General features: G+C 68.5%; 54 protein-coding genes and 2 tRNA genes (1 of these 56 cut by a window edge). 22 read left to right on the top strand and 34 right to left on the bottom strand.

From position 1 onward, the window contains the following. Window positions 1-136: 136 nt before the first annotated feature. Window positions 137-2,209, bottom strand: a complete 2,073-nt coding sequence (locus tag ASF16_RS06260) for a bifunctional diguanylate cyclase/phosphodiesterase (protein WP_056164389.1) — start codon at window positions 2,207-2,209, stop codon at window positions 137-139. A gap of 131 nt (window positions 2,210-2,340) precedes the next feature. Here ASF16_RS06260 and dbpA point away from each other — a divergent pair, with 131 nt between their 5' ends. Then, window positions 2,341-3,759 (top strand): ATP-dependent RNA helicase DbpA, encoded by a 1,419-nt coding sequence (dbpA, locus tag ASF16_RS06265; RefSeq protein ID WP_056164391.1) that lies wholly within the window; start codon window positions 2,341-2,343, stop codon window positions 3,757-3,759. 323 nt (window positions 3,760-4,082) lie between these two features. Here the strand turns inward: dbpA and ASF16_RS06270 are convergent, their stop codons facing one another. The 4 genes from ASF16_RS06270 to ASF16_RS06285 form a co-directional block, all read right to left on the bottom strand. After that, window positions 4,083-4,787 (bottom strand): ankyrin repeat domain-containing protein, encoded by a 705-nt coding sequence (locus tag ASF16_RS06270; protein WP_056164394.1) that lies wholly within the window; start codon window positions 4,785-4,787, stop codon window positions 4,083-4,085. Window positions 4,788-4,898: 111 nt separating this feature from the next. Further along, entirely contained in the window at window positions 4,899-5,396 is a 498-nt protein-coding gene (locus tag ASF16_RS06275) for a heme-binding protein (RefSeq protein ID WP_056164399.1), read from the bottom strand. 1,271 nt (window positions 5,397-6,667) lie between these two features. After that, a complete protein-coding gene (locus ASF16_RS06280; RefSeq protein WP_056164402.1) occupies window positions 6,668-7,294 on the bottom strand; it encodes a response regulator transcription factor in 627 nt (208 codons plus the stop codon). 43 nt (window positions 7,295-7,337) lie between these two features. After that, window positions 7,338-8,906: a sensor histidine kinase gene (locus ASF16_RS06285; protein ID WP_056164406.1), complete on the bottom strand. Its 1,569-nt coding sequence runs from the start codon at window positions 8,904-8,906 to the stop codon at window positions 7,338-7,340. A 150-nt stretch (window positions 8,907-9,056) separates the two neighbouring features. Here ASF16_RS06285 and ASF16_RS06290 point away from each other — a divergent pair, with 150 nt between their 5' ends. The 3 genes from ASF16_RS06290 (at window position 9,057) to ASF16_RS06300 (ending at window position 11,978) form a co-directional block, all read left to right on the top strand. After that, complete coding sequence (locus tag ASF16_RS06290; protein WP_056164409.1) at window positions 9,057-10,040, top strand: cation diffusion facilitator family transporter; 984 nt, start codon at window positions 9,057-9,059, stop codon at window positions 10,038-10,040. Continuing rightward, entirely contained in the window at window positions 10,037-10,498 is a 462-nt protein-coding gene (gene dtd / locus ASF16_RS06295; protein WP_056164412.1) for a D-aminoacyl-tRNA deacylase, read from the top strand. The genes ASF16_RS06290 and dtd overlap by 4 nt, the downstream gene beginning before the upstream one ends. A gap of 205 nt (window positions 10,499-10,703) precedes the next feature. Continuing rightward, window positions 10,704-11,978 carry an MFS transporter gene (locus ASF16_RS06300; RefSeq protein ID WP_369817116.1) on the top strand — a complete coding sequence of 425 codons (1,275 nt, stop codon included), beginning with the start codon at window positions 10,704-10,706 and terminating at the stop codon, window positions 11,976-11,978. Between the two features lie 48 nt (window positions 11,979-12,026). On the opposite strand, the gene ASF16_RS06305 is transcribed toward ASF16_RS06300, so the two are convergent. Both ASF16_RS06305 and ASF16_RS06310 read right to left on the bottom strand, forming a co-directional pair. After that, window positions 12,027-15,026: a DEAD/DEAH box helicase family protein gene (locus tag ASF16_RS06305; RefSeq protein WP_056164414.1), complete on the bottom strand. Its 3,000-nt coding sequence runs from the start codon at window positions 15,024-15,026 to the stop codon at window positions 12,027-12,029. Beyond that, the gene (locus ASF16_RS06310; protein WP_056164418.1) at window positions 15,023-17,020 is read right to left on the bottom strand and encodes a DNA methyltransferase; all 1,998 of its coding nucleotides are present in this window, start codon (window positions 17,018-17,020) and stop codon (window positions 15,023-15,025) included. Before ASF16_RS06310 ends, ASF16_RS06305 begins: the two co-directional genes overlap by 4 nt. A 119-nt stretch (window positions 17,021-17,139) precedes the next feature. Between ASF16_RS06310 and ASF16_RS06315 the strand changes: the two genes are divergently transcribed. Then, window positions 17,140-17,676, top strand: a complete 537-nt coding sequence (locus ASF16_RS06315; RefSeq protein WP_235507278.1) for a transcriptional regulator — start codon at window positions 17,140-17,142, stop codon at window positions 17,674-17,676. 89 nt (window positions 17,677-17,765) lie between these two features. Here the strand turns inward: ASF16_RS06315 and ASF16_RS06320 are convergent, their stop codons facing one another. The 3 genes from ASF16_RS06320 to ASF16_RS06330 all read right to left on the bottom strand — a co-directional run bounded on the left by ASF16_RS06320 (window position 17,766) and on the right by ASF16_RS06330 (window position 20,232). After that, window positions 17,766-18,509 carry a sulfite exporter TauE/SafE family protein gene (locus ASF16_RS06320; RefSeq protein ID WP_056164419.1) on the bottom strand — a complete coding sequence of 248 codons (744 nt, stop codon included), beginning with the start codon at window positions 18,507-18,509 and terminating at the stop codon, window positions 17,766-17,768. Between the two features lie 240 nt (window positions 18,510-18,749). After that, on the bottom strand, window positions 18,750-19,208 hold the full coding sequence (gene ybeY, locus ASF16_RS06325; RefSeq protein WP_056164422.1) for an rRNA maturation RNase YbeY: 459 nt from the start codon (window positions 19,206-19,208) through the stop codon (window positions 18,750-18,752). Between the two features lie 67 nt (window positions 19,209-19,275). Next, entirely contained in the window at window positions 19,276-20,232 is a 957-nt protein-coding gene (locus tag ASF16_RS06330; RefSeq protein ID WP_056164425.1) for a PhoH family protein, read from the bottom strand. A gap of 81 nt (window positions 20,233-20,313) precedes the next feature. Between ASF16_RS06330 and ruvA the strand changes: the two genes are divergently transcribed. The 4 genes from ruvA to ASF16_RS06350 all read left to right on the top strand — a co-directional run bounded on the left by ruvA (window position 20,314) and on the right by ASF16_RS06350 (window position 24,753). Beyond that, window positions 20,314-20,889 (top strand): Holliday junction branch migration protein RuvA, encoded by a 576-nt coding sequence (gene ruvA, locus ASF16_RS06335; protein ID WP_056164426.1) that lies wholly within the window; start codon window positions 20,314-20,316, stop codon window positions 20,887-20,889. Window positions 20,890-21,294: 405 nt separating this feature from the next. After that, window positions 21,295-22,506: a serine protease gene (locus ASF16_RS06340; RefSeq protein WP_235507279.1), complete on the top strand. Its 1,212-nt coding sequence runs from the start codon at window positions 21,295-21,297 to the stop codon at window positions 22,504-22,506. Window positions 22,507-22,682: 176 nt separating this feature from the next. Then, the gene (gene ruvB / locus ASF16_RS06345) at window positions 22,683-23,744 is read left to right on the top strand and encodes a Holliday junction branch migration DNA helicase RuvB (protein WP_056164429.1); all 1,062 of its coding nucleotides are present in this window, start codon (window positions 22,683-22,685) and stop codon (window positions 23,742-23,744) included. A 238-nt stretch (window positions 23,745-23,982) separates the two neighbouring features. After that, window positions 23,983-24,753: a hypothetical protein gene (locus tag ASF16_RS06350; protein WP_056164432.1), complete on the top strand. Its 771-nt coding sequence runs from the start codon at window positions 23,983-23,985 to the stop codon at window positions 24,751-24,753. On the opposite strand, the gene ASF16_RS06355 is transcribed toward ASF16_RS06350, so the two are convergent. The 6 genes from ASF16_RS06355 to ASF16_RS06380 form a co-directional block, all read right to left on the bottom strand. Then, window positions 24,695-26,524, bottom strand: a complete 1,830-nt coding sequence (locus ASF16_RS06355; protein ID WP_056164436.1) for a lysoplasmalogenase family protein — start codon at window positions 26,522-26,524, stop codon at window positions 24,695-24,697. The two genes, ASF16_RS06350 and ASF16_RS06355, sit on opposite strands and share 59 nt — an antisense overlap. A gap of 37 nt (window positions 26,525-26,561) precedes the next feature. Further along, the gene (locus tag ASF16_RS06360) at window positions 26,562-27,770 is read right to left on the bottom strand and encodes a DSD1 family PLP-dependent enzyme (protein WP_056164439.1); all 1,209 of its coding nucleotides are present in this window, start codon (window positions 27,768-27,770) and stop codon (window positions 26,562-26,564) included. Beyond that, window positions 27,754-28,395 carry a histidine phosphatase family protein gene (locus tag ASF16_RS06365; RefSeq protein ID WP_056164442.1) on the bottom strand — a complete coding sequence of 214 codons (642 nt, stop codon included), beginning with the start codon at window positions 28,393-28,395 and terminating at the stop codon, window positions 27,754-27,756. The genes ASF16_RS06360 and ASF16_RS06365 overlap by 17 nt, the downstream gene beginning before the upstream one ends. A gap of 65 nt (window positions 28,396-28,460) precedes the next feature. Beyond that, window positions 28,461-29,108, bottom strand: a complete 648-nt coding sequence (locus ASF16_RS06370) for a DUF4136 domain-containing protein (protein ID WP_056164445.1) — start codon at window positions 29,106-29,108, stop codon at window positions 28,461-28,463. Window positions 29,109-29,170: 62 nt separating this feature from the next. Further along, complete coding sequence (ttcA, locus tag ASF16_RS06375) at window positions 29,171-30,157, bottom strand: tRNA 2-thiocytidine(32) synthetase TtcA (protein WP_056164448.1); 987 nt, start codon at window positions 30,155-30,157, stop codon at window positions 29,171-29,173. Between the two features lie 159 nt (window positions 30,158-30,316). Continuing rightward, the gene (locus tag ASF16_RS06380; RefSeq protein WP_235507280.1) at window positions 30,317-30,724 is read right to left on the bottom strand and encodes a hypothetical protein; all 408 of its coding nucleotides are present in this window, start codon (window positions 30,722-30,724) and stop codon (window positions 30,317-30,319) included. A 163-nt stretch (window positions 30,725-30,887) separates the two neighbouring features. On the opposite strand from ASF16_RS06380, the gene ASF16_RS06385 reads away from it, so the two are divergent. The 6 genes from ASF16_RS06385 (at window position 30,888) to ASF16_RS06410 (ending at window position 33,361) form a co-directional block, all read left to right on the top strand. Continuing rightward, on the top strand, window positions 30,888-31,166 hold the full coding sequence (locus ASF16_RS06385; protein WP_056164454.1) for a hypothetical protein: 279 nt from the start codon (window positions 30,888-30,890) through the stop codon (window positions 31,164-31,166). A gap of 443 nt (window positions 31,167-31,609) precedes the next feature. Then, window positions 31,610-31,685, top strand: a tRNA-Trp gene (locus ASF16_RS06390). Window positions 31,686-31,733: 48 nt separating this feature from the next. Beyond that, window positions 31,734-31,808 (top strand) — tRNA-Asn (locus ASF16_RS06395). A gap of 72 nt (window positions 31,809-31,880) precedes the next feature. Then, entirely contained in the window at window positions 31,881-32,066 is a 186-nt protein-coding gene (locus tag ASF16_RS06400; protein ID WP_056164457.1) for a hypothetical protein, read from the top strand. Window positions 32,067-32,305: 239 nt separating this feature from the next. Continuing rightward, entirely contained in the window at window positions 32,306-32,923 is a 618-nt protein-coding gene (locus ASF16_RS06405; RefSeq protein WP_235503963.1) for an HNH endonuclease, read from the top strand. A 63-nt stretch (window positions 32,924-32,986) separates the two neighbouring features. Next, window positions 32,987-33,361, top strand: a complete 375-nt coding sequence (locus ASF16_RS06410; protein WP_162241057.1) for a DUF1090 domain-containing protein — start codon at window positions 32,987-32,989, stop codon at window positions 33,359-33,361. Window positions 33,362-33,463: 102 nt separating this feature from the next. Here the strand turns inward: ASF16_RS06410 and ASF16_RS06415 are convergent, their stop codons facing one another. Both ASF16_RS06415 and ASF16_RS06420 read right to left on the bottom strand, forming a co-directional pair. Further along, the gene (locus tag ASF16_RS06415) at window positions 33,464-33,838 is read right to left on the bottom strand and encodes a dihydroneopterin aldolase (RefSeq protein ID WP_056164462.1); all 375 of its coding nucleotides are present in this window, start codon (window positions 33,836-33,838) and stop codon (window positions 33,464-33,466) included. A gap of 36 nt (window positions 33,839-33,874) precedes the next feature. Then, entirely contained in the window at window positions 33,875-34,660 is a 786-nt protein-coding gene (locus tag ASF16_RS06420; protein WP_056164465.1) for an SDR family oxidoreductase, read from the bottom strand. A gap of 19 nt (window positions 34,661-34,679) precedes the next feature. Between ASF16_RS06420 and ASF16_RS06425 the strand changes: the two genes are divergently transcribed. After that, window positions 34,680-35,801, top strand: a complete 1,122-nt coding sequence (locus tag ASF16_RS06425; RefSeq protein WP_056164468.1) for a class I SAM-dependent methyltransferase — start codon at window positions 34,680-34,682, stop codon at window positions 35,799-35,801. Between the two features lie 228 nt (window positions 35,802-36,029). Here the strand turns inward: ASF16_RS06425 and eutC are convergent, their stop codons facing one another. Both eutC and ASF16_RS06435 read right to left on the bottom strand, forming a co-directional pair. Continuing rightward, a complete protein-coding gene (gene eutC, locus ASF16_RS06430) occupies window positions 36,030-36,884 on the bottom strand; it encodes an ethanolamine ammonia-lyase subunit EutC (protein ID WP_056164472.1) in 855 nt (284 codons plus the stop codon). Continuing rightward, window positions 36,881-38,296: an ethanolamine ammonia-lyase subunit EutB gene (locus tag ASF16_RS06435; RefSeq protein ID WP_056164475.1), complete on the bottom strand. Its 1,416-nt coding sequence runs from the start codon at window positions 38,294-38,296 to the stop codon at window positions 36,881-36,883. The genes eutC and ASF16_RS06435 overlap by 4 nt, the downstream gene beginning before the upstream one ends. A gap of 113 nt (window positions 38,297-38,409) precedes the next feature. Between ASF16_RS06435 and ASF16_RS06440 the strand changes: the two genes are divergently transcribed. Further along, on the top strand, window positions 38,410-38,604 hold the full coding sequence (locus tag ASF16_RS06440; RefSeq protein ID WP_056164478.1) for a DUF2905 domain-containing protein: 195 nt from the start codon (window positions 38,410-38,412) through the stop codon (window positions 38,602-38,604). Window positions 38,605-38,761: 157 nt separating this feature from the next. Here ASF16_RS06440 and otsA read toward each other — a convergent pair whose 3' ends face one another. Genes otsA through otsB form a run of 3 tightly spaced genes read right to left on the bottom strand, consistent with a single transcriptional unit; the run spans window position 38,762 to window position 42,728 of the window. Next, on the bottom strand, window positions 38,762-40,141 hold the full coding sequence (gene otsA, locus ASF16_RS06445; RefSeq protein ID WP_056164480.1) for an alpha,alpha-trehalose-phosphate synthase (UDP-forming): 1,380 nt from the start codon (window positions 40,139-40,141) through the stop codon (window positions 38,762-38,764). Window positions 40,142-40,188: 47 nt separating this feature from the next. Then, window positions 40,189-41,994 (bottom strand): glycoside hydrolase family 15 protein, encoded by a 1,806-nt coding sequence (locus ASF16_RS06450; RefSeq protein ID WP_056164483.1) that lies wholly within the window; start codon window positions 41,992-41,994, stop codon window positions 40,189-40,191. Beyond that, window positions 41,991-42,728: a trehalose-phosphatase gene (otsB, locus tag ASF16_RS06455; protein WP_056164485.1), complete on the bottom strand. Its 738-nt coding sequence runs from the start codon at window positions 42,726-42,728 to the stop codon at window positions 41,991-41,993. Before otsB ends, ASF16_RS06450 begins: the two co-directional genes overlap by 4 nt. A gap of 183 nt (window positions 42,729-42,911) precedes the next feature. On the opposite strand from otsB, the gene trxC reads away from it, so the two are divergent. Then, window positions 42,912-43,358 carry a thioredoxin TrxC gene (gene trxC / locus ASF16_RS06460; RefSeq protein WP_056164489.1) on the top strand — a complete coding sequence of 149 codons (447 nt, stop codon included), beginning with the start codon at window positions 42,912-42,914 and terminating at the stop codon, window positions 43,356-43,358. Window positions 43,359-43,379: 21 nt separating this feature from the next. Here the strand turns inward: trxC and ASF16_RS06465 are convergent, their stop codons facing one another. The 4 genes from ASF16_RS06465 to ASF16_RS06480 form a co-directional block, all read right to left on the bottom strand. Then, window positions 43,380-43,856: a DoxX family protein gene (locus ASF16_RS06465; protein WP_056164492.1), complete on the bottom strand. Its 477-nt coding sequence runs from the start codon at window positions 43,854-43,856 to the stop codon at window positions 43,380-43,382. Further along, window positions 43,853-44,656 (bottom strand): DNA-binding domain-containing protein, encoded by an 804-nt coding sequence (locus ASF16_RS06470; protein ID WP_056164494.1) that lies wholly within the window; start codon window positions 44,654-44,656, stop codon window positions 43,853-43,855. The genes ASF16_RS06465 and ASF16_RS06470 overlap by 4 nt, the downstream gene beginning before the upstream one ends. Then, window positions 44,647-45,510 carry a DUF692 domain-containing protein gene (locus ASF16_RS06475; protein WP_056164497.1) on the bottom strand — a complete coding sequence of 288 codons (864 nt, stop codon included), beginning with the start codon at window positions 45,508-45,510 and terminating at the stop codon, window positions 44,647-44,649. The genes ASF16_RS06470 and ASF16_RS06475 overlap by 10 nt, the downstream gene beginning before the upstream one ends. 183 nt (window positions 45,511-45,693) lie before the next feature. Continuing rightward, on the bottom strand, window positions 45,694-45,990 hold the full coding sequence (locus ASF16_RS06480) for a DUF2282 domain-containing protein (RefSeq protein WP_056164500.1): 297 nt from the start codon (window positions 45,988-45,990) through the stop codon (window positions 45,694-45,696). 213 nt (window positions 45,991-46,203) lie between these two features. Here ASF16_RS06480 and ASF16_RS06485 point away from each other — a divergent pair, with 213 nt between their 5' ends. Both ASF16_RS06485 and ASF16_RS06490 read left to right on the top strand, forming a co-directional pair. After that, complete coding sequence (locus ASF16_RS06485) at window positions 46,204-46,770, top strand: sigma-70 family RNA polymerase sigma factor (RefSeq protein WP_255354935.1); 567 nt, start codon at window positions 46,204-46,206, stop codon at window positions 46,768-46,770. Further along, complete coding sequence (locus ASF16_RS06490) at window positions 46,770-47,411, top strand: NrsF family protein (RefSeq protein WP_056164506.1); 642 nt, start codon at window positions 46,770-46,772, stop codon at window positions 47,409-47,411. The genes ASF16_RS06485 and ASF16_RS06490 overlap by 1 nt, the downstream gene beginning before the upstream one ends. A gap of 102 nt (window positions 47,412-47,513) precedes the next feature. Here ASF16_RS06490 and ASF16_RS06495 read toward each other — a convergent pair whose 3' ends face one another. Both ASF16_RS06495 and ASF16_RS06500 read right to left on the bottom strand, forming a co-directional pair. Next, window positions 47,514-47,969, bottom strand: a complete 456-nt coding sequence (locus ASF16_RS06495) for a GNAT family N-acetyltransferase (protein WP_056164508.1) — start codon at window positions 47,967-47,969, stop codon at window positions 47,514-47,516. Window positions 47,970-48,242: 273 nt separating this feature from the next. Then, a complete protein-coding gene (locus ASF16_RS06500) occupies window positions 48,243-49,511 on the bottom strand; it encodes a multifunctional CCA addition/repair protein (protein WP_056164513.1) in 1,269 nt (422 codons plus the stop codon). A 44-nt stretch (window positions 49,512-49,555) separates the two neighbouring features. On the opposite strand from ASF16_RS06500, the gene ASF16_RS06505 reads away from it, so the two are divergent. After that, window positions 49,556-50,011: a hypothetical protein gene (locus ASF16_RS06505; RefSeq protein ID WP_056164516.1), complete on the top strand. Its 456-nt coding sequence runs from the start codon at window positions 49,556-49,558 to the stop codon at window positions 50,009-50,011. A 14-nt stretch (window positions 50,012-50,025) separates the two neighbouring features. On the opposite strand, the gene ASF16_RS06510 is transcribed toward ASF16_RS06505, so the two are convergent. The 4 genes from ASF16_RS06510 to ASF16_RS06525 form a co-directional block, all read right to left on the bottom strand. Continuing rightward, on the bottom strand, window positions 50,026-50,319 hold the full coding sequence (locus tag ASF16_RS06510; protein WP_056164518.1) for a type II toxin-antitoxin system RelE/ParE family toxin: 294 nt from the start codon (window positions 50,317-50,319) through the stop codon (window positions 50,026-50,028). Further along, complete coding sequence (locus ASF16_RS06515) at window positions 50,316-50,591, bottom strand: DUF1778 domain-containing protein (RefSeq protein WP_056164521.1); 276 nt, start codon at window positions 50,589-50,591, stop codon at window positions 50,316-50,318. The genes ASF16_RS06510 and ASF16_RS06515 overlap by 4 nt, the downstream gene beginning before the upstream one ends. 62 nt (window positions 50,592-50,653) lie before the next feature. Further along, window positions 50,654-50,962: an NIPSNAP family protein gene (locus ASF16_RS06520; RefSeq protein ID WP_056164522.1), complete on the bottom strand. Its 309-nt coding sequence runs from the start codon at window positions 50,960-50,962 to the stop codon at window positions 50,654-50,656. Between the two features lie 12 nt (window positions 50,963-50,974). Next, entirely contained in the window at window positions 50,975-51,667 is a 693-nt protein-coding gene (locus ASF16_RS06525; RefSeq protein ID WP_056164524.1) for a glutathione S-transferase family protein, read from the bottom strand. Window positions 51,668-51,877: 210 nt separating this feature from the next. Between ASF16_RS06525 and ASF16_RS06530 the strand changes: the two genes are divergently transcribed. Beyond that, window positions 51,878-53,698, top strand: a complete 1,821-nt coding sequence (locus ASF16_RS06530) for a diguanylate cyclase (RefSeq protein ID WP_082516777.1) — start codon at window positions 51,878-51,880, stop codon at window positions 53,696-53,698. A 51-nt stretch (window positions 53,699-53,749) separates the two neighbouring features. On the opposite strand, the gene ASF16_RS06535 is transcribed toward ASF16_RS06530, so the two are convergent. After that, window positions 53,750-54,036, bottom strand: the 3' end of a protein-coding gene (locus ASF16_RS06535) for a 5-formyltetrahydrofolate cyclo-ligase (protein WP_056164526.1). 295 nt of this gene lie beyond the right edge of the window; only the last 287 of its 582 coding nucleotides appear in the window; its start codon lies beyond the right edge, outside the window — the gene reads right to left on this strand; the stop codon is at window positions 53,750-53,752.

A 54,036-nucleotide genomic window follows, 5' to 3' on the forward strand; every position in this document is an offset into this window, starting at 1 on the left:
TTTTTTCGTGACGGACGTCAGGGGCACTAAAGTGCCGACGCCGAAATCAACACGCGGCTACGTGATTTATCAACCCGCCTGCTCTGGGGCCGCAGATTTTGATGCGAACACTGGCTGGTCGAGCTTTGCTCCTGCGCTACCGCTCCAGCCAGTCCAGTGCGGCCGCTTCCCCCATCGGCATAGCCACCACATGCCCCTGAATCATGTCGCACCCCAACCCCGCCAGCAACTCCACCTGCGCCTGCGTTTCCACCCCCTCCGCCACCGTCATGATCTGCAAGCTGCGCCCCATCTGGATGATCGCGGTGACGATGGCCACGTCATCCGCATTCCCCGGGGTATCCACCACAAACGACCGGTCGATCTTGAGCTTGTCGATGGGATAACGCTTCAGGTACGCCAGCGATGAGTACCCGGTCCCGAAGTCGTCGATGGAGATCCCCACGCCTAGCGACTTGATGGCGTTCAGGGTGCTCAGCACGTCGCCGGTCTGGTGCATCAAGACCGACTCCGTCAGTTCGATCTCCAGGTATTGCGGCGCCAGGCCCGTGTCGCGCAGCACGGCGGCGATCTCGCCGGCCACATCGCGCTGGCGGAACTCCAGGGCCGAGAGGTTGACGGCCACGGGCACCATGGCCAGGCCCTGGTCCTGCCAGGCCTTGAGCTGGCGGCAGGCCTCGCGCATTACCCAGCGGCCAATGGGTGTGATGAGGCCGCGCGATTCGGAAAAGGTGATGAACTCGTCGGGGCCGACCAGGCCGCGCTCGGGGTGTTGCCAGCGCACCAGCGCCTCAAAGCCTTTGAGCGAACCGTCGGCCAGGCACATTTGCGGCTGGTAGTGCAGCACGAAGGCGTTGGTCAGGATGGCGTCGCGCAGCTGGCGTTCCTGGCGCAGCACGTCGATGCCGCCGGCGTCCATGCCGGGGGCGTAGACCTGGCGGTTGCCGCGGCCGTTGTCCTTGGCGTGGTGCATGGCGGCGTCGGCGCAGCGCAGCAGTGCGTCGCCCGTGTCGGCATGGTCTGGGAACAGGCTGATGCCGATCGAGGGAGAAATCGTCAGCGGCACCTGCTCGACGGTGAAGGCGCCGTGCATGGCGTCCAGCAGTTGGTCTGCCACCTGCGTGGCGTCATCGGGGCCTTGCACGTCGGTGAGCACCACCACGAATTCGTCGCCGCCCAGCCGGGCCACCACGTCCGCGTCGCGCACGCCCTGGCGCAGCCGCTCGGCCACGTGGCACAGCAGCTGGTCGCCGGCCCGGTGGCCCAGCGAGTCGTTCACGGTCTTGAAGTGGTCGAGGTTCACGAACAGCACGGCCGCGCTGCCATGGCGGCGGCGCGCCAGCGACAGCACCTGCGACAGCTGCTCCATCAGGAAGTGCCGGTTGGGCAGCTGCGTGAGCGGGTCGTGCAGCGCGATGAAGGCCTCGCGCTCCTGCGCCTGCTTGCGGGCGGTGATGTCGCGCACCACCACGATGCGGTAGTCCGCGTGGTGCAGCGGCATGGTCTTGCCCACGACTTCCACGGGAATGCCGTGACCGTCCTTGTGGCGGATGGTCACCTCGTACGGGTCTTCGCGGCCGGTGCGGGTGTAGTCGAGCGCTATGGATCGCCACTCGGGGCTGATGAAGTTGAAGATCGACAGGCCGGTGACTTCGGCCAGTCCATACCCGGTCAGGCGGGTGAGCGCCTCGTTGCCGTCGGTGATGATGCCGTCGCGGTGGAACACGATGGCCTCTTCGGTGGCCTCGGTGAACTTGCGCATGCGCTCTTCGCTCTGGCGCACGGTGCGCTCGGCGCGCCAGCGCTCGGTGATGTCGGTGATCAGCACGAAGGAGCCCACCTGCAGGCTCGCATCGGCGCCGAAGTGCGGGATCAGGTTGACCTCGATCATGCGCATCTCGCCGTTGGGCAGGGTCTGCTCGCGGGTGTACTTCACGTGTTCGCCGCGCGTGGAGCGCTCGACATGCGGCTCTATGGCCGCCCAGGCCTTGTCGCCGATGGCCTCCTGCACCGTGAGGCCCAGGATGGAGTCGGTGCTGTGGCCGTTGTAGGCGGCATAGCCCTGGTTGGCAAAGCGGCAGCGCAGCGCGGGCACGTCGAAGTAAGCCATCAGCGCGGGCACCGAATCGGCGATCAGTCGCAGCAGCGAGTCGCTCGCGTCCCCCTGGCCTGCTGGTGCATTCGCTGCGGTATTGTTGGAATGTGGCATGTCCCACCCGTGCTGGATTCCCGGTTATAGCCGATACACCGGGGGCGCTGCTCGGGTAGTTGCCCGGGTGCTCGGCGCCGCGCAGGGCGTGCCGATGCGTCGCAAAAAGGGTGTGGCCGGATAATCGGGGCATGACCTCCAAAGAAAACCAAGCCGGCACTGATTTCAGCACGCTGGCGCTGAACCCCGCCATGCTGGCCAACCTGCAGCAGCTGGGCTACACGCAGATGACCCCGATCCAGGCGGCCAGCCTGCCGCCCGCGCTGCTGGGCAAGGACCTGATCGCCCAGGCCAGCACCGGCAGCGGCAAGACCGCCGCGTTTGCGCTGGCGCTGCTGGCCAACCTCAACCCCCGCCGTTTTGCGGTGCAGACGCTGGTGCTGTGCCCCACGCGCGAGCTGGCCGACCAGGTGACCACCGAGATCCGCCGCCTGGCGCGCGCCGAAGAAAACATCAAGGTCGTGACCCTGTGCGGCGGCGTGCCGCTGCGCGGCCAGATGCTGAGCCTGGAGCACGGCGCGCACATCGTGGTGGGCACGCCCGGCCGCGTGATGGACCACCTGGAGCGCCAGCACCTGAGCCTGGAAGCGCTGAACACCCTGGTGCTGGACGAGGCCGACCGCATGCTGGACATGGGCTTCTTCGACGACATCGTCGTGGTGGCCAAGCAGTGCCCCAAAGAGCGCCAGACCCTTCTGTTCTCGGCCACCTACCCGGAAGGCATCGCCAAGCTCAGCGCGCAGTTCATGAAGTCGCCGGTGCAGATCACGGTGCAGGCCCAGCATGCCGAGGGCAAGATCGAGCAGCGCTGGTACGAGGTGAAAAACAGCGAGCGCCTGCACGCCGTGTCGCAGTTGCTCAACCACTTCCGGCCCGACTCTTCCATTGCCTTTTGCAACACCAAGCAGCAATGCCGCGACCTGGTGGGCGTGCTGCAGGCGCAGGGCTTCAGCGCGCTGGCGCTGTTCGGCGAGCTGGAGCAGCGCGAGCGCGACCAGGTGCTGGTGCAGTTTGCCAACCGCAGCTGCTCGGTGCTGGTGGCCACCGACGTGGCCGCGCGCGGCCTCGATATCGCCAACCTGGCCGCCGTGATCAACGTGGACGTGACGCCCGACCCCGAGGTGCACATCCACCGCATCGGCCGCACCGGCCGGGGCGACGCCGAGGGCCTGGCGCTGAACCTGGCCAGCCTGGACGAGATGGGCAGCGTGGGCAAGATCGAGGTGCTGCAGGGCCGCGAATCGCGCTGGTACCCGGTGGCTGACCTGACCCCCACGGGCAGCGGCCCGCTGGTGCCGCCCATGGTCACCATCCAGATCATCGGCGGGCGCAAGGAAAAGATCCGCGCCGGCGACGTGCTGGGCGCGCTGACCGGCGAGATGGGCTACACCCGCGAGCAGATCGGCAAGATCAACGTGAACGACTTCTCCACCTATGTGGCGGTGGACCGCGCCATCGGCGCACAGGCCGCCCAGCGCCTGAACCAGGGCCGCGTGAAGGGCAAGACCGTGAAGGCGCGCCTGGTGACGGGCGAGCAGGAATTTGAATGAAATCAGCCGCTACCGCTTGTTGGTAGAGCGCTGGCAGCTATTGTTTCAATAGCATCCTGCCTCCTGGCCTGCGACACGCCTTGCAGGTGGGTGGTCAGGAGGGTCCACCACTGCGAGCGCCGGTCCCAGAGGTTGGCTCGGTGCTGGTGGGGTAGAAATTCAAGTGAAACTGGCCGCTACCGCTTGTTGATCAAGCGCTAGAAGCTATTATTTGTATAGCAATTGCCTGCCTGGCATTCGTAGTGACTGGGGCTACTGCATGCAGCCCACCGCGGCCATCGCAGCCACAGCTTCAGGCCCGGCTCTCGCACAACCAGCACAGCTCAAAGCGGCCGCCCCGCACCCGGGTTCTCCAGCATCTGCACCATCGCGGTGTAGCCCCGCTGGCGCGCCAGCTGCAGCGGCGTGTTGCCCTGGCGGTCCGTTAGCGCCTGGCTGGCACCGGCCTTCAGCAGCGCCTGCAGGGTGGCCTGGTGGCGCGGGCCTCCGTCGCCCAGCACGATGGACTCGATCAGCGCCGTCCAGTGCAGGTTGTTCACATGGTCCAGCGGCGCGCCGGCCGCGATGAGCTGGCGCACCACGCCGTCGTGCCCCAGGTGCGCCGCGGCAATCAGGGCGGTGCCGTCGTAGCGGCTGGTCACTTGCCCAGCGCTCGCGCCCAGTTGCAACAGCAGGCGCAGGGTGTCCTCGTCGTCCGCCACGGCGGCGATGGTCACGGCGTCGTAGCGGTCGTTCTCCAGTGGATTGATATCGGCCTGGGCCTGCACCAGCAGCCGGATCACATCGCGCTGGCGGGCGAACGTGGCCACGTGCAGCGGCGTGCGGCCATAGCTGTCGCGCGCATTCACATCGGCGCGGGCCGCCACCAGCTTTTGCACCTTGGCGGTGTCGCCCCGCGCTGCGGCGGCGTGCAGGCCCTGGTAGGCGGCGGTCTGCGCGGCTGTGGGCGGGACCTGCGCCTGGGCGGGGTGTGCCAGCAGCAGGGCGGCGGTCAGCAGGGCCCATGGCAATGTGGTGGTTCGGTTCATGGTGTGTCCCTTTTGCAGTGGAGATTGCGGCGGCAGGTGACTGCGCAGCGTCCGCGCCCTTGCTCAGGAGGCTCGGACGCTGCAGGTTTTACTTCACTACTTTTTACTTACTTACTTCAGCAAGTCGGCCACCTTGGCGATGCCCGCCATCGCGCACTGCTCGTCCAGGTGGCCGCCAGGCGCGCCGCCCACGCCCACGGCGCCGATGACTTCATTGCCCACCTTCAGCGGCACGCCACCGCCCAGCAGCAGGTAGCCGGGGATCTGGCCCAGGTTGGCGGCGGCAGGGTTCTTTTGCGAGCCTTCCATGATCGCGAGCGTCGTGTTCTTGGCCGATGCGGACGTGTAAGCCTTCAGGCGGCTGGCTTCCAGGGTGTGGGGGCCTGCGTTGTCGGCCCGCTGCACGGCGCGCACGGTGCCGGCGCGGTCCACCACGGTGGCGGTCACGTTGTAGCCGTTGGCGGTGCAGGCGGCCACGGTGTGGGCGGCGATCTGGTTGGCCAGGTCCAGCGAGATGTTCTTTTCGGTGCGCACGCCTTCGGCGCTGGCGGCGGTGGCGATCAGGGCCAGGGTGATGGCGGCGGCGGTGTGGGCGATGGCTTTTTGCATGGTGTTTGTTCTCCGGTGTTGGGGGCCGGTGCCACCCGTTGTGGCGCCGTGGGAGAACTGTAGGAAATGGGCGTGTTGTTGCACATTCGTGCGGTTACGTGCAGGGCTCCGTAGAACTACGCAGTGATGGGCGGATGCCTTGCCGGGGTCTGCGGCTTGCTGCCGGTTGTGTGGTGAGTGTGTCGACGCCTTTGGTCTTGGCTTCCCCGACCGTTCGGGCTGGGCTTGTCGAAGCCTGTGCTTGTCACTACCCCTATCCGTTTGGGTCGAGCTTGTCGAAGCCTGGGCGCTGCTCGCTAGCTCGCTGGTTTGAGAGGTGTGCCTGTGTTGAGGGCCCAAGAGAAAGTCACCAAAGAGAAGGCGACCCCAAGTCTGCGACCCCTTCGCGTTGCGAAGGGGCAAACCTGCGTCGGGGCGGTTGCGGGGTGCGCCGCAGAACTCACTGCGCGCCTGAGGCGCTCCGTTCAGACAACTGCGGCGAGCTAGAGCACGAAGCATGCGCGCTCCGACGCGCATGCCACCCCGCAACCGCCCCGACGCAGGCGCAGCCACAGGGGGTGGGAGCCGAACAGCCACACGGGCCTTCGCTGCGCTCGGCCTCGCGGTCGCGGCGCGCAGCGCCTGCGCGTTCGGGGCCGAGCGCAGCGATGGCCCGTGTGGATGTTGGCTCCCCCATCCCTTCAGGATGCGCCGAGGAGCGCAGGGCGTGGGGTGAGCGTGTGCCGAAGGACACACGCATCGTGAACTGACTCGCTGCGGATGTTTGAGCGTAGCGCGCCAGCGCGCAGCGAGTTCGAAAGAAAGTTACTCGCACGCCGGGCGACTCCCGGCCTCCGCCCTCAACAAAGGCATGCTGCCCATCAGCGAGCCTGCGAGCAGCGCCCAGGTTTCGACAAGTTCAACCCGAACGGACGTGGGTCGCAGCGCCCAGGTTTCGACAAGCTCAACCCGAACGGGCGTGGACCGATGCGCCCAGGTTTCGACAAGCTCAACCCGAACGGGCGTGGACCGATGTGCCCAGGCTTCGACAAGCTCAGCCCGAACGGCCGTGGACCGATGCGCCCAGGTTTCGACAAGCTCAACCCGAACGGGCGTGGATCGATGCGCCCAGGTTTCGACAGGCTCAACCCGAACGGGCGTGGATCGAGCGCCCAGGTTTCGACAAGCTCAACCCGAACGGGTGGGATTCAATCTGACCCGGTCGCGAAAGACTCAACCCGAACGGATGGCGGTCGCGGGTCCTACGCCGTGAGCAGCCACCCGAGAACGCCTCACTCCACCAGCGCCGCATACCGCCGTATCAACTGCGCCAGCGACTCCGCCCCCAACTTGCCAAACAGATTGGCCCGGTGCGTCTCCACCGTACGCGGCGACAGCGCCAGCGCCTTGCCGATCTCCTTGTTGGTCAGCCCTTCCACAATAAGGCCCAGCACCTCACGCTCCCGCGCCGACAGCTGGGCAAAACGCTCGCGCGCCTGCTGGTCGGCCTGGTGACGTTCGCGCGAGCGCACATGCTGGCGCACCGCGTTCTGCAGGGCCTCGATCAGCACCTCGTCGTCCACGGGCTTTTCCAGAAACTCCGCCGCCCCGGCCTTGAAGGCGCGGCGGCACATCTCCACCGTGCCGTGGCCCGTGAGCAAGATCATGGGCTGGTCCACACCCTGCGCCAGCAACTGCTCCAGCGCCGTGAGCCCGCTGATGCCGGGCATGCGCACGTCGAGCACGATGGCGCCGATGCTGGCGCGGTCAAACCCCGCCATGAAAGCCTGCGGCTCAGCCCAGGCCTGCACGCGCAGTCCCACGGTGCTGATGAGCAGCGACAGGCCCTCGCGCACGGCGGCGTCGTCGTCCACCAGGTGGATCAGGGGGGACAGCGAGGTGGCGTTGTCGGTGGTCATGGCGATAACGTTGGCGGTGGATGTGGCGAGGGCCAGGGCTGGGCTACGGCGCGCTGGCGTGGGATGGCTGCGTGGGCTGCAGCGGGGCCGTGCCGGGCGCCGCGGGCAAGGTCAGCACAAACTCCGCGCCCCGCTCGCTGGCAGACGACGGCTGTGGCGCCAGCACCAGGCTCGCACCCATGGCCTGCGCCAGGCTTTCGCACAGCGTGAGGCCCAACCCCAGGCCGCCGGTGCGCGTGGTGTAGAACGGCTCGAACAGGTGCGCGCGCGCCTCGGGTGGCACGCCGGGGCCGTGGTCGCGCACGGACAGCGCCACATGCGCGGCGTCCGGCATCCACAGGCGCAGTGCCAGCTGGCGCTCGGCGGGCGGCACCTGGTCCAGCGCCTGCAGCGCGTTCATCAGCAGGTTGTGCACGATCTGCTGCAGGGCCACGGGCTCGGCCAGTACGGCGGGCAGGTCGGGGGCGACGGCCACCGTGGGGGCCACGCCGCGCTGCGCCATCTCGGGCTCCAGCAGGTGCAGCACGTCTTGCACGGCGGCAGCGGGCGCCAGCGGCTGGGCCTGGCCGGCCAGGTCGGGGCGCTCGACCAGGCGGCGCAGGCGGCCCACCACGGCGGTGGCGCGGCGCGCCTGCTCCACGGCGCGGGCCATGGCCGTCTGGGCGGTGGCAAGGTCCGGCGGCTCGTCGGCCAGCAGGCGCTGGGCGGCCTGCGTGCTGGACAGCAGCGCGGTGAGCGGCTGGTTCAGTTCATGCGCCATGCCGGCCGCCAGCTCGCCCAGGGTGTTGAGCCGCGCCACCTGGCCCAGGCGCAGCAGTTCTTCGGCCCGCTGGCGCGCCACGCGCTGGCGCCACCAGGCCACGCCACCGGCCCACAGTGCTGCCGTCAGCACGCACCAGCCCAGCATGGCCAGCCAGGGCAGCTCTGCCATCCCCACCTGGCGGCGCGCCACCACATCGAGCGGCTGGCTGGCCGCGGCCAGTAGCTTGTGGAATTCGTACGACCAGCCCAGGCCGCCGCCCAGCCGACCCGGCTGCACGACAAAAGCGGCGCCCGCGTGCTCCAGCGTCACACGCACCGGGCTCGTCGCCATGTCCATTGGCCATTCGTCCTGCGGCACCGTGGCGCGCAGGTCGATCTGCAGCGCATGGCTGGCCGGGGTGCTGGCCAGCACCAGGTAGAAGCGGCCTGCGGGCAGGTCGGGCAGCGCCATCTCGGGGTGGCCCGAGCGGCGCGATGCGGCCTCTGCCGCAGCCAGGGGGGCCTGCAGCGCGGCAGGCCAGGCGCCGTCGGCAGGCCGCTGCAACACCGACAGGATCTGCGGGTACACCGATGGCAGGCGGGGCAGGGTGGCAGCAGGTGCGGTGGCATCGCCGGGCGCCTGTTCAGACGGGGGCTGCAGCAGGGCCAGGGTGGACATCACCGCGTCGTGCTGCACCACGCGCTGGCTCAGCAGGCGGTGCACGATGCGGGCGTCGGTCTCGAAGGCCGCGTGCAGCTGCTGCAGGCGCGCCGATGCCAGCCACACGGCACCCGCGCAGGCAACCACCGCCCACAGCAGCAGCGCGGCGAGATGCAGTCCTGCGAAGTGGCGGCGCCATGCCTTGGTCATGCCGCCGATTCTGGCATGGGGTGCGGGGCGCGCGGCGGCGGGCAGCGCTGCAACCCGCCAGGCTCGCTGGCGGCGCCCTCCGCGCCGGCCGGGCTCTGGTGTAATGGGACGAGCGGCGCGGTGACCTGCCGCCGCACCACCATCCCGCCCATGTCTGCCAGCGCCCCACCACTTTCCCAACGCCTCACGCCCCGGCACCTGCTGTGGGCCTCGGTGGCCGTGGCCGTGGTGACCATCGTTCTCAAGACGCTGGCCTGGTACATCACCGGGTCGGTGGGCTTGCTGTCGGATGCGATGGAGTCGTTCGTGAACCTGGCCACCGCCGTGTTCGCGCTGGCCATGGTCACCATCGCGCAGCGGCCTGCGGACGATGACCACCCGTATGGCCACCACAAGGCCGAGTATTTTTCATCGGGCTTCGAGGGCATCCTCATCGTGGGGGTGTCGATCGGCATCGTGTGGGCCGCCGTGCACCGGCTGCTGACGCCGCAGCCGCTGGAGCAGATCGGCTGGGGCCTGGGGCTGTCGGTCGCCAGCTCGGTGCTCAACGGCTGCCTGGCCTGGCTCATGCTGCGCTCGGCGCGCGTGCACCGCTCCATCGCGCTGGAGGCCGATGCGCGCCATTTGCTGACCGATGTGTGGACCTCTGCGGGCGTGCTCGTCGGGCTGGCGGGCGCTGTGCTCACGGGCTGGGTGTGGCTCGACGCCGCGGCCGCCATTCTGGTGGCGCTCAATATCCTCAAAGAAGGCGTCGCGCTGGTGTGGCGCTCGTCGCAGGGCCTGATGGACGAGGCCGCCGACCCTGCGGTGCAGGCCACTATTGACGCCACGCTGCACGCGCTGGCGCAGGCCCAGCCGCCGGGCACGCTGCGTTTTGACCACGTGGCCACCCGCCGCGCGGGCCAGCGTCAGTTCGTGAGCCTGCACCTGCACATGCCCGCCGACTGGACACTGCGCCAGGCGGCCGAGCAGCGCGCCCAGGCCGAGCACGCGCTGATGGCAGCGGTGCCGGGGCTGCGCGCCACCATCGAGCTGTTGCCTGCCGACGTGGAGGCCGCCGGGCATGGCACCGGGTCCGACTGCGCCCACGGGCCTTTCCACCCACCCCAGAAAGAAGAGTCGAAGAAGTCATGATCAGTGTCTTGCAGCGTGTGCGCGAAGCGCGTGTGGATGTGGAGGGCCGCACCGTGGGGGCCATCGGCGCGGGCCTGCTGGTGCTGGTGTGCGCCGAGCGCGGCGACACCGAGGCGGAGGCCGACAAGCTGCTCGCCAAGATCTTGAAGCTGCGCATCTTTTCTGACGATGCGGGCAAGATGAACCGGAGCGTGCAGGACATTGCGGGTGGCCTGCTGCTGGTCAGCCAGTTCACGCTGGCGGCCGACACCACCGGCGGCAACCGGCCCAGCTTCACCCAGGCCGCTGCACCCGACGAGGGGCGGCGCCTGTACGACTACCTGGTGGCCCGCGCCCAGGCCGTGCATCCGCAGGTGGCCACGGGCCAGTTCGCTGCGGACATGCAGGTGCATTTGGTCAACGACGGGCCGGTGACGATACCGCTGCGGATCGCGCCTGCGGGCGCTGCAGTTGCCTGACGTGACTCGCCCGCGCGCTGGCCGTCGCACTATCCCTATCACTAGTGTCAGTGCCAGTGCCAGTGCCAGTGCCATCCGCGCTGCAGGGGCGTGTCCGCACTGCGACGGCGTGCGGGTTGCAAAGTCTGTAGGCTCGGGCGGGTGCCTTTCCATTGCGTTGCACCTTTGACTGTGCCCTTGCCTGCACCCTTGTCTGTCCCTCTCCGTGACTGAAGCCGCCATCCCACCCCCCACCCCAGCATCGTCTGCCCCGCTGCCATCGCCGCCCCGCGCCCTGTGGGCCATGTACCTGTGCCTGCTGTCGGCCTTTGCGCTGAGCCAGGCCTACCGCACGGTGACCAGCATCATCGCCACCGGCCTGCAGGCCGACTTCGGCATCTCGCCGGATTCGCTGGGCGCGTTTGCGGGGCTCTTCGGACTGTCGTTCGGCGTGGCGCAGTTGCTCATGGGCATCGGCATGGACCTGTACGGCCTGCGCCGCACGGTGCTCACGGCATTTCCGCTGGCCGCAGTCGGTGCCGCCGTGTCGGCTGCTGCGCCGAGCTACGGCTGGCTGATGCTGGGGCAGTTGCTCATCGGGGTGGGCTGTTCGCCGGCCTTTCTGGCCAGCACGGTGTTCATTGCGCGCCACTTTCCGGCGCAGCGGTTTGCGTTTTTCTCGGGCCTGGGCATGGGGGTGGGCGGGCTGGGGCTCATCTTCACCGGCACGCCGCTGGCGTTCATGGTGCAGACCTGGGGTTGGCGCACCGGCTTTGCGGTGCTGTCGGTGCTGTCGCTGCTGGCGTGGCTGTTGATTTTTCTGCGGGTGCGCGAGCCGGCGTTGCCCCGGGCGGCAGAGCAGCCGCGCGAGTCGTGGGCGCAGGCGGCGCGGCGGTTCGGGGCGCTGTTCAGGGTGCCGCACACCTGGGGCATTCTGGTCCTGGGCATGTGCTGCTATGCAGCCTTTTTGACGCTGCGCGGCCTGTGGCTGGGGCCGCTGCTGATGGGGCGGTATGGGTTTTCGCTGGTGGACAGCGGCAATGTGGCCTTGGTGCTGTCGGTGATCTCGCTGTTCATGCCCGCCCTGTTCGGCCGCGTGGACCCGGGGCCTGCGCGGCGGCGGCGCTGGATCACCAATTTCTCGCTGCTGATGGCGGCGCTGTTCCTGGGCATGGCCTTTTTGCACCATGCCGTGGCCAATGTGGTGCTGATCTTTCTGATGGGGCTGCTGTCGGGCTACGGCGTGCTGCAGTACGCGGACGTGCGCTCGTCCTACCCCGCCGAGATGACAGGGCGCGCGCTGTCGCTGTACACGATGTCGATGTTCATGGGCATTGCGCTCATGCAGTGGCTGACCGGCCTGCTGGCCGCCTGGGCGCAGCGCCAGGGGCACGAGCCCTACCAGGCGGTGATGATCTGCATTGCGTGCATGCTGGCGGCGGCGTCGACCGCATTCCGGTTCTTGCCGCGCTCGCCCTTGCTGCAGCGCAGCGCCCTGTAGTGCTTGGCGCTGCCACCGCCGTGGCAGGCGGGCCGCAGGCCTTGGCCTTCACAGCAGGCTGGCTTGCAGTGCGGCGTGGGCCTGCGGGCGCAGGCGCGCAAAGTCCAGCAGGTCCACCAGGCGCGCGCCCTTGGCCTGCCACTCGGCCATGGCGTCTTCTGCCAGCAGCACGTAGTGCCAGGGCGGGCTGCCGCGCTGCGCGGGCGTCAGCGCGTTGATGCGCTCGCACCAGGCCAGCGCCGCCGTGCGTTTGCGCAGCACGTTGGGGTGGGTGGTTTGCTGCTGCGCCTTGGTCTCGGCCAGGTACACCGCGTCCGCGGTGCGCACCAGAAAGTCGGGCGAGTAGAAGGCGGGCAAGCCGTCGTCCTTCACATAGCGCAGCCGGGCAAAGGGGTGCCGGTTTTCGCTGATGCGGCAAAACGCCAGCACCTGCGAATCCGCCTGGGCCCAGTGGATGAACGTGCGCTCCAGCCCGCCGTTCCTGGCGGGCCAGCCCAGCCGGGTGTAGATGCACTTGCTCACGGCCACGGACTGGCTCTCGCGCACCATCAGGCGCGGCGCTTCGCTCAGCCTGCGTAGATGCACCTCGGTGTGGCCCGCGGCGTGCCGCTGCTCGGACTCCAGCAAGGCCACGGCAAACACCTTGGTGATGTGGTCCACCACCGGCTGCAGCAGCAGCACGCGCCAGTTTTCGCCCGCCAGCGGGTTGAAGGCGCCGCCGAACAAGGTGGTCCAGATGTAGTCGTCCAGCCAGCCGGTCAGTTCGGCCGTGTGCACCTGCCAATACGGCTTGGCCAGGTGCGTGGCAATCTTCTGGCCCCTGGGCAGGGGTTCGCTCAGCGCCTGGCTGATGCGCCGGGTCAGGCGCGACAGGTACTCGTTGTAGCCGCCCACGTTCATCACCGCGCCGTCCACGCGGTAGTCGCCGAACAGGGTGGCGCTTTGCAGGTCTTGCGAGATGAAGGTGTCGCCCCGGCCCAGCAGGGCGGTCAGCTGATCGGCCGTCATGGCAGTGAAGGCCAGCAGCGTGGCCAGGTCGGGGCTGCGGTGCTCGCGCACCTCGTCGGCCTCCTGCAGGATGAAGGGGATGCCGAAGTCGAACGCTTCGAAGCCGTCCCGCAGTTCTGCCGCCACCACGTCGCCGGTGCTGGAGATCTCATCGGTGCCGTCGCCGGTGGTGCCGGCCAGGCCTTCGTGCAGCAAGTCGTCGTAGAACGACTGGAAGGCCGGGTGCTCCACGATGGAGAGCACGTCGATCAGGCTGCCGGGCTCCTGGCCTGCGTTGATGCGCTCGCGGTTCTCGCGCTTGAGGTCGGTGTATTCGGCGTCCCGCCACATCAGCCGCAGGCCTCGGCCAATGGTCTGCTCGAGCAGGATCTGCGCCTGGCTGGAGCGCAGCGGCACGATGACGCAGATGTTGTTCACATCAAACCCCTCGCGCAGCATCAGCACGCTGACGATGACGCGCGGCGTGGCGTGGCTGTCCACACTGAACAGGCGCTCGCGCACGGGCGCCCAGTCCTTCTCGCCCAGCTCGGCCTTTCTGCCGGAGTCGATGGTCATCACATCCTCGTCGGCGAGGCCCTCGTGCTGGCGCAAAAAGTCCGCCACCAGGGGCGACACGCCGGTGTCTTCGCACACCACCAGCATCTTGGGGTGGCGGTGCGGGTCGATGCGGGTAAAGTCGGCTTCGAGCTTGCGCAGCTTGTGCAGGCCCGCCCGCAGCATCACCCGCTGGCCCTCGCTCAGGGTCGGGCGGCCGGTCTCGTCGCGCTCGGCCTTGAACTCCAGCGGCAGCGCGCCTATCTCCTTGCGGCGGTCGAGCACCAGCGACTTCACCAGGCCGGCGCGCATGGCGCTGTGCAGGTCGAAGTCCACCACGATGTGCGGGAAGTACAGCTTGCGTCGGGTTCTGCCGCTGCCCACGTCGTTGTACGGCGTGGCCGAGAAGTCCACCTGCACGAAGCGCCGCCCCTTGCTGGCAGCGATGCGGGTCAGGCTTTTTTGCCATTCGACCTCGGTGGTCTCGCCCTCGCGCTGCAGCTCGTGGATGTGGTGCGCTTCGTCGTTGAAGACCATCAGCTCCGGCAGGCCCGCCAGGAATTCGAGCACGTTGCGGCGGGCGTAGCGGCGGTCCAGCACGTCCAGGCTGTTGCCGGTGGCGCGGCCGGGGGTGAGCGGCAGCACCGCAGCCACCACTTCATGGGCGGGCAGCGGTGTTGCGGTAGCGGCGGCGGTTGGCTCGTCCATGATGTCTTGCGGCGCTTCTCCTTCGGCCAGCAGGTGCCAGTTGGTGATGGCGATCAGGCCGTTGCCGGTGGTCTTGAGGCCGATCTCTGCCTTGGTGCACACATTGCCGCGCACGAAGGCCAGCACGGCGTCGCGGTGTGCCTCGGGCACGAAGAGGTCGGCGTACAGCGCGATGTCGGACCGGCTGAAGTCCCGCGCCGCGCTGCCCTCCACTGGTTTGCCGCAGAACGCGTCCAGCAGCCGCTCGTAGACGATGAGTCCGGGCGCCACCACCATGAACTGGCGGGTGAAACGCGCATCGTCCGCGCCGCTGGCCAGCGCCGCGGTCTTGTTCAGCAGCTGCCACACCATCAGCGCCTGCATCACCCAGGTCTTGCCGGTGCCGGTGGCCATCTTGAAGCAGTACTTGGGGTGGGCGTGGCGCGGGCGCGCCAGCTCGCCCCGGAGCGTGCCGCCCTGCAGCGCCGCGGGCGCGCAGGCCTCGTACAGCTGCAGCAGCGGCCCGTGGTCGCGGTGATTCCCCAGCACTTCGTGCGCGACGATGGCGTTCAGGATGGCCTGCTTTTGCCCCGCATGAAAGTTGAGCCCGCCGCCGCCCGCGGCCGTCGCGCCCCGTGCCAGCAGCATGTCGTCGCCAAACCACCAGTGCAGCAGCTCGGCCGTGGTGGGGGTGACCAGGTCCAGGATGTCCGCCGTGCCGGATTCGAGCCCCTGGCACAGTTGCTGGGTCTTGGCGGTCAGGCCGGCGGCCAGGGCGAGCGGGTCGGTGGTGTGCGGGACGTTGGCGTGGGCGCTCATGCGGCCTCCACCGTGGCCACCACCTCGGCCTCGAAGCCGAAGACATCCACCACCCGCACACACACCTTGCGCGGGCCGGGCCTGGCGGGGGTGGACACGACGGCGGTGCTGACCACGCGCAGCGCATCGGCGTCGCTCGCGGTGTTGCCCCGGTAGTCCTGCCACACCGAGCGGAACACCTTGCCGTCGTAGTCCGGGTCCACCGCCCAGTACTCGATCAGGGCCAGGGGCTCGGCATTGGCGACCTGTTGCAGCTTGGTGCGGTTGTCGTCATCGAGGTTGATGGCCTCTGGCGAGAGCAGCACGTAATTCTTGAGCCGCACGGTCAGCGTTTCCTCGGCCACCCCGCCCGGGTGCGCCGTGCCTGCCGACGCCTGCCGGTGCACCGGGTGGATGGTGAGGTACTGCAGGCTGGAGAAGCGCACCTGCCCGCGCAGCTTGTCGATGCCGCCCTTTTTCTTGAGCCGGTCCATCAGGTCAGGCGGGATCACCAGCACCTCCAGGCGCGGGTCGTTGAGCGCGGTGATGGTCTCGCCGATGCTGGGCTCGAAATTCCAGCCCAGCACCACCACGCGGTCCCAGCCGCCCAGCAGGTTGTCGCGCTGGGCCACCGCCTTCTTGAGCGTGGCCATGCCGGTGAGCTTGTTGGGCGAATCGGCCAGCACCAGCGTCTTGCTGCCGCGCTTGCCGCCGAAGTCGAAGCCCGCGATCTGCCCCAGGTTGCGCTGCGGGTTCACATCGGCCGGCAGGGGCAGGGCGCCGTACAGCGACAGCACGATGTGCGACAGGTCGCCCATGCGGAAGTCGCGGCCCAGCGTGGCCTTGGCGGCTTCGACCTGGTAGTCGCCGATGGCCTGGTAGAGAAACGGCCGCGCCTCCAGGTCGATCAGGCGCTTGCGCATGATCATGCACGCGGGCTTGCCCAGGTCCGTGGTGATCCAGCGGCGCGCTGCGGCGTTGGAGTAGACGCTCTTGTTGCCGTCCTTGGCCACGCGCCGCCCCTCGGCGGCGGCCGCAAAGCTGCCGCTGCCGCCAAAGAAGTCGGCCACCAGGTCGCCGGGGTTGGACGAGGCTTCGAGGATGCGCGCCACCAGCTCGATGGGTTTTTGCGTGGCGTAGCCCACCTGCTCCTGCGAGTGCGCCACGACGAAGGGCACCTCCCACACGTCGTGCATCTGCACGCCCCGGCTGGGCTCTTCGGTGCGCACGGTGACGAGCTTGCCGCTGTCGTCCGGCACATTCACACGCCGGGTGTTGCCGTGGATGGCGGCGGTGGACGCGGCCAGGGGCTGGAACAGCTGGTTGAACCTGTAGTTCTCGGACTTGCGGTAGAAGTAGATCGTGTCGTGCATCCGCTGGAACGTGCTGGCCGCGGCCGACCAGCGCTTGTACCACCAGCAGATCTCGTTGACGAAGTGCTGCTTGCCGAAGACCTCGTCCATCACCAGCTTGACGTAGTGGCCCACATGCCAGTCCAGGTGCACGTAGATGGAGCCTGTGTCCGCCAGTAACTCCCGCATCAGGATGAGGCGCGGGGTGATCATGGCCAGGTAGGAGGCCGTACCATCGCTCCAGGTGTCGGAATATGCGAACTGCTCGATGACAGTCGGGCGCTGTTCCAGCTCCAGGCCCGGCAGCGTCACCTTGGTGCGGTAGTCGGCCTTGCTGTCAAACGGTGGATCGATATAGATCAGGTCCACCTTGCCGCGCAAGCTGGGCGTATGGGCATCGCCCGCCAGCAGCGCGGCCATGGCCAACAGGTTGTCGCCATAGACCAACCGGTTGGCCCACGCGCCGTCGCTGCCGTCCCGCTGCTCCTGGCGGGCCTGGTGTTGAACCCAGTCGGTGGTGGCGCTGGCCCGGGCGGGCAGCACCACTTCGCGGGTCTGGAGGCTCACGCGGTAGCGGCCTTCCAGGCCCTCCAGAATTCTTTCGGCTTCCTTGCGGCCCTGGGCCACGATCTCGGGGAGTTGTTCAAGCAGCGATTTGGGCATACGGCGTACGCGGCCGCAGATGCCTGCAAGCCTGTTGGGTGATTCAATCAACAAATGATTGAATCCATTGTGCAACAAGAAGTTGATGGCCAATTCAACCGCCGCTTTACGGTTGGAGGATGGACAACAAGTTGGAGTTCGCCGAACGATTGCGTGACGCCATGGTGGCTGCGGGCCTGGAGCCGCGGCCAGGGGTGTTGCTGAGCCTGTTCAATGGCAAGTACTGGGGGCGCTCCGTGACCTTCCAGGCGGTGTCGCGCTGGCTCAAGGGCGAGGCGATCCCGGCGCAGGACAAGCTGGTGGTACTGGCGGAGTTGCTCAAGATCGAGCCGGAAGTGCTGCGGTTCGGCTCCAGCGTGCGGCACGCGGTGCAGGAGCACCGCAACCGCTGGCAGGTCGGCGTGGGCTATCTGGAGCGCGAGACCTTCGACGCCTTCTTTCAGCTGCCTGCACCCCAGCGCAAGCTGGTGCGCGAAATCATCCTGACCTTTGCCAAGGTGTACCCGGCGCCGCCGGTGGTGCCGCCGGTACCTGTGGCACCCGTGGTTCGCGTGGCGCGCGTTGCCCCTGCCGGGCCTGCCGGGCCCGCTGCGCCCTCGGCCGCCGCTGCGACTGGCAGCACGCGCAAGAAGCCACCCCAGGGCCGCGCGAAGTAGTCAGCCGGCCCCGCCACCGCCGCCGCCCTAGGCCGCATCGCTGTGCGGGCACCCCAGGGGTGGCCGCGGTGATCGCGATGCATCGCGGCTCACGGTTGCCGCCAGAAGAACAGCCCCGCCATCACCAGCCCCGTGGCCACGATGCCCCAGCGCAGCACGGGCGCGGGCAGGCGCCGCGCCACCCGCGCGCCGCCGTAGCCGCCCGCCGTGGCCGCCACCATCATCATCAGCGCCTGGGGCCACTGCACCACCCCGCCCGCGGCGTAGATCGCCACGGCAATGGCGGTGAGCAGGGCCGAGACCCAGTTCTTGAGCCCGTTCATGGCGTTCAGGTGCGTTTGCCCCAAGAGGCCGAACAGCGCCAGCAGCAAGATGCCCAGCCCGCCATTGAAGTACCCACCGTAGGCGGCCACCGCCAGCACGCCCAACGTGGCCTTGGCCGTGGACGGGTGGCCGCCCGCGAGCCGCCTGCGCAGCCACGGCCCGAACGCGAAGAGCGCGGTGGCGGCCAGCAGCAGCCAGGGCACCACGCGCCTGAAGGTTGCATCGGGCGTGACCAGCAGCAGCGCCGCCCCGGCCGCGCCGCCGATGAGCGCCAGCGCCACCAGCAGCCGCATCGACAGCCCCGGCGGCGGGGCGGTGTCTTCGCGAAAGCCCCAGGCACCCGCGATGTACCCCGGCAGCAGCGCCACCGTGCCCGTGGCATTGGCCACCACGGGCGGTACGCCAGTGAACACCAGCGCAGGCAGGGTCAGAAAGCTGCCGCCTCCGGCAACGGCATTGAGGGCGCCGGCGATGAACGCGGCGGTGAGCAGCAGGGCGGTCTCGAGCATGTCTCCCCCATGGGGCGCGTTGCCGGGCCCTGGGTGTTGTCATTGGATGATTGAGTCGATCTTAGGTGCGAAAACACCCGCCACCCGCGCGGATTGGGTGGGAAAAAGGTTGGAGAGATTTGCAGGCGCTGCCCAGCCGCCCCGCAGCCCAACTGAAGGACCCTGTTGAACGCAGCCGGTGCGCAGGCCGTGCCGTGGCTGCGGGAGCGCTGGTGGCGCTGGAGGGCCCGAAGTCCCAGGCTACTTGGCGTACGGGTCTTCGAACCCCAGTTCGGCGAGGATGTCCGTCTCGTACGACTCCATCTCGTCGGCGTCGGCCTCGCTGGTTTCGTGGTCCCAGCCCTGGGCGTGCAGCGTGCCGTGCACCAGCATGTGGGCGTAGTGCTCTTCCAGGGTCTTGTTCTGCTCCTTCGCCTCGCGCTCGATCACGGGGGCGCACAGGACCAGGTCGGCGGTCACGACCGGCTCCTGGGTGTAGTCGAAGGTGAGCACGTTGGTGGCGTAGTCCTTCTTGCGGTACTCGCGGTTGAGCTGCTGGCCTTCTTCGCTGCCCACGATGCGCACCGTGATCTCGGCATCGGTGGCCAGGGCGTGGCGGATCCAGCGCGCGACCTTGTGGCGCGGCAGCACCGCGCGGTGGGCGGCCAGTTCGTCGAAGCGGCCGAACTGGAGCGACAGGGACAGTTGGTTCAGGGGCATGTTTTATTGTTATTTTTGGCCGCTACCGCTTGATCGGAAAGCGCTGGCAGCTATAAAAAAGTGAGCATCAGTCCCGGGCGCGGGCCGCGGGCGCCCGCCGTGGGGCGTCGTACGCGTCGACGATGCGCGCGACCAGCGGGTGGCGCACCACGTCGGCGGTGGTGAAGCGCGTGACCGAGATGCCCTTGACGCGCTTGAGCACGCGCTCGGCGTCGATCAGGCCGCTCATCGATCCCTTGGGCAGGTCGATCTGGCTCACGTCGCCGGTGACCACGGCCTTGGCGCCGAAGCCGATGCGGGTGAGGAACATTTTCATCTGCTCGGGCGTGGTGTTCTGCGCCTCGTCCAGGATCACGAAGGCATTGTTCAGCGTGCGCCCGCGCATGAAAGCGAGGGGCGCGATCTCCAGCGCATTGCGCTCGAACGCCTTCATCACCTTGTCATAGCCCATCAGCTCGTACAGCGCGTCGTACAGGGGGCGCAGGTACGGGTCCACCTTCTGCGCCAGGTCGCCGGGCAGAAAACCCAGGCGCTCGCCGGCCTCCACCGCGGGGCGGGTCAGCACGATGCGCTGCACCGCGCTGCGCTCCAGGGCATCCACGGCGCTTGCCACTGCGAGGTACGTCTTGCCCGTGCCGGCCGGGCCGATGCCGAAGGTGATGTCGTGGCTGGCGATGTTCTCCAGGTACAGGCTCTGCGTGGGCGTGCGGCCGCGCAGGTCGGCGCGGCGGGTGTTGAGCACGATGGCGCCCTCGGGCGCCTCCACCAGGGCGGTGTCGCCCGCGAGCATCAGCTGCAGGTAATCCTCGGTGACGGGCCGGTCGGCCATCTCGTACAGCGCCTGCAGCAGCTCCATGGCCTGCGTCGCCTTGGCTTTGGGACCGTCGACCTTGAACTGCTCGTGGCGGTGCGCAATGCTCACCCCGAGGGCTTCCTCGATGGTGCGCAGATGGGCGTCGGCCGGACCACACAAGTGCGTGAGCCGCATGTTGTTGTGGGGAGTGAATGTGTGTCGCAGGATCACGCGGATAATTCCAGTCAAACAACGGAAAAGCGGCAAGAACGACGGCGCTGGCTGTGTGGCCAGCGGCATCAAAGGACACCAATGATAGGCAAATTGACCGGCACCCTGCTGGAGAAGAACCCCCCGGAAGTGCTGCTGGACTGCCACGGCGTCGGCTACGAAGTGAATGTGCCCATGAGCACCTTCTACAACCTGCCCGCCGTGGGCGAGCGCGTGAGCCTGCTCACGCAGTTCATCGTGCGCGAGGATGCGCAGCTGCTGTACGGCTTTGCCACCGCGCCCGAGCGCCAGGCTTTTCGCGAGCTCATCAAGATATCGGGCGTGGGGCCGCGCACGGCGCTGTCTATCCTGTCGGGCATGGGTGTGTCGGATCTGGCCCAGGCCATCTCACTGCAGGAGGCCGGGCGGCTGGTCAAGGTGCCGGGCATCGGCAAGAAGACGGCGGAGCGCCTGCTGCTGGAGCTCAAGGGCAAGCTGGGCGCTGACATCGGCGCAACACCGGGCGGGGCGACCAGCGACGCGCAGACAGATATCCTTCAGGCCTTGCTGGCCTTGGGCTATAACGACAAGGAAGCTGCGGCGGCGCTCAGGGCGCTGCCTGCGGACGTGGGCGTGAGCGACGGGATCAAGCTGGCGTTGAAGGCGCTGGCGAAATAACCACAAAACATTTTTCAAGGGCGAGGTATGTCGATGGATACGAACAAGAGCGCGCGTTTGGCGAAATTGCTGGCGGCAACTGCTGCCGCGGTGGTGATGGCGGGTTGCGGAGGAGGGGGCGGCGGCGACGCTGCGGCCACCCCGACGCCGGCACCGGTACCTGCGCCGGAACCGACACCGACACCTGCGCCAGCGCCTACACCCTCGCCTTCGCCTGCTCCTACCCCGGCGCCCACGCCAGCGCCCACTCCGGCGCCAGCGCCCACGACGCCGGTCACTGACCGGGTCGAGCCCTTCGATACGGGAGAGATTGCGACCAAAAGCGCTGCGGCTGTTGTGACACGCGCCGTGCCTGCGGGACGAGACGTTGCCACTGTGGTCCTGGGGCCGATAGCCAGTGGCGCGTTGCCAAAGGCATCGGCAGCACTGGGCGCGTCCGAGCCGCAAATCGGCGTTGCGCGCGATGTGCTTGCCCTGGCGAAGGCTTCCGACCTGTCGGCGAAGCTGCGCTGGACGGACACGGCACGCGGGACGCGCGCAGCGGCGTTCAGTGTCACATCGGAAGGCGCCAAGGGCGTTCGGCTGGGCCTGCTCGTCCGGGGCTTGCCCGAAGGTGCCGTGCTGCGCTTTTACGCGCAGGCAGGTGGTGCTGCTGCCATGCAGGCCACCGGCGAGCAGATCATGGCCAGCATCGAACGCAACCTGCAGGCAGGCACCCCCGACGAGGCCGCTCACACGTACTGGAGCCCGGACTTCGGCGGCGCGGAAACCACCGTCGAAATCGAGATCCCGGCCGCGGCTGCCACCGCCAGCGTCAAGCTGGCCATCCCTCGCCTGTCGCACTACGTGGTGTCGCCCGACGAGGCGCAGTCCCTGGGCCTCGCCAAGGTAGGCGAATCCGGCACTTGCGAAGTGGATGTGATGTGCAAACCTGAGTTCGCAAGCCAGAGCCGTTCGGTCGTGCGCATGCTGTTCGTGCGCGACGCGAAGACGTACCTGTGCACCGGCACCCTGCTCAACGATGCGCGCTCGAGCCGCACACCGTACTTGCTCAGTGCCAACCATTGCATCTCCAGCCAGGCGGAGGCCTCGTCCTTGATGACGGACTGGTTCTACCGGTCATCGGCGTGCAATTCGGGGAGCGTCGGCCCCAGCACCCAGCGCCGTGCGGGTGGCGCCACCCTGCTGCACTCGGCGGCGACCACCGATACGGCATTCCTGCGCCTGAACGACGCGCCGCCGGCAGGGGTCGTCTATGCCGGCTCTTACTTCGGTACGCTGGACACAGGCCATACCCTGGCTGGCGTCCACCATCCCAAGGGAGACCTGCAGAAATTCAGTTCGGGCATCCTTCTGCGCTACAGCAACTGCACGGATGAGCTGTGCTTCTCAAGCAACGCCGCTGGCGGATCTTTCATGACCGTGGGGTGGCAGCAAGGCGTGACCGAAGGCGGAAGCAGCGGCTCTGCGTTGTTCCACACGCTGGGCGACAAGCGCTACGTGGTCGGACAGCTGTACGGTGGGGCCTCCAGCTGCCAGGCACCTGCGGGGCTGGACCACTACGGCCGCTTGGATGTCGCCTACCGCAACGCCATCAAACAGTGGTTGAACCCCTGAGAAAGGCGAGCGCACCCGGTGTTACCCTAGTCTATGCACGCGACGCCCGGCGGGTGCGGCCAAGTCATTGGCCGTACGCGCTGTGATCTTGCGTCTTGCAGGGGGCGCAAAAAGCACGGTGCAGTGTTTTGCCGTGCACAGGGTTTGCTCGCATCTTTCCACGACATTGAGCCCGCATGACCATCCAGACCGACGACTTCGCCCCCGCTCCCGCCAAACGCGTCGTCTCCGCAGCCCCTGCCTCCCCGCAGGAAGAAGCCATCGAACGCGCTCTGCGCCCCAAGCTCCTGCAGGAGTACGTGGGCCAGGCCAAGGCGCGTGAGCAGCTGGAGATCTTCATCGGCGCGGCCAAGAAGCGCGGCGAGGCGCTGGACCACGTGCTGCTGTTCGGCCCCCCGGGGCTGGGCAAGACCACGCTGAGCCACATCATCGCGGCCGAGCTGGGCGTGAACCTGCGCCAGACCAGCGGGCCCGTGCTGGAAAAGCCCAAGGACCTGGCCGCGCTGCTCACCAACCTCGAGAAGAACGACGTTCTCTTCATCGACGAGATCCACCGCCTGTCGCCCGTGGTCGAGGAAATCCTCTACCCCGCGCTCGAGGACTACCAGATCGACATCATGATCGGCGAAGGGCCGGCGGCGCGCAGCATCAAGCTCGACCTGCAGCCCTTCACCCTGGTGGGCGCCACCACGCGCGCGGGCATGCTGACCAACCCGCTGCGCGACCGCTTCGGCATCGTGGCGCGGCTGGAGTTCTACACGTCCGAAGAGCTGGCGCGCATCGTCAAGCGCAGCGCCGGGCTGCTGGGCGCGCCCATGGACGAAGACGGGGGTTTCGAGATCGCCCGCCGCTCGCGCGGCACGCCGCGCATCGCCAACCGGCTGCTGCGCCGCGTGCGCGACTACGCCGAGGTCAAGGGCGACGGCCGCATCACCAAGGAGATCGCCGACCGCGCGCTGGCCATGCTCGACGTGGACCCGCAGGGCTTCGACGTGATGGACCGCAAGCTGCTCGAGGCCGTGATCCACCGCTTCGACGGTGGCCCCGTGGGGCTGGACAACATCGCCGCCAGCATCGGCGAAGAGGCCGGCACCATCGAGGACGTGATCGAGCCCTACCTCATCCAGCAGGGCTTCTTGCAGCGCACGCCGCGCGGGCGCATCGCCACGCTGGCAGCGTTTCGGCACCTGGGCGTGGCGCCGCCCAGCGCGGGGGCGCCCGGGCTGTTCGGCGCCTGAGCGGCTCCGGTTGTTGTCCTCCGTCCCCCGTCTCCCTCGCTCACCCTCTCGCTTTCGCCCATCCTTGCCGCAGCCGTCCAGGCCGCACCACAGAGCCATGGCACCACCGCGCAAGCCAGACAAAAAGAATGACCGCCGCCGCCAGCTTCGGGCCGAAGCCCGGGCGCGCGCCGCGCGGGGCTGGGTCAGTGCCAGCGGGGCGGACATCGTTCCCGAGCAACGCTTTTTGAGGTCCTGCATGTGGGCCTTGCTGGCGGGCACCTTGGCCCTGCACGCGCTGGGCGCGCTCGTCTACGGCCAGCTCTCGGTCTTCGTGCTGGAAGGTTTTGCCGATCTGCGCGGCCGCGTGGCGGTGTGCGGCGCGATCGCCGAGGCTGCGCTGGCGGTCGGCCTGGCATCGCACGTCGTCGACAGCCGCAGGCCGGGCAGTGCGGCTGGGGGATGGTCGAGCCGCCTGCTGACGTGGCGAGGCAGCGCTTACATCCTGTTCGCCGTGCTGATACCCGTGACATTCGTGTTGTCCATGGTGGACCGACCGCGCTTCTCCATGGACCTGCCCCCGCAGCGCTGGCCGGGGCTGGGCCCGCAATCGGAATGGCTGCTCACGCCCTTGCCCTGGGCCTGGCACTGGGTGCTGCCGGTGGCCAGCGACCGTTTTCAAGTCTTGTCGTTGGCCGGTGCCGTGTTGGCCGGTTGCCTGGGCGTGTGGTGCACGGCCGGTGCCACCAAGCGATGGCGCACCGGGTACGCGTTTTATGGCGCGGCGCTGGTGCTGACCGGGTTCTGGGCGCTGGGCGGCGCCCTGTACCACTACACCGCAGGGCGGGGCTTGATCGCGGTGCAGGAACCACTCATGGTCGCCCTGCTGAAGGCGCGGCCCGGCTGGTACAACGCCGACACGCTACTGTGGCTGCTCAGCGGGGGATTTTTCACCCTGGCGGGCGTGCTGTTCATTGCGGGTGCGGTGTATGTTCCGTCCGCAGCGCTGGCCCGCACGTGGTCACATTAGCCACGGCAGCAACAGGCGCAGCGACCGGCAGGCCATCAGGCGCCGTTGCCGCCTTCAGCACCCCCGCCACGATGCACGCCTGCGCCGCGTAGTAGGTGCCCAGCACCCACACCTGCGACCACGGCAGGGGCGACACGAAGCGGTGCGTGGCCAGCAGCGAGTCGCTGAGCATGAAGAACGCCGCACCCACCGCCACCAGCACCGCCGCCCTGTCGCGCAGCACGCTGGCCCGCCCGATGGCCTGCGCGGCCATCAGCGCGATCACCAGTACGTACGCTGCCACCGGCCCCCGCAGCGCGGCCGGCAGGCCGCCCGTCCACAAGAAGGCGTACATCGCTACGCCCACACCCAACGTGGCCGCCAGCGCTCCGCGGTGTGGAAACCACCGCTGGCCGGTCTTGAACAGTGCCACATAGAACAGGTGGGCGATCAAGAAACTCACCAGCCCCGGGATGAAGAAGCCCTCGACCATCAAAAACACATCCCCCGCCAGCGACCCCACCAGCGCGGCGCCCAGCAGCACCCAGGTTTTGGAGTCAAATCGGACCATGCCGCGCAACTGATAAGAGCTAGCAGCTACCAAAAGAATAGCAATCGCCATGGTGAGCGGCTTGAACACCCAGTGCCACTGCACGAACCCCAGCGCACTGGTGGCCGTGGCCAGCGCGCCGCTTTGCAGCACCAGCGCCATCAGCATGCCGATGCGCCCCTGCATCACCGCGCCCAGCGCCCACTGCGCCACCAGCAGCGTGGCAAACCAGACCGCGTTCTCGGCCAGGGGCGCGCTGTCGGCCCGCCACAAAAAGGCCGCCACGCCCGCGAGCATCAGCGTGAACTGCACCAGCGCAAACCACTGCACCGCGCGCGACATCGGCGGGTGATACGGAGTCATCTGCGCCATGCTGAACGCGGGCTTGGGAAAGCGCGCCGCCAGATCGGCCGGCCGCCAGCCCGGGGGCTTGATCCACACCCGAAGCTTGTCGGCCCAGCTGCGCGCATGCCAGCTGTCGTGCGCCAGGCCCGCGTACACCTGGGCGTTGGCCCACAGCGGGTCCCAACTGTTGAGCAGGCCGCGCGTGCCGTACACGCAGCGGTCCTGGTCGTCTTCTTCCTTGAAGGTGCCGAACATCCGGTCCCACACGATAAGGATGCCGCCGTAGTTCTTGTCCAGGTAGGCGTCGTTCACGGCGTGGTGCGCGCGGTGGTTGCTGGGGCTGCAGAACCAGCGGTCGAACCAACCGAGCTTGCCCACCTGCTCGGTGTGCACCCAGAACTGGTAGAGCAGATCGACCAGGGCCACCACCGCAAACACCAGCGGCGGCACGCCCGCCAGCGCCATGGGCACATAGAACACCCAGCCCAGCAGCGCGCCCGAGCTGGTCTGGCGCAGCGCGGTGGACAGGTTGTAGTCCTGGCTCTGGTGGTGCACCGCATGCGCCGCCCACAGCACCGCCGACTCGTGCCCCATGCGGTGCAGCCAGTAGTAGCAAAAATCGTAGAACACCAGCGCCAGCAGCCAGCCCGGCAGGCTGGTCCAGAACGCATCGCTGCGCCACAGGGCCACGTGCTCGAACAACGCGGTGTAGATGCCGATGCGCAGCAGCCGCGTGAACACCGCGCTCGTCTGGCTCAGCATGCCCAGGCTGATGCTGCTGACCGCGTCGGCCAGGCGGTAGGTGTTGCGCTGGCGCTTGTAGCCGACGGCCAGCTCGATGGCGATCAGGACGAAGAAGACAGGGGTGGCAAGGACGATGATCTGGCTGGGGCTCATGGCGGCGAGACAAAGAGTTCGCCGATTCTTGCCCCGATCAGGTCAGCGCGCCCCTGGCATCTACCCGGATGATCCGCTCCACCACGCCCATCGCGAGGCCACCGCGCACGCCGATCATGAAGTCGTGCAGGTTGACCGTGGGGTCGCAGTGGCCGGGAATGAGCCACAGCATGCGGCCGAGGGCCGGCAGGCGGGACTTGGGGCTGTCGGGGTGCAGGATGCCGTGCTCGTCGCCGCCGTTGGCGTAGCGCAGGCCGCGGTCGGGCGGCAGCAGGGCCACGGTGGGCAGGCCGGAGTCGATGGCGTGGCTCTTGTGGCCCGCGTCGCACACGGCGTGCACGTTCTCGCGCACCGACACCACCTGGGTCTTGATGAACAGCGCGTGCTCGAAGGCGGGCTGCGCCGGCTCGCGCTCGTTGCGGGCGTAGTCGGCGTCCATGAAGAGGAAGGAGCCCGCCTGCAGCTCGCCGTACACGCCGCTGGCCGCCTCGTGCACCAGCGTGCCGGTGCCCGATCCGGTGATGAGCGGCACGGGCACGCCGGCGGCTTCGATCAGGTCGCGGGTGTGGCTGGCGGCGCGCACCACGGCAGCCATGGCTTCGCGCCGGTCGGTGGCGCCCGGCAGGTGCTGGGCACGGCCGTGGTAGGCCTGCAGGCCCGCAAAGCGCAGCCCCCGGCTGCGTGCCACGGCCAGCGCCAGGGGCACGGCGGCCTCGCCGGGCGGCACGCCGCAGCGGCCCTGGCCCACGTCGATCTCCACGAACACATCGATCAGCGTGCTGTCGCCGGCCGCCCAGTGGCCTTCGCGCGGCAGGGGCATGCCGATCTGGGCGATGGTCTCGGCCAGCCGCTCGATGCCTTCAAGGTGGTCCACCGCAATCGCCAGCCGGCCGCCGCGCGCCGCCAGCAGGGCGGCCAGGCGCGCCACGCGCTGCAGCTTGGGCATGGCCACCACCTGGTTGCTGATGTAGATGTCGTTCACGCCGCCAGCGGCCAGGGCCTCGGCCTCGGCCACCTTCTGCACGCACACGCCCTGCGCGCCGGCCCGCTGCATCAGCAGGGCCAGCTCGGCGCTCTTGTGCATCTTGGCGTGCGGGCGCCAGCGCACCTGGTGCTTGCGCGCGAAGTCGGCCATGCGCTGGATGTTGCGGTCCATGGCGTCCAGGTCGACCACCAGCGAGGGCGTATCGATCAGGTCCACCCGTTGGCCGATGGACGCCTTCAGTGCCTCAGGAATGGGTTTCATCGCGCACCGCGTTGTCGTCCAGGTGTTGCGTGTCGGCCCAGCCCACCAGGGTGAGGCCGTCCGGGGTCCACAGCAGGCGGTTGATGGCGGCGTTCGACAGCTGCCAGGTGCGCGGCGCCTGGGTCTCCTGGCGCGTGGCCAGGCGGTACAGCACGTCGAGCACGCCGCCGTGCGCCACCAGCAGGATCTGCTCGCCCGCGTGCGGTGCGGCCAGCGCCATCACCGTGCGCTCGATGCGCTCGCGCAAGGTCACCAGCGACTCGCCGCCCTCGGGTGTGTAGTGCGGGTCGCGCTTGCGCCAGCGGCGCGCGTCGTCAGGCAGCTCGGCCTCGATCTCGGCGAAGGTGCGGCCCTGGAAGTGGCCGAAGCTGCGCTCGCGCAGGCCCGGCACGGTGGTCAGCGGCGCGCCGGTGGTGCGCTGCACCGCCTGCGCCGTGGCGTGGGCGCGCTGCAGGTCGCTGGTGTAGATGGCGGCAAAGCTCTCGCCGGCCAGCGCCTGGCCCAGCTGCTCGGCCTGCCACAGGCCGGTGTCGTTGAGGGGGATGTCCAGGTGGCCCTGGATGCGGGTGTCCACGTTCCAGGCGGTTTCTCCGTGGCGGACGGCAACGATGCGGGTGGCGTGCATGCGGGCGGTGGTGTGGGGCGTGTGGGGTTGAAAGGGGCAGCGCCGGTGCGTGCGGTGCGGCGCGGTCAGCGCACGGTGCCGGGCACGGCGGCGGGCATGGGCGCCAGGGACTGGCGCACCAGCCGCGGGCCTTGGGGCGGCTGCGGAAAGCCGCTGAGCGCGGCGTCGAACAGCACGCCGTACACGGCAGGGTCGCTCACCCACACGTCCTCGTGCACGGCGGAGGTCTCGTACACCACGGCCTGCGTGGCGGCGTCGCGCAGCACGATGCTCACGGCGCGGCGGTGCAGCGGCGTGGGCTCGTAGAAGCCCCAGCCGCCGTACAGGCCAACGCCCCGCCCGTGCCAGCCGCCAAAGCCCCAGCCCCAGGGCGAGGGGCCGTATCCGTAGGGCCCATAGGGGCGGAACGGGTCCGCGCGCGGCACCAGGTCGGCCTGCACGCCGACCTGGGCCAGCAGCTTGGGCGCGGCGTCGTCGCGGCGCAGGCCGGCGCGGCCCAGCGACTGCTCGGCCAGGGCCATGATCGGGTCGAACGAGGGCATCTGCTGCGACGGCAGGCGCTCGATGCGGTAGGTGGCGGGCGTGGGAATGGCCTGCAGGGTCGAAAAGCTCTGCACCTGGCCTTCGACCAGGCGCGGGCCGGTGCTGCAACCGGCAAGGACGGCCGCTGCTGTGGCGCACAGCAGGGCGACGGAGAGGGAGCGGCGCATCATGGTGAGAGTCTCCTTGGGCGGGGTAACAGGATCCCGGTGAGAGTGCGCCCGGCCCCGGAGGTTCACGACAGTGTTACCACTTGCACGCCGCCCATGCCCGGCAGCGATGGCGCCGAGAACTCTTCCTTGTCGAAAGCCTTGTCGCCGTCTTCGCTGGCCACGCCCGTGGCCCGGGCGTTCTTGAAGTCGAACAAACCGCCGTCGAGCAGGTGCGAAGGCACCACGTTCTGCAGCGCGTTGAACATGTTCTCCACGCGGCCGGGGAATTTCTTGTCCCATTCGCGCAGCATCTCGCCCACCTGCTTGCGCTGCAGGTTCTCCTGGCTGCCGCACAGGTTGCACGGGATGATGGGGAAGTCGCGGTGCGCGGACCAGCGCGCGGTGTCCTTCTCGGCCACGTAGGCCAGCGGGCGGATCACCACGTGCCTGCCGTCGTCGCTGACCAGTTTGGGCGGCATGCTCTTCATCTTGCCGCCGAAGAACATGTTGAGCAGCAGCGTCTGCAGGATGTCGTCGCGGTGGTGGCCTAGCGCGATCTTGGTGCAGCCCAGCTCGTCGGCCACGCGGTACAGGATGCCCCGGCGCAGGCGGCTGCACAGGCTGCAGGTGGTCTTGCCTTCGGGCACCAGCTTCTTGACGATGCTGTAGGTGTCCTCGTTCTCGATGTGGAAGGGCACGCCGGTGGTCTTCAAGTACTCGGGCAGCACGTGCTCGGGAAAGCCGGGCTGCTTCTGGTCCAGGTTGACCGCCACCAGGTCGAAATGGATGGGCGCGCGGGCCTTGAGCTTGAGCAGGATGTCCAGCAGGGTGTAGCTGTCCTTGCCGCCGGACATGCACACCATGACCTTGTCGCCTTCTTCGATCATGTTGAAGTCGACGATGGCCTTGCCCACCTCGCGGCACAGGCGCTTTTCGAGCTTGTGGGTCTCGCGCTCGATCTTCAGGCGCGCCGGGCCCGCTGCGGCCAGGGCATCGGCGCCCGTCGCTGCCGCTTCGGGGGGCTCGGCGGTCCAGCCGGCCTGGGGGGTGTCGTTCATCACTGCGCTCATGGGATGGGGCTCTGGGGTCGGGTAAAGCGGTGCCGCGGGGCGCAAGGGTGGTGCGCACGGGCGGTGCCAAAAGGCGTCAACAAGCCCTCAATTGTCGGTGAAACCGCCGTGCCGTGGGGTAGGGCGGGCTCTCCAGGGGGGCGTTCTGCGCCCAGGGGGCTATTTTCGCGCCTTGGGCCGCCTGTCGTCACAGGGGCTGCTGCTGCTCTGCGGCTCAGCAGCGCTGGCACGCGCGGTCAGCCACAGGCGCAGCTCGCGCTTGCCCTTGGCATTGGCGCTGCGCCAGGCGTCGCGCGCCAGCGCCACAAAGCGTTCCTCGGCCGGGTCGGGGTGCTCGGTGGCGTGCTGGGCATCCAGCCAGCCGATGTCCACGCGCGCATGCCGCTCGATCTGCCGCGCCAGCGTGTCGCCGATGGGGCGGGCGCTCTTGATCTGGCTCCACATGCTGGGCGATATCTCCAGCGAGGCGGCAAACGCCTGGTCCAGCCCCTTGGCGGGCTTGCCGGCGGCGATCTGTTGTTCGAGAAAAAGGCGGTGCAGGGCCAGCACATTGGTGCGGCGGGTCACGGTGGTGGGCGGCGGGGTCACAAAGAAAAAACAACAGACGCAAAAAAAGCGGGTACGGGGCGTTGACCGGAGTGTAAAGACTATTTACAGTCCACGGTCATCAGGACTCCATGTCCTCGTCCCCTTTCCATACGAACACGCCGACCACCGCCGAGAGACCGCCATGAACGCCCGCCACAACGCCATCCACCGCCGCACCCGCCAGGGCGCCGTGGCCGTGCGTGGGACGTTCAATGCGCAGGTGTCGTCCATCGGCTTGATGTCCAAACGACTGCCTTCGCACCAAGGCGCCGCGGCGTATTTGCAGGGCCATAGCCACATGGACAGCCAGATGGACAGCTGCATGGACGGCAGCTCCCGCACCAGCCAGCAGCAGTGGCTGGGCAATGGTTTTGAGGATACCGCTCCATCACCGGGCGGAGGTTGCAACGCAGGGCAGTAGTCCCAGAGCGTTCTCCCTCCCGATCTCTTGATCGACAAGAGGCCCGGCAACCAAGTGGTTCCGGGCCTTTTTCTTTTTGCCGGTCGTTTTTCTCCACCCTTATTTTTTGTTTGCAGCGCCAGCGCTGCCCCCGCAGGCATCGACCTGCCGGGGATTCCGTTCATTAAAAGTTTGCCGCAGGCGCCGCGCTCCGAGGGAGTGATGGCCGACCTGCATCGAAAGCAGAAGGGTTTGCGCGCTCACCGCATTGCACCCCTTCTCCATTTCGGGTGTGCCTTTGCTCACACCGCCGGACCCGGCCGCATGCGCGGCCCGGCGGGATGTGCTGGGGTTGATCGCCCAGTGCAGCGACGTGCATGCGCAGCCCCCGGCGGGCTGCGGTCGCGTGAAGGCACAGCCGAAATGGATATGCATTGGGCGAGAAACGCCCATTCAGGCTCCATGCGCGTGTAGCTCAACTGGCAGAGCACTGGTCTCCAAAACCAGCGGTTGAGGGTTCGACTCCTTCCGCGCGTGCCAACCTTTTCTTCCCGGCATGGCCCGCATTGAGCAAGCCATGCCGGGCATGCCGCAGCAGCCCTGTCGGATGGGGCGCCTGGTTGTTCCAGCCGGGGATTGCAGGTTCGACTCCTGTCTGTGGCACCCCATCCCGCTTTCCCTTTTTTTAACCCACCTACCGCGTTTCATCCATCCATTCACCTCCAGGAGATCCCCATGGCCATCCAGCATTCCTTCCCCTTGGGCGCCCAGCGGCGCCGTGTCGGCCTTGCAGGCTGGCTGGCCCGTCTGGCATCCGTGCGCGCGCGCTTGCAACGCACGGCCCCAGGCCGCGCAGCCGCAGCGCGCCGCCTTGACCAGCTCGACCTCGACCAGCGCGTGCGCGAGGTCGGCGAGTGGTAGCGGCACGCCCCTGCGAGCGTCCGCTTTCGCATTCGCGGTCCCTGCATGCCTTGGGCATGCATCCACACCGGCCCCCATCGATTGACGGTGGGCGGCCCATGTCGCTTTTGTTTGTGCTTTTGTTTGTGCTTTTGTTTGTCGCTTTGTCTTCGTTGTCGCATTCGTCGATGACCATGTATTAACCGGGGCGTGCGCTGGGCTGGGCGGCTGCGCCCTTCATCCCCAGAAAGGAGAGCCCCATGCCCCGCACCACCATCACCCCCACCGAACCCTCGTCCCGAAAACCCCGCACCCCCGCGCCCCGCGTGCTGCAGCTGGACCTGCACGGCACGCCCCAGTCCTGGATGCCGCTGGAGCAAGCCGCCGTGCACTACGCCAGCGGCGCTGTGGCGTGGGACGCGGGCCTGGCGCCCCTGGCCACATTGCGTGGCGGGCACAACGCGGCGACGGGCCGGCAGTCGGTGCTGGAGGTCGCGCCCATCATCGCGCTGCGCGGTGTGGCCCGGATCAACCTCTTTGACGTGGTGCCGGGCCTCACCAAGCGCCGGCTGCTGCGCCGCGACCGCCACACCTGCGCCTACTGCGGCGGTGTGTTCAGCGAGGACGTGCTGCAGTGCGAGCACATCGTGCCGCAGTCGCGCGGCGGTGCCACATCGTGGACCAACCTGGTGGCCGCCTGCGCCGCGTGCAACGGCTACAAGGCCGCCCGCCTGCCCGAAGAGGCGGGCATGCGCCTGTTGTTCCTGCCGTACGTGCCCAGCCGGTACGAGTCGTTCTTGCTGGACGGCCGCAACGTGCGGGCCGACGTGCACGAGTGGCTGGCCAAACGGCTGCCCAAGGGCTCCCGGCTTCATTGAGAAGTCGCGGGCCCCGGCAAGGCCGCTACGATGGAGCGCTGTACCACCGATCGGAGCGTTGCCGTGAAGAACCTTGTTGTGGGTGTCTGTCTCCTGGCCCTGCATGCCGCGCCTGCGCTGGCGGCCGATGCATCGCCTGCCTGCGCCGCCAAGCAGGCGCGCATCGAAGCGCAACTGGCCGAGGCCACAGCGCAGGGCCGCACCCGCGAGGTCGCGGGGCTGCGGCAGGCGCGCCGGTCCAACAAGGCGCACTGCACCGACGCCTGGCTGGCCAAGGACCGCGACGCGGAGATCCGCAAGGCCACGAAGAAGGTGGCCGAGCGTGAGAAAAGCCTGGCCGATGCGCAGAAGAAGGGCGATGCCAAAAAGATCGCCGCGCGCCAGGCCAAGCTGGACGAAGCCCGCAGCGCGCTGGCCGAGGCGCAAAAGCCGCTGTAGCGCAAACCCCTGGAGGGCCGTGGTCGATGACTGCGGCCCTTTCCTTCTGGGGGCGCGCGGCTTCGCTTCGTGCCGGCTACTGCGGCCGGGTGCTCGGGGCGGTCACCACTGCCCGGTCTCGATGCGGATCGCCACTTCGCAGTCGTCGAAGATCTCCAGCTTGGCGATCTTCACGCGCACGCCCAGCACGCCGGGCAGTTGCATCAGCCGGTTGGCCAGCTTGCCGATCAGGCTCTCGAGCAGGTTCACGTGCTCGGCGCGACACTCGTCGATGATGATCTGGCGCACCTTGCGGTAGTCCAGCACGTGCAGGATGTCGTCGTCGCGCGGGGTGAGCGGCTGCACGCCCAGGCTCAGCTCGGCATCGACCTGGATGGGCTGTGGGGCGGTCTTCTCGTGCGAGAGGATGCCCAGGTTGGCGTCAAAGCGCAGGCCGGTCAGGGTCAGGATCTGGGTGCCGACGGCGGTGTGGTCCATGGGAGATAGCTTCTTTCTGCGTGGGCCGGCGCCCGCTCACATCATTGAAAAATCACGCTCGAACTTCATCAAATGCTGGCCGCCGTCCACCAGCAGCGTGGTGCCGGTGATGGAGCGGTTCTCCAGCGCAAACTTCACGGTGGCGGCGACGTCCTCGGCCGTGGATGAGCGGCCCAGCGGGCTCAGCGCGTGCAGCTGCTGGAATTTTTGCTCTTCCAGCATGTGGCTGGTGAGCGTGAGGCCCGGCGCCACGCCCACCACGCGCACGCGCGGCGCCAGGGCCAGGGCCAGCATGGTGCCGGCGGCTTCCAGGGCCGCCTTGGACAAGGTGTAGCTCACGAAGTCGGGGTTCTGGTTCCAGAGCTTCTGGTCCAGCAGGTTGACCACGGCGCCCTGGGCATCGGCCTCGCCGGCGGCGGCGCGGTCGGCCAGGTGCGCGTGCAGCGCCTGGGCCAGCAGCACGGGCGCGGCGGTGTTGCTGCGCAGGTGCTTTTCCAGCGCGGCAAAGCCGAAGGTCTGGGCGTTGTCGTGCTCGAACAGCGAGGCGCTGTTGACCACCGCGTCCACGCTGCCAAAGTGCGCCACCACACGCGGCAGCAGGCCGCGCACGGCGGCCTCGTCGTCGAAATCAGCATCAAAATGGGTGCTACCGCCCGCCAGGCGTGCGCAAGCAGCTACTGTTTCGATAGCATCCTGCTCGGACGTGCGGTAGTGCACCGCCACCTGCCAGCCACCCTCGGCCAGCGCCAGCGCAATGGCGCGCCCCAGGCGTTTGGCGGCGCCGGTCACAAGCACGGTGCGGGGTCGGGTGGGCTGGGGCATGGTGGCGGGGTGGGGGACAATGCGGGCCGTGACCCAACAACCCGACAGTTTAACGACCGCCCTGGCGGCCCACATCCGCCAGACCATTGCCGCCGAGGGCGGCTGGATCGGCTTCGACCGCTTCATGGCGCTGGCGCTGTATACGCCGGGCCTGGGCTACTACGCCAACGACAGTGCCAAGTTCGGCGCCATGCCCGAGTCCGGCAGCGACTTCGTGACCGCGCCCGAGCTCACTCCGCTGTTCGGCCAGACGCTGGCGCGGCAGGTGGCGCAGGCGCTGGCCGCCACGGGCACCTCCGAGGTGTGGGAGTTCGGCGCCGGCTCCGGCGCACTGGCCCTGCAACTGCTGGACGCGCTGGGCGACCAGGTGCAGCGCTACACCATCGTCGATTTGTCCGGCAGCCTGCGCGCGCGCCAGCAGGTGCGGCTGGCAGGGCATGCCCACAAGCTGCGCTGGGTGGATGCGCTGCCCGAGCGGTTTAGCGGAGTCGTCGTCGGCAACGAGGTGCTGGACGCCATGCCCGTGCAACTGCTGGCCCGCCACGGCGGCCACGCAGACGGCGTGTGGCACGAACGCGGCGTCGTCGTGGCAGAGGACGACGGCAGCTTCGCCTGGGCCGACCGCCCCACCGCGCTGCGCCCGCCCGTCGACATCGAAGGCCCGCAGGACTACCTGACCGAGATCCACGCCCAGGGCGAAGGCTTCATCCGCATGCTGGCCGACCGGCTGGAGCGTGGTGCTGCGTTTCTGCTGGACTACGGCTTTGGCGAGAGCGAGTACTACCACCCCCAGCGCCACATGGGCACGGTGATGTGCCACCAGGGGCACCTGGCCGATGGCGACCCGCTGGTGGCGGTGGGGCGCAAGGACATCACCGCCCACGTCAACTTCACCGCCATGGCGCTGGCCGCGCAGGAGGCGGGGCTCGAGGTGCTGGGGTACACGACGCAGGCGCACTTCCTCATCAACTGCGGTTTGCTACCAAAAATGGAGCAGCTGCCGCAGGCGGAACGGGCGACAGCGGCCAAATTGATCATGGAGCATGAGATGGGCGAGCTCTTCAAAGTGCTGGCTTTGGGGGCGGGGCCGGCGTGGGAGCCGATGGGGTTTGCGCGGGGGGATCGGTCGCACCGGTTGTGAGGGGGTGGAGTGGGGGGCGCTGGGTCGAGGCCCTGCTGCTCATTGCCCCCTCTCCCCAGCCCTCTCCCGCAAGGGGAGAGGGGGTTTCCGGGGCGCTGGTTGCGCTGGCTGGAGAGGGGCGCCGCGCCTTTGGGGGCGATTGGGAAGACAGTTGTCGGCGACGGGCGCGGAGGCCGCCTTCGCGAATGTCTGAATGGGACGCGCGCTGTGAGCCACCGAGCGCCGGTTTTACTCCCTCTCCCCTCGCGGGAGAGGGTGGGGGAGAGGGGGCTCGTCTTGAGGCCTCTGCGGCCCGCCCGCCGGCAGCGTCACGCCCTCACTGCGGTCCTTCAACGGCACGCCCGTCAGCCCCAGCCTCCGCGCCTCTGCACACAGCCACCACAGGCGCGCAGCGGCGGCGGCAGGCGGCAACCCCTGCGGACGCACGTTGGAAATGCAGTTGCGCTCCGCATCGCTGCACCCGACCCGGGGGTGCCAGGACAGATAAATGCCCAGACTGTCCGGCGAACTCAGCCCCGGGCGCTCGCCGATCAGCACCGCCACCAGGCGGGCCCCCAGCAGTGCACCCACCTCGTCGCCCAGCGCCACGCGCGCCTGCGTGGCGATCACCACGGGGCCGATGCGCCAGCCCTGGGGCGCCGTGCTGACGATGCACTGCACCAGCGGCTCGGCATGGCGTTCGACCGCCAGGGCCGACAGGCCGTCGGCCACCACCAGCAGCAGGTCGCAGTCCGCCTGGCCGCCCTGGCCCAATGCCCGCAGACGCTGTGCATCCCCGTCGCACAGGCGCCGGCCCAGATCAGGGCGCAGCAGGTACGTGGCCCGGTCGGGTGCGGCGCTGGCCACCTGCAGCGTGGTGCAGCCCAGGCCTGCCAGCCGCTGCGCCAGCGCATCGGCATCGAGCGGCAAATGCACCGCATCGCGCGCCTGGGCATGGGCGAGGCCGAAGTCGAGCAGTTCGCGGGTGGGGATGGCCGTGCCCGCGCGGCCCAGGGCCAGGCGGGCGGCGGTGTGGGCGCGCAGGTCGGCCCAGGGGTCGGGCGGCGGGCCGAAGGGGGGTGGGGTGCCGGTGGGGTCTGTCATGCCCGCATCCCGATCTGCCGCAGCTGCGCGATGGCCGCTTGCTGCTGTGTGGCGGGCAGCAGCCGGCCCGCGCCGTCGGCCAGGTGCATGCGTGCAAGCCAGGCCTCGAACTCGGGCGCGCGCTGCAGGCCCAGCACCTCGCGCAGGTACAGCGCGTCGTGGAACGAGGTGCTCTGGTAGTTGAGCATGATGTCATCCGCCCCCGGCACGCCCATGATGAAGGTCAGGCCCGCCGTGCCCAGCAGCGTCATCAGCGTGTCCATATCGTCCGAATCGGCCTCGGCATGGTTGGTGTAGCAGACATCGCAGCCCAGCGGCACGCCCAGCAGCTTGCCGCAGACGTGGTCTTCCAGGCCCGCGCGGATGATCTGCTTGCCGTCATACAGGTACTCCGGCCCGATGAAGCCGACCACCGTGTTGGTGAGCAGCGGCGAGAACGCGCGCGCCACGCCGTAGGCCCGCGCCTCGCAGGTCTGCTGGTCCACGCCGTGGTGCGCGTCGGCCGACAGGGCGCTGCCCTGGCCGGTCTCAAAGTACATCACGTTGTCGCCCCGGCCATCGCCAAAGTCCGCGCCGCGCTGCAGGGACCGCGCCGCGTCGTGCGCCTCGCGCAGCAGGGCCAGGCTGATGCCGAAGCCCGCGTTGGCCTTCTCGGTGCCCGCGATGGACTGGAACACCAGGTCCACCGGCGCGCCGCGCTCGATCATCTGCAGCGTGTTGGTCACGTGGGTCAGCACACACGACTGCGTGGGGATCTGCAGCGTGGCGATCACGTCGTCCAGCCGGTGCACCAGGCCGGTGAGGGCCGCGATGCTGTCGGTCGCCGGGTTGATGCCGATCACCGCGTCGCCCGCGCCGTACAGCAGCCCGTCGATCATCGACGCCGCGATGCCGCGCAGGTCGTCGGTGGGGTGGTTGGGCTGCAGCCGCACCGACAGCCGGCCCGGCAGGCCGATGGTGTTGCGAAAGCGCGTGACCACGCGGCATTTGCGGGCCACCGCGATCAGGTCCTGGTTGCGCATGAGCTTGCTCACGGCAGCGGCCATCTCGGGCGTGATGCCGGGGGCCACGGCGGCCAGCACGGCGCTGTCGGTGGCGTGGTCGAGCAGCCAGTTGCGAAAGTCGCCCACGGTGAGGTGGGCAATGGGAGCGAACGCGGCGGCACCGTGGGTGTCGATGATGAGCCGCGTGACCTCGTCGGACTCGTAGGGCACCAGGGCCTCGGTCAGGAACCGCGACAGTGGCACGTCTGCCAGGCACATGCGCGCGGCCATGCGCTCCACCGCCGTGGCCGCCGCAATGCCCGCCAGCACGTCGCCCGAGCGCAGGGGCGACGCCTTGGCCAGCACGTCGCGCAGGCCGTCGAACTGCCAGCGCTGCCCGCCGGCGGTGTGGTGGTAGCTCCAATCCATGCGTGCCCTCGGTCGGTTGCGAACATGCGAGCGTGGTGCAAGGCCCGTGCCTGACTGCGGGACTGCCAGTCTGCGTGCGCGGTGGTGCCTCCAGCGCCTACACTCGGCGCACCATGATCCGCTGGCTCCTCGTCATCTTCCTGGCCCTGATGCTGCTCAGCTGGCTCTCGCCCCTGCTGCGGCGCATGGGCTTTGGCCGCCTGCCGGGCGACCTGCGCTTTCGGTGGCTGGGGCGCGACTGGGACGTGCCGCTCGCGTCCACACTGCTGCTGAGCTTCGTGGTGAGCCTGCTCACCAAACTGCTGTAGCGCGCCGCGTGGTAGTCGCCATGTGGTCATGAGGTCATGCTGTCATGCCCACTCCGTCCACTATACAAACCGTTCACGCTGAGCCTGTCGAAGCGCCGCGCAGGGCTTGAACAAGCGCAGCCCGAACGGTATTCAATGCGTGCAGTGCAAATCCTAATCAGTCGCCCGCTGCTTCCAATGCTGCGAGGAACGACTTGCGCCACCAGTGCACATCGTGCTCGCGGATGCGCGCCATGAGCTTCTGGTGGCGGGCCTGCCGCTCGGCCCGCGGCATCTGCAGCGCCTGCTGGATGCTGTCCGCCGTGCCCTGCGTGTCGTAGGGGTTCACCAGCAGCGCTTCCTTCAGTTGCTCGGCCGCGCCCGCAAAACGCGAGAGCACCAGCACGCCGGGGTCCTCAGGGTTCTGGGCCACCACGTATTCCTTGGCCACCAGGTTCATGCCGTCGCGCAGCGGCGTGACCAGGCCTACCGCCGAGGCGCGGCACAAGCCCGGCACACGCTTGCGCGCCACCATGCGGTGGATGTAGCGCACGGGCATCCAGTCGAGCTCGCCGTAGTCGCCATTGACGGAGCCGCACAGGCCTTCGAGCTCCTGGCGCAGGTCGGCATAGGCGTGCACGTCGTCGCGCGACGGCGAGGCGATCATGATCATCGTGGCGCTGTCGCGGTTCTCGGGGTAGCGGTCCAGCAGCTCGCGGAAAGCGCGCACGCGGTGCGGAATGCCCTTGGAGTAGTCCAGCCGGTCGATGCCCAGCAGCAGCCGCCGGCGCGAGTATTCGTCGCGCATGTTCTCGTAGGTTTCGACCGCGTCGGGGGCCTGGCCTAGGCGAATGAACTCGTCCACGTCGATGCCGATGGGAAACGCCTTGACCTGCACCGTAGCGCCGAACGCGCGCAGCTGCTGCACGCCCACTTCTTCGGCGCTGGCTTCGTTGCGCACGTAGCGGTTGAAGTGCGAGACATCGGCCTCGCTCTGCAAGCCCACCAGGTCGTAGGCGAACAGCGACCGCATCAGCCACTCGTGCTGCGGAATGGCCGCCATGATGAGCGGCGGCGGCATGGGGATGTGCAGGAAGAAGCCGATGCGCTGCTTGCAGCCCATGGCGCGCAGCTCGGCGGCCAGGGGGATCAGGTGGTAGTCGTGTATCCAGATGATGTCGTCGTCGCGCAGTAGCGGCAGCAGCTTGCGCGCAAACATCTGGTTGACCCGGCGGTAGCCCGCGATGTAGCGGGTGTTGAAGTCCGCCAGGTCCAGCCGGTAGTGGAAGACGGGCCACAGCACGCTGTTGCTGTAGCCGTGGTAGTAGCTGTCGTGGTCTTCGCGGCACAGGTCCACGGTGGCCAGGGTCACAGCGCCGGCCTGGCGCGTCTGCAGGTCGCTCTCGCCGGGCGTGCCGTCCTCCAGCACGTTCCCGCTCCAGCCGAACCAGAGGCCTCCGGTTTTGTTCAGGGCGTCGCCCAGGGCGACGGCCAGGCCGCCAGCGGCAGGTTTACGGGGGTCCGCAATGCGGTTCGATACAACAACGAGTCGGCTCATGCCGCATCATCGCCGCGGATGGGGTGGTCAAACTGTCGGACGTCGCCTCAAATCACACTGTCCCACGGCGCCGACAGGCGCACCGCGGCGTTGATGACGCCCACCATCGAATACGTCTGCGGAAAGTTGCCCCACATCTCCTGCGTCTCTGCATGGGTGTCTTCGGACAGCAGGCCCAGCGGGTTGCGCGCCGCGAGCATGGTCTCGAAGATGGCCCGCGCCTCGGCCTTGCGGCCGATGCGCGCAAGTGCGTCGATGCGCCAGAAGGTGCAGATGTTGAACGCCGTCTCGGGCTTGCCGAAGTCGTCGGCCGCTTCGTAGCGGCGCATGTAGGGGCCGTCGCACAGGCTCTTTTCCATGGCCTCCACGGTGCTGACGAAGCGCGGGTCCATGGGGTCGATCATGCCCACCTCGGCCATCAGCAGCACGCTGGCATCCAGCTCGTTGCCGCCGAAGCTTTCGGCAAAGGCCTGGCGGGTTTCGCTCCACGACTTGTCGATGATCTCGTCGCGCATGCGGTCAGCATGGTCGCGCCAGTATGCGGCGCGGTCGGGGAGCTGCAGGGTCAGCGCAATCTTGGCCAGGCGGTCGCAGGCGGCCCAGCTCATCAGCGCTGATGATGTGTGGACCCGCGCGCGGGTGCGCAGCTCCCACATGCCCGCATCGGGCTGGCCGTACACGCGCACCGCGTTGGCGCCCACTTGCTCCAGGCGGGTGAACTCGGCCTGGCCTGCGCGGTGCAGCAGCCGGTGGTCGTGGAACGACTGCGCGGCGCCCAGCACGATGTTGCCGTACACGTCGTGCTGAAAATGCTCGGCCGCCTGGTTGCCCACGCGCACGGGGCCCATGCCGCGGTAGCCGGCCAGCTGCGGCATCACGGACTCGGGCAGGTCTTTTTCGAGGCCGATGCCATACAGCGGCTGGATGTGGCCGTCGCCGCCTTCGATGACCACGTTGCTGAGCCAGCGCAGGTAGTCCTCCATGGTGCCGACTTCGGAGATGCTGTTGAGCGCACGCACCACGAAGAACGCGTCGCGCAGCCAGCAGTAGCGGTAGTCCCAGTTGCGGCCGCTGTGCGCGGACTCGGGGATGCTGGTGGTCATGGCGGCCACGATGGCGCCGGTGTCTTCGTACAGCGACAGCTTGAGCGTGATGGCCGCGCGGATCACCGCGTCCTGCCACTCCAGCGGCAAGGCCAGTGCACGGCTCCAGTTGCGCCAGTAGCTGGTGGTTTCCTGCTCGAAGTAGCGCGCCGTGTCGGCAATGCCTTCGTGAAGAGGCTCGTCCGCGCCCAGCAAGAAGTTGTGCTCGCGTGTGAGCACGAACGACTGCCCCGACAGCACGTGCGACACCGGTGCGTCGGTAGACAGGCGCAACGTCATGTCCTCGCCCACGTAGCGGATGTGGTTGCTGCCGCGCGTGATGTGCGGCGTGCTGCGGCCCCAGTCGTAGCGCACCTTCAGCGCCACGCGGATGCGCGGCGCGCCTTCGATGGGCCGCACGCGGCGCACCAGTGTCATGGGCCGAAAGAACCGCGAGCGGCTGTTGAAGCGCGGCGCGAAGTCGGTGATCTCCACACCATGCCCGGCCTTGTCGAACAGCTGCGTGCGCAGGATGGCGGTATTGGGCTCGTACCACTGGTGGGCCGAGGCCAGGTCCTCGATCTCGATCGCGAAGTGGCTGCCCTCGTCGCCGGGCTGCAGCAGCGCGTTGAACACCGGGTCGCCATCGAAGCGGGGCAGGCAGCACCAGACCATGCGGGCGTGGTTGTCGATCAGTGCGCTGATGGCGCAATTGCCGATCATTCCGAGGTTGAGCGAGCCCTGTTGGGGTTCGTTGGCGGCAGTGTTCATTGTTCTCGTTCCCAGTTGGTCCTTGCGCTGGAGAGCCAGCCGCGCAGTGCGGCGGGTGTCATGCAGCGGTGTTGTGCCATGGTCGGGCCCTCGCCCACCTTGATGCCCCACCCGCCCAGGGCCTGCACGGCGGCAAAGCCCGATTCGTCGGTGACGTCGTCGCCCACGAAGACAGGGACCCGGCCCGCAAACGGCGGCTGGGTCATGAAGTCGACGATGGCCTGGCCCTTGTGCGCCCCGCGGGGCTTGACCTCGAAGACGAACTTGCCGCGCATCAGCTCCACGCCTTCCACGCCTTGCAAGGCGCGTTCCAGGGTGTCCAGGCAGCGTGCCTCCATGTGGGGCGCTAGGCGGTAGTGCAGGGCGACGCTGGCGCGCTTGGGCTCCACCAGCAGGCCGGGGTGGCGCGATGCGAGGTCGTAGGCGGCCTGCAGCACGGGGGCCAGATCGGGCGGCTGCACGGCCGGCAGGGACGCGCCGTGCAGGCGGTATTGCGCGCCGTGTTCGCTGGCCAGCGGCAGGTGCAGGGGCGCCAGGAAGACGTCGATGTCGGCCTCGGGCCGCCCGGTCACGATGGCCAGCGCACCGCCCAGGTGGCCGTGCAGTGCAGAAAGGGTGGGCACCAGCCCGGACGCGATGCGCACCGCTTCGGGGCGCGACGCCAGCTCGGTGAGCGTGCCGTCGAAATCGAGAAAAAGGGCGTGGGCAGTTGTCAGTATCGGAAGCAGCTGCATGGGCCCAGACCTTAGCAGATGCCACCGGGCCGACCGGCCCGCCGGGGTGTTCTACACCCTGTAATCCCGCGTAAATTTTTGCAAGCAGGTATTTGGCCGACAGTGCTGCGGCGGGTGCGCCGACTTGAAAAATCCGGCGCGGTCGCCACCTGCGCACATTCAGACTGCCAACAACGCGCCCCCATGTCCGAAGCCCTGCACATCGTCTGCCCCCACTGCCACACCACCAACCGCGTGCAAACCGCGCAACTGGCCAGCGCACCCGACTGCGGCCAGTGCCACCAGCCATTGTTTGCGGGCGCGCCGCTCGAGCTCGACGCTGTGTCTTTCGAGCGCCACGTGACGCGCAGCCACATCCCTGTGCTGGTGGACTTCTGGGCGCCGTGGTGCGGCCCGTGCCGCCAGATGGCCCCGGCCTTTGCCCAGGCCGCGCGCGAACTGGAGCCGCAGGTGCGCCTGGCCAAGCTCAACACCGAGGATCATCAGGCCTTGGCGGCGCGCCACGCCATCCGCAGCATTCCGACCATGGTGCTGTTCCAGCAGGGCCGCGAGGTGGCCCGCATCTCCGGCGCATTGGGCGCGGCGGACATCGCGCGCTGGGTGCGCACGGCGGCACCGTCCAACGCATGAAGGTGGGCTGAGGCGGCCGGCTTAGCGCAGGCCGAGGGCGCGGTCCAGCGACACGTTGCCCGCGCCGCGCCCCACCAGGTACAGCAGCAGCCCGACCCAGGACAGGTGGGTGGGCCACGCGTCCGGGTAGACGAATACCTGGATCACCAGCGTCATGCCCAAGAGCGCCAGCGCGGACAGCCGGGTGCACAGCCCCAGCACCAGCAGCGCGGCAAACAGGTGCTCGGCCACCGTGGCCATCTGCGCGGCCAGGTGCGGTGCGATCAGCGGCAGCTTGTACTCGTCGCTGAACAGCGCATAGGCACTGTCGGAGATGGTGAACCAGCCCTCGACCTTGGTGCGCGCCGACAGCCAGAAGATGCCGGCCAGCGCGATGCGGTTGACCAGTGCGAGCTGGCTGTGGGGTGTGAGCCAGGCGGCTGCGTGTGCCAGCCGGGCTAGCCACGCGCGGGGGCCGCCTGCGGTTGGGGAGAGCATGGAGACGGTGTTGGGTGTCATGGTGTTTCCTTTGAACATGGGGCTGGTGCAGCCGCATCGGCCGCGGTTTCGATGAGTGCTCCTGCGTCCAGCAGCAACATCAGCAGCGCTGCGATGTCGGTAGCTGGCTCGGCCACCAATGCCTCTGTGGCGGCGGCCTCCAAGGGCAGTCCTTGCGCGCAGGCGTTCATGAAGGCGATGCCTGCATGCGGCAGTGCGCACCACACCACGGCGGACTCTGGCCGTGTGAGCAAGCCTCCGTCGCCCACCCACAGCAGGTCTGCATCCACCGGCAACTGGTCGCGGTGGCGCTGCCACAGGGCATACGCGGGATGGTCATCGCACCAGGCCCAGCGCGCCGCCGGGTGGGGGCGCAGGTGCTGCTGTGCCAGCGTGTCGGGCGGCTGGCGGCCCAGCCAGGTCACGTCGAGCGCCGGGGCATCGGCCGCCAGGTGGCTCTCTGTCCAGCACCGGTCAAGGTGCGCGACGGCGGGCAGGTAGGGCAGTGCTGCGGCCGGCCCGAACTGCTGCAGAAAATCGGCAAAGCCCGCGCCATAGTCCATGAGCCGCCCGTCGGCCGGTGGCTGCGCGTGGGCGAAAACGGCCGCCGCTGCACGAAACCAGTCGGTGCCCACCAGGCTGCACACGGTGGGGTAATTGGCCTGCAGCGTGTCGATGCAGGCGGCGAGCACGGTGTTGCGGTACACCGCAAAGCCGGGCTGGGCGGCCAGGGCTGTGAGCCACGCGGGTGTTGGTGCCACGGTGTCTGGCGAAGGCAGCAACGCAGCCGCCAGGCCGTCCTGAAAATCGCTCAGGTGCATGGCGCCACCTCGCGTTGTTCGTGGTGTTGCGCGCAGGCGGCCAGCGCGCTGTGTGCCTCGTCGCGTTCAGCCAGCAGCTCTGCCAACGCGGGCACGTTGCCGTCCCGTTCGATGAGCGTGGGGATAGGGCCTGTGCGCGCCAGCACCTGTTCATACAACGCCCAAACGGCAGGGTCGATGGGCGCATCGTGGCTGTCGATGAGCAGCGCGTCGCCCAGCGCCGGGTCGGCATGGTGCCCGGCCAGGTGGATCTCCGCGACGGCGTGCAGCGGGAACGCATCGATGTAGGCCCGCGCATCCGTGCCCAGGTTGTGGGCGCTCACATGCACGTTGTTCACATCCAGCAGCAGCGCGCAGCCGGTGCGCCGCACCAGATCGGCCAGAAAGTCGGTCTCGCACCAGTCGTGCCCGTCGATGTGCAGGTAGTGCGTGGGGTTCTCGATGGCGATGGTGCGCTGCAAGGCATCCTGCGTGCGCGCGATGTTGTCCGCGATGCGGGCCAGTGCGGCGTGGGTGCGCGGAAACGGCAGCAGGTCGGGCAGGTAGTGGCCGCGCCAGGAGGACCACGCCAGATGTTCGGACACGATGGCGGGCTCGATGCGCCGCACCAGCGCGGCCAGCCGGGCCAAGTGATCGGCATCGGGCGGTGCATCGGCCGCGAGCGACAGCGACACCCCATGCAGCGCCACCGGGTGGCGCGCACGGATGGCTTCGAGCCACGCCAGCCGCGGGCCGCCGGCGGCCAGGTAGTTTTCAGGATGGACCTCCCACCACAGGCCGGGCGCACCGCAGTGCTGTGCCTCGGCGTAGTGCTGGGGCTTGAGGCCCAGGCCGGCGGTCAACGGGGATGGCATGGCAGATTGCTGTAGTGGTGAAGGGAAGCTTTGCCGATCGGTTACCCATTGCGCTGCGCGCCACCCGCGGCCCATGCAGCTGGCGCTGCAAAGGCCAGTGCACCCGTGGAGCCGGCGCCGCCGGGCCACCGGGTGCGTCCCCCTCCGGGGGAAGGCGTGCAGCGCCTCAGGGGGCGCTTCATTTCAAGACTTGATGGGCATCAGTGCGCCCATGCCCTTGGGCGTCTTGAGCGTGGCGCAGGTACCGGCGGGCACGTACTTCCAGGCGTTGCCCTGGTAGTCCATCTTTGATGTGCCGGCGCAGGTGGTGCCGGCGCCTGCTGCGCAGTCGTTCTTGCCGGCCATCGACACGCCGTAGCACTTCTCCATGGCGGGCTTGGCGGCGTCGGCCATGGGCTGTGCAGGTGCCTGTGCCAGGGCGGAGGTGCAGGCAATGGCCGAGAGTGCGAGGGCGCCGAGGCTGAGGGTGCGTGTGGTCATGGCAAGTTTCTCCAACAGAGTTTGATGAGTAAGTAAGGGATCGAAGGGGACCGGTGGCGGCAACGTGCGGGGCATGACTAACTAGCCAACTGCCTGCACCCTGCAACACCCGATCTGCGCTGTAATTCGCGCTGGCGTCGCCGCGGGTTACACGGCGCTGCCAATCCACACGCTTATTTATTTTTTGCACCCGCTGTAACCGGAGGGCCCGCTGTGACGAATACCCAGCAGGGAGACGCCATGGACATTGAAGAGCGGCTGCGCGGATTGCTGCTGCAGGGGCTGGATGCCGACGCAGCGGCGTACCAGCGGTTTCTGAAGGAGCTGAGTGCACACCTGCGTGCCTTTTTGCGCCGCCGCCTGGCGCAGCGGCCCGACGAGGTGGAGGATCTGGTGCAGGAGACCTTGCTGGCGGTGCACAACCAGCGCCACACCTATCGGGCCGACTCGCCGGTGACGGCCTGGGTGCACGCCATTGCGCGCTACAAGCTCATCGACTGGCTGCGTTCGCGCGCTGCCAAGGAAGCGCTGCATGTGCCGCTGGACGACACCGACGACCTGTTTGCCAGCACCGACAGCGAAGCGGCCGAAGCGCGGCGCGACCTGGGCCGCCTGCTGGAGCAGTTGCCCGACCGCCAGCGCCTGCCCATCGTGCACATGAAGCTCGAAGGGCTGTCGGTGGTCGAGACCGCGCAGCTCACCGGGCTGTCGGAGTCGGCCGTCAAAGTCGGCGTGCACCGGGGCCTGAAAGCCCTGGCCGCCAAGATCAGGGGAATGTGATGAAAACTGATGAATTGATCGACCTGCTGGCCGCTGACGCGCACCCGGTGGCCCGCCACACGGTGGAGCGACGCCTCGCCATGGCTGCGTTTGCCGGCATTGCCGGGGCCGCCGTGCTCATGCTGGGCGTGTTCGGCCTGCGCAGCGACCTGGCGGCCACGATGGCGATGCCCATGTTCTGGGGCAAGCTGGCCTTTGCGGGCACGCTGGCCGCGGCCGGGCTGATGGTGCTGCAGCGCATGGCACGCCCCGGCGTGCCTGCCGGCCGTGCCGCACTGTGGCTGGCGCTGCCGCCGCTGGTGCTGTGGGGCCTGGCGCTGGCCACGCTGGCGCAGGCGGCGCCGGCCGAGCGCCTTCCGCTCATCCTGGGCAACACCTGGCGCACCTGCCCCTTCAACATCGCCGTGCTGTCGGTGCCGGCGTTCGTCGCGGGCTTCTGGGCGCTCAAGGGTGCTGCGCCCACGCACCTGGCCTGGGCGGGCGCGGGCGCTGGTCTGCTGGCCGGGGCGCTGGGGGCACTGGTGTATGCGCTGCACTGCCCTGAGATGGCCACACCGTTTCTCGCGGTGTGGTACCTGGCGGGCATGGCCATCCCTACCGTGCTGGGCGCCATTGCGGGGCCCCGCTGGCTGCGTTGGTAAGGCTGGGGCGCTTTGCGCTTGCAGCCTTGGGCGCTTCACATACCGTTCAAGCTCAGCCCGAACGGTTTTGATCGAGTATGAATCCGTAGAGAGAGCGAACGCCTAAGCCACCCGCTGGCTGTACGCCCGAAACACCGTGTCCTGCACCCAGCCCAGCGATTCATACAGCGACTGCGCCGCAGTGTTGGTGTGGGCCGTGGTCAGGTCCATGCGCACCTTGCCCTGCGCGCGCGCGTGGTCGCGCGCCGCGATCAACAAGGCGCGGCCTGCTCCCGTCTTGCGGGCGGCGGGCGCCACGAACAGGTCGTACAGCGTGTAGATGGGCGCCGCCTCCACCGAGCAGAACGTGGGGTAGAGCTGGCAAAAGCCGATGGCTGCGCCGGACGCATCGAAGGCGATGAGGATGCTGGATTCGCCGCGTGTGAGCCGGTCGGTGATGAAGCGCTGCGCCGCTGCAAGGTCAGGCGCCTGGTCGTAAAACTGGCGGTAGGCGTCGAACAGCGGGGCGATGGTGTCCGTGTCGGCAGGGGTGGCCTGGCGGATGTGCAGAGGGGTCATGGCGGAGCGGTGGTGGGTGGAGCAGGGGACCGCCCGGAGGCAATGCCGTTGCGCACGGGGTGGTCAAAAGGTGGCGGATTCTAGAGGCGTTGCGAGGGTTGTGCCACGCTTGCGGTGTGTGAAGGTGCGAGGGGTGTGGCACGCGGCATGCGGCATGCCCTGGCTCCGACAAGCTCAGCCCGAACGGTTGCAGGGGGTGCGCCGGCCGTTGCGAAGCCTGCGCAGAAGCCGGTACCGAACAGGAGCAGGAACAGGAGCAGGAGCAGGAGCTTCTTACTTCTGCCCCGGCTCAGTCACTTGCTTCTCCTCCTGCAGCCACTGCGCCACCGCCCGCACGCGCTCCTGGTGGATCAAGCCGCCTACCTGCGGCCCGGTCAGCCCCCGGCTCGCGGCCTGCGCCGCGATGTCGCGCGTGACCACCGACTGCGCCGCCGCCAGCACCGCCAGCAAACGCGGGCGCTGCGGGTAGGGCGTTTCTTCAAAGTGCAGCCGCCCGCGCGCATCGCACTCGCAGGCCAGCAACACGTCGGCAAAGCGCGCAGGCTTGCGGATGGCGTCGCAGCGCTCCAGCAGGCGCATCAGGGCCGCGGCGGACAGCTCGCCGCTGCGGTGGATGTGGCCGTGCTCGCGGGCCACCACGTCGGCGGTCTCGCGGCAGTCCACCGGCACGCGCAGCCGCTCGGCCACGTCCACCAGCAGCTCGGCGCTGCGCTGTTCGTGCTCGATGTGGCGCGGCAGCACGTCGGCGGGCGTGGTGCCCTTGCCCAGATCGTGCGTCAGGCAGGCAAAGCGCACGGCCAGCGGGGCGTCGAGCCGCGCGGACATGTCCAGCACCATCATCAGGTGCACGCCGGTGTCCACTTCGGGGTGGTATTCGGCACGCTGCGGCACACCCCACAGGCGCGCCACCTCGGGCAGCAGCGCGGCCAGCGCGCCGCATTCGCGCAGCACTTCGAACATGCGCGAGGGCCTGGCTTCCATCAGGCCGCGCGCCAGTTCCTGCCACACGCGCTCGGGCACCAGGTGGTCCACCTCGCCGTGGGCCACCATCTCGCGCATGAGCTGCATCGTCTCGGGCGCCACGGTGAAGTCGGTGAAGCGTGCCGCAAAACGCGCCACGCGCAGGATGCGCACCGGGTCTTCGCGGAAGGCGTCGGTCACGTGGCGCAGCACGCGCGCTTCGATGTCGCGCACGCCTCCATAGGGGTCAAACAGGCCGCTGCCGCTGGATGGATGGATATCTTCTGCTATCGCATTGATAGTGAGGTCGCGGCGCGAGAGGTCTTCCTCCAGCGTCACGTCCGGCGCGGTGTGCACCGCAAAGCCCCGGTAGCCCTGGCCGCTCTTGCGCTCGGTGCGGGCCAGCGCATATTCCTCGCGCGTCGTGGGGTGCAGAAAGACGGGGAAGTCGCGGCCCACGGGCAGGTAGCCATCGGCCAGCATCTGCTCGGGCGTGGCGCCCACCACCACCCAGTCGCGGTCGTTCACCGGGCGGCCCAGCAGCTTGTCGCGGACGGCGCCGCCCACCATGTAGATTTTCATGGGGAGAGTTTAGAACCTGCGCTGCGCCGTATATTCGCCCCACCATGTCCCTATCGTCCGACCTGACCATTGCCCAGCTCAACCCCGACGGCAGCGTGCCCGTGCCCCTGGCGCCGGACGCCGCGGCCAACGCAGCGGCGGCCGCACTGCAGCGCGAGGCGCAGTTCGAAGCGCTGAAGTCCAAGGTGGAGGACCTGGAAGAAATCCTGGCCAAGCCCTTGAACGAAATCCTGGGCGACCGGGACAAGTTCAAGGAGTCTGCCGCCGCCTGGGAGGCGTTCGGCGCGATGTGGATGCTGTCGCAGCGCGCCATGCGCCGCGTGGCCCTGGACCTGGCCGAGCAGCAGGGCGTGACCGAGGCCGAGGTGGTGGCGCGGGCGCTGGCCTATGCGAACGATGTGCTCAATGGCGACGGGGTGGATTTGGGCGGCTCGATTGCCGAAGCGCAGATGGCGCACATCGCGCGGCACAAGGCCAAGCTGCGCAAGCAGTTTCGATAGTGGATGGGCGGGGTTCAGCGCTTGAAGCCCGCCTCCCGCTGGTTGCGCACCGCCAATACAAAAACGGTGTCGATGTCCGCCACGTAGTGGTACAGCGCCACGTACCCGCGAGACGCCCGACCGATCACCAGTTCGCGCTTGCCACCTTGCACAGGCCGACCGATCTGTGGGCTGTGGGACAGGATCTGCAGGGCGTCCACGATGGCGCCGATGCGTTCGGGCGCACTGCCCGGGTCGTACTGGGCGATGTGGTCGAAGAAGCGGTCGAAGTCCTCCAGAACCTCTGGCGCCAGTTCGATGCGGGTCATGCCTTGGCGGCGGGTTTGCGAGGCTGCTCGCCCTGGGCTCGGGCGGTCAGGTAAGCCTTGGCATCGTCCCACGCCACCGTCTTGCCGGTAGCGCGAATGCGTGCCCAGCGCTCGTCGGCCAGGGCGTGGAATGCGTTGTCCTGCTCCACTTGCTCCACCTTCTGGGCCAAGGCCTCCAGGATGAAAGCGTGTGCCGTCTTGCCGACTTGCGCTGCCGCGGCGTTGATGCGGCTTTTCATCTCATCTTCAAGGCGAATGGTGGTGGTGGACATGGGGGGCTCCTGCAGGAAAAGGCAATGTAGCACATTGGTGCTACATCGACTCAACGCGTTTCTCAGGCAAACACCGGCCTGAAAAAGCTCCGCTCATAGCTCACGATGCAGCCCGTCTCTTCGGCATAGCGGAACGCCGCCAGGCACTCCGCGTCCTGCATCGATTGCTGGCGGTACACCTCGTAGGCCGCCAGGCTGTCGAAGGTGAACAGTGCCAGCGCGACGTTGTTCGCGCCCTCGCTGGGCATGAAGTAGCCGTGGTGCTGGCCGCCGAATTTCTCGACCAGCGGAATCCAGAGCTTGCCGTAGTGCTCGAACTCCCGGAGCTTGCTGGTATTGAGCACATAACGCAGGTAGATGGTGACTGCCATGGGCGGGGCTCCTCAGCGCTGGGCGGGGGCCAGGCGGTAGGGTTCCTCGAAGTCGAGGAAGTCCTTTTCGGCCAATGCGTCGTCGATCCAGGCCTTCACGCCGGGCAGGGCGCGCACGCGCTGCACGTAGTCGGCGATCTGCGGCGGCAGGGGCAGGGCGTAGGTGGCCAGGCGCATGCACACGGGGGCGAAGTACGCGTCGGCGATGGTGAACTCGCCGAACAGCATCGGGCCGCCATGCTCGTCGAGCAGCGCGCTCCACATGCCCACCAGGCGCTGCACGTCGGCACGCACGCCGGCGTTGTCGCGCCACAGCAGCGCGCCGGTGTCGGGCAGGTCGGCCTCGATGTTCATGGGGCAGTTGTTGCGCAGGGCCGAAAAGCCGCTGTGCATTTCGGCGCAGATGCTGCGCGCGCGCGCCCGGGCCTTGGGGTCGGTGGGCCAGAGCTTCTTGTCGGGGTGCGTCTCGGCCGCGTATTCGGCGATGGCCAGGGTGTCCCACACCACCAGGTCGCCATCGACCAGCACCGGCACCTTGCCGGTGGGGTTGACGGCGCCGATGGCGCGCTTGAATTCGGAGTCCGCATCGAAGCTGTCGAAGCGCACGCGCACCTCGTCGAAGGCGATGCCGGCTTGGCGCAGCAGCACCCAGGGGCGCATGGACCACGAGGAGTAATTCTTGTTGCCGATGTAGAGCTTGAGCATGGATGAAAAAACCTGGTGCCGGGGTAAGGGGCATTGATGCTACCGCTGCCACGGGCCGCGCATCCATGCTGAATGACCCGCCATTTGATGCCATCTGCGCATCAAAGCCCAAAAAACCGCCCATTCCGCCCGGCTGGGGAATTCCTCGGTGCGGCACAATCTGCCGCTTCCGAGGTGGTTTCCCGCCCGATCTTTGCCGGGCCGGCTTCGATGACGCTGTCTTTTTTCTCTTTGTTTCTCACGCTCGTGGGCCCGCGGTGGCAGCGCAGCAGCGGGGCCGCACGGGCCATCTTCCTGGCGTGGGCCGCCATGGCGCTTTGCGCAGCAGCTCACGCGCAGCCCGCGGGGCGAGACGCTCCGGCCCCTGTTGCCCAGCACGCTGGCGGCATGCTGGTGGTGCCCTTCATGGGCATGTTCGAGGACAAAACCCGCCAGATGACCATCGAGGCCGTGCGCCAGCCCGAGAACGAGGCGCGCTTTGCGTACCCGGAGAATGCGCTCAAGGGTGCCGAATCGGACCGGGTGCTGTGGTTCCGGCTGCGCCTGCAGCTGGCCGACCCGGCCGATGCGCTGCGCGAGTGGCTGCTGCTGGTGCCCACCGTGTCCACGCACGAGCTGCGGTTCTACGGCCCCTACGACGCCCAGGGCAAGGCGCTGGCCGAGCCGGTGGTCACGGGCATGCGCCACCCCTGGTCCACGCGGCCGGCGGGGTCCGAGCAGATGGCCTGGCGCTTCAAGCTGCCCGACGCGGGCGTGTACACGGTGTACTTCCGGGTGGAGTCGACCTTTGCGCGGTTCTATGCGGCCTCGGTGTGGGACCTCGCGGACTACCTGCAGGCCACGCAGGACAAGCGCATGTTCGACGGCGTGTGCTACGGCCTGCTGCTCGGGCTGGTGGTGTTCAGCACGGTGATGCTGCTGGTGTTCCGCGAGAGCATCTACGCGTGGTACCTGGTGTCGTGCGCCGGGGCGCTGCTGGCGCTGGCGGGGTTCAACGGCCACACGCTTCGCTACCCGTTTGCGCACTGGCCCGAGGCGGCGGGGTTCTTCTACAGCGTGGCGCCGCCGCTGTGGGCCATCTCCAAGCTGATGTTCGGGCGCAGCCTCCTGCGGCTGTCGCACTTTGCGCCGCGCCTGGACAAGGTGGTGCTGGCCATGGTGGCGGCGCTGGCGCTGGCCACGGTGTACGGGCTGCTCGGGTCGCACCCGCTGTGGCTGTTCCGCCTGGTGCAGGCCTCGGTCATGGCGTCCACCGTGGTGCTTACGGCCGGTGCGGTGATGGCCATGCGGCGGCGGTACTGGCCGGCCGTGCTGTATTCGGCGGGGGTGACCCTGCTGCTCATCGGCATCTGCGCCATCGTCGTGGCCAGCTGGGGCTGGGTGGCCTGGACGCCGCAGCAGATGGACATGACCCAGACCGTGCTGGTGGCCGAGTCCATCGTCTTCGCGGCCGCCATGGCCTCGCGCGTGCGGCTGCTGCGCAATTCGGAAGAAGCGCTCACCGTGCGCACGCAAGAATTAGTGGAGGCGCTGGGCACCGACGCCCTGACCGGCGCCGCCAACCGCGCCGGGCTGGCCAGCCGCGCTGGCGCCGCCATCGCGGAGAACCGGCCGTTTGCTTTGTTGCTGCTGGACCTGGACGGTTTCAAGGGCGTGAACGACACCCACGGTCACGCCGCGGGCGACGTGGTGCTGGCCACCATGGTGCAGCGCCTGCGCGCCCAGTTGCGGGCCGAAGACATGGTCGCCCGCCTGGGCGGCGATGAATTCGCGGTGCTGATCGCCGGCGCCCCGCCGCGCGACGTGATCGCCGCCATGGCCCGCCGCATGGCTGCCAGCGCCGCCGAGCCCGTGATGTTCGAAGGCCGCGCACTCACCGTGGGCATGAGCCTGGGCATCGCCAGCCACCCGGTCGACGGCGTGACCCTGGCCGACCTGCTGCGCGCCGCCGACAGCGCCATGTACGCCTGCAAACGCCGCCCTGCCGGTGGCGAGTGCTATGCCTTCGCCTCGGAACTGCGGGTGGGCTGAGGCAGCGACCCGGCGGTGCCGGGCGCCGTCACAGCAGGCGCTGAAGATGTTTCAGGGGGAGCCCACCGGCCAGACCACGCCGTTGTCGTTCAGGATCGCGTCGAGCGGCAGGTCGAACTCTTCCGGCTCAAAATCGTCCAGGTACCCGTTGGTAAAGCCCAGCCCCACCGTGAACGGCTTGGGCTGCAGCGTGGCCAGCGTGCGGTCGTAGAAACCGCCGCCATACCCCAGCCGGTAGCCGCCCGGCGCATAGCCCACGCAGGGCACGAACAGCAGGGTGGGCACGATGACCTCGGTGTCCTTGGGCTTGGGGATGCCGTAGGCGTCCTCCTCCATGG

It is taken from the genome of Acidovorax sp. Leaf78 (assembly GCF_001422735.1).
Lineage (GTDB): Bacteria > Pseudomonadota > Gammaproteobacteria > Burkholderiales > Burkholderiaceae_C > Acidovorax.

What these genes read in the sequence shown, in the direction of transcription:
- ASF16_RS06260 (WP_056164389.1), bottom strand. Translation starts at nt 2,209, where the DNA reads ATGCCACATTCCAACAATACCGCAGCGAATGCACCAGCAGGCCAGGGG.
- dbpA (WP_056164391.1), top strand. Translation starts at nt 2,341, where the DNA reads ATGACCTCCAAAGAAAACCAAGCCGGCACTGATTTCAGCACGCTGGCG.
- ASF16_RS06270 (WP_056164394.1), bottom strand. Translation starts at nt 4,787, where the DNA reads ATGAACCGAACCACCACATTGCCATGGGCCCTGCTGACCGCCGCCCTG.
- ASF16_RS06275 (WP_056164399.1), bottom strand. Translation starts at nt 5,396, where the DNA reads ATGCAAAAAGCCATCGCCCACACCGCCGCCGCCATCACCCTGGCCCTG.
- ASF16_RS06280 (WP_056164402.1), bottom strand. Translation starts at nt 7,294, where the DNA reads ATGACCACCGACAACGCCACCTCGCTGTCCCCCCTGATCCACCTGGTG.
- ASF16_RS06285 (WP_056164406.1), bottom strand. Translation starts at nt 8,906, where the DNA reads ATGACCAAGGCATGGCGCCGCCACTTCGCAGGACTGCATCTCGCCGCG.
- ASF16_RS06290 (WP_056164409.1), top strand. Translation starts at nt 9,057, where the DNA reads ATGTCTGCCAGCGCCCCACCACTTTCCCAACGCCTCACGCCCCGGCAC.
- dtd (WP_056164412.1), top strand. Translation starts at nt 10,037, where the DNA reads ATGATCAGTGTCTTGCAGCGTGTGCGCGAAGCGCGTGTGGATGTGGAG.
- ASF16_RS06305 (WP_056164414.1), bottom strand. Translation starts at nt 15,026, where the DNA reads ATGAGCGCCCACGCCAACGTCCCGCACACCACCGACCCGCTCGCCCTG.
- ASF16_RS06310 (WP_056164418.1), bottom strand. Translation starts at nt 17,020, where the DNA reads ATGCCCAAATCGCTGCTTGAACAACTCCCCGAGATCGTGGCCCAGGGC.
- ASF16_RS06315 (WP_235507278.1), top strand. Translation starts at nt 17,140, where the DNA reads ATGGACAACAAGTTGGAGTTCGCCGAACGATTGCGTGACGCCATGGTG.
- ASF16_RS06320 (WP_056164419.1), bottom strand. Translation starts at nt 18,509, where the DNA reads ATGCTCGAGACCGCCCTGCTGCTCACCGCCGCGTTCATCGCCGGCGCC.
- ybeY (WP_056164422.1), bottom strand. Translation starts at nt 19,208, where the DNA reads ATGCCCCTGAACCAACTGTCCCTGTCGCTCCAGTTCGGCCGCTTCGAC.
- ruvA (WP_056164426.1), top strand. Translation starts at nt 20,314, where the DNA reads ATGATAGGCAAATTGACCGGCACCCTGCTGGAGAAGAACCCCCCGGAA.
- ruvB (WP_056164429.1), top strand. Translation starts at nt 22,683, where the DNA reads ATGACCATCCAGACCGACGACTTCGCCCCCGCTCCCGCCAAACGCGTC.
- ASF16_RS06350 (WP_056164432.1), top strand. Translation starts at nt 23,983, where the DNA reads ATGTGGGCCTTGCTGGCGGGCACCTTGGCCCTGCACGCGCTGGGCGCG.
- ASF16_RS06355 (WP_056164436.1), bottom strand. Translation starts at nt 26,524, where the DNA reads ATGAGCCCCAGCCAGATCATCGTCCTTGCCACCCCTGTCTTCTTCGTC.
- ASF16_RS06360 (WP_056164439.1), bottom strand. Translation starts at nt 27,770, where the DNA reads ATGAAACCCATTCCTGAGGCACTGAAGGCGTCCATCGGCCAACGGGTG.
- ASF16_RS06365 (WP_056164442.1), bottom strand. Translation starts at nt 28,395, where the DNA reads ATGCACGCCACCCGCATCGTTGCCGTCCGCCACGGAGAAACCGCCTGG.
- ASF16_RS06370 (WP_056164445.1), bottom strand. Translation starts at nt 29,108, where the DNA reads ATGATGCGCCGCTCCCTCTCCGTCGCCCTGCTGTGCGCCACAGCAGCG.
- ttcA (WP_056164448.1), bottom strand. Translation starts at nt 30,157, where the DNA reads ATGAGCGCAGTGATGAACGACACCCCCCAGGCCGGCTGGACCGCCGAG.
- ASF16_RS06385 (WP_056164454.1), top strand. Translation starts at nt 30,888, where the DNA reads ATGAACGCCCGCCACAACGCCATCCACCGCCGCACCCGCCAGGGCGCC.
- ASF16_RS06400 (WP_056164457.1), top strand. Translation starts at nt 31,881, where the DNA reads ATGGCCATCCAGCATTCCTTCCCCTTGGGCGCCCAGCGGCGCCGTGTC.
- ASF16_RS06405 (WP_235503963.1), top strand. Translation starts at nt 32,306, where the DNA reads ATGCCCCGCACCACCATCACCCCCACCGAACCCTCGTCCCGAAAACCC.
- ASF16_RS06415 (WP_056164462.1), bottom strand. Translation starts at nt 33,838, where the DNA reads ATGGACCACACCGCCGTCGGCACCCAGATCCTGACCCTGACCGGCCTG.
- ASF16_RS06420 (WP_056164465.1), bottom strand. Translation starts at nt 34,660, where the DNA reads ATGCCCCAGCCCACCCGACCCCGCACCGTGCTTGTGACCGGCGCCGCC.
- ASF16_RS06425 (WP_056164468.1), top strand. Translation starts at nt 34,680, where the DNA reads ATGCGGGCCGTGACCCAACAACCCGACAGTTTAACGACCGCCCTGGCG.
- eutC (WP_056164472.1), bottom strand. Translation starts at nt 36,884, where the DNA reads ATGACAGACCCCACCGGCACCCCACCCCCCTTCGGCCCGCCGCCCGAC.
- ASF16_RS06435 (WP_056164475.1), bottom strand. Translation starts at nt 38,296, where the DNA reads ATGGATTGGAGCTACCACCACACCGCCGGCGGGCAGCGCTGGCAGTTC.
- ASF16_RS06440 (WP_056164478.1), top strand. Translation starts at nt 38,410, where the DNA reads ATGATCCGCTGGCTCCTCGTCATCTTCCTGGCCCTGATGCTGCTCAGC.
- otsA (WP_056164480.1), bottom strand. Translation starts at nt 40,141, where the DNA reads ATGAGCCGACTCGTTGTTGTATCGAACCGCATTGCGGACCCCCGTAAA.
- ASF16_RS06450 (WP_056164483.1), bottom strand. Translation starts at nt 41,994, where the DNA reads ATGAACACTGCCGCCAACGAACCCCAACAGGGCTCGCTCAACCTCGGA.
- otsB (WP_056164485.1), bottom strand. Translation starts at nt 42,728, where the DNA reads ATGCAGCTGCTTCCGATACTGACAACTGCCCACGCCCTTTTTCTCGAT.
- trxC (WP_056164489.1), top strand. Translation starts at nt 42,912, where the DNA reads ATGTCCGAAGCCCTGCACATCGTCTGCCCCCACTGCCACACCACCAAC.
- ASF16_RS06465 (WP_056164492.1), bottom strand. Translation starts at nt 43,856, where the DNA reads ATGACACCCAACACCGTCTCCATGCTCTCCCCAACCGCAGGCGGCCCC.
- ASF16_RS06470 (WP_056164494.1), bottom strand. Translation starts at nt 44,656, where the DNA reads ATGCACCTGAGCGATTTTCAGGACGGCCTGGCGGCTGCGTTGCTGCCT.
- ASF16_RS06475 (WP_056164497.1), bottom strand. Translation starts at nt 45,510, where the DNA reads ATGCCATCCCCGTTGACCGCCGGCCTGGGCCTCAAGCCCCAGCACTAC.
- ASF16_RS06480 (WP_056164500.1), bottom strand. Translation starts at nt 45,990, where the DNA reads ATGACCACACGCACCCTCAGCCTCGGCGCCCTCGCACTCTCGGCCATT.
- ASF16_RS06490 (WP_056164506.1), top strand. Translation starts at nt 46,770, where the DNA reads ATGAAAACTGATGAATTGATCGACCTGCTGGCCGCTGACGCGCACCCG.
- ASF16_RS06495 (WP_056164508.1), bottom strand. Translation starts at nt 47,969, where the DNA reads ATGACCCCTCTGCACATCCGCCAGGCCACCCCTGCCGACACGGACACC.
- ASF16_RS06500 (WP_056164513.1), bottom strand. Translation starts at nt 49,511, where the DNA reads ATGAAAATCTACATGGTGGGCGGCGCCGTCCGCGACAAGCTGCTGGGC.
- ASF16_RS06505 (WP_056164516.1), top strand. Translation starts at nt 49,556, where the DNA reads ATGTCCCTATCGTCCGACCTGACCATTGCCCAGCTCAACCCCGACGGC.
- ASF16_RS06510 (WP_056164518.1), bottom strand. Translation starts at nt 50,319, where the DNA reads ATGACCCGCATCGAACTGGCGCCAGAGGTTCTGGAGGACTTCGACCGC.
- ASF16_RS06515 (WP_056164521.1), bottom strand. Translation starts at nt 50,591, where the DNA reads ATGTCCACCACCACCATTCGCCTTGAAGATGAGATGAAAAGCCGCATC.
- ASF16_RS06520 (WP_056164522.1), bottom strand. Translation starts at nt 50,962, where the DNA reads ATGGCAGTCACCATCTACCTGCGTTATGTGCTCAATACCAGCAAGCTC.
- ASF16_RS06525 (WP_056164524.1), bottom strand. Translation starts at nt 51,667, where the DNA reads ATGCTCAAGCTCTACATCGGCAACAAGAATTACTCCTCGTGGTCCATG.
- ASF16_RS06530 (WP_082516777.1), top strand. Translation starts at nt 51,878, where the DNA reads ATGACGCTGTCTTTTTTCTCTTTGTTTCTCACGCTCGTGGGCCCGCGG.